Raw genomic sequence first — 45,461 nt, 5'->3', positions numbered from 1 at the left:
CATGATCGCCACCTCCGGATCGCGGCCGCCGCCTCCGGCCCGCGACGCCGGCTCCGGGTCGTGATCGCCGCCTCCGGGTCGTCGTGATCGCCAGCTCCGGGACGTGATCGCCGGCTCCGGCTCGCAGGCCGCCGCTTCCGGCCCGCGACGCCGCCTCCGAGTCATGATCGCCACCTCCGGATCGCGGCCGCCGCCTCCGGCCCGCGACGCCGGCTCCGGGTCGTGATCGCCGCCTCCGGGTCGTCGTGATCGCCAGCTCCAGGTCGTGATCGCCGGCTCCGGCTCGCAGGTCGCCGCCTCCGGGCCGTGATCGCCAGCTCCGGCCCGCTCGCCGCCTCCGGCTCGACGTGGCCGATTCCGGCTCGTGCTCGCCGACCCCGGCCCATGGTCACGGCCCCGCCCGTGATCGTCGCCCTCGGCCCATGGTCGCCGCCCCGGCCCGTGAGCCCCGCCTCCGGCCCGGGGTCAGATCCTCCGCCGGGCCTTTCGTGCCCGCCGTACCACGGCCGCCGCGCCCAGCAGCGCGACCGTCGCGCCTGCCGCGCCCGCGGCCGTCGCGTCCTTGCGGCCGAGCCGCCTGCCGACCACCGTGTGCCGCCCGGCCGCCTCCTCCAGCAGCTCGGCGAGCACCTCCTCGTTCGTCCACCCCGGCCGCCACCCGGCATCGTGCAGCCGGCTGCCGCTCACCACCCACGGATACATCGTGTAGGCGAGATCCCCCGCGGGCGACGGCGTCAGCCCGATCCGGTGCAGCCGGGCCGCGGCACCGAGCGCCACCGCCGACGGCAGCTCCATCCGCCGGATCCCGCTGAGCTCCTCGACCTCCTCCTGCTCCAGCCATCCGTCACAGCCGACGGCGAGTTCCCCTTCGACCTGCTCCAGCACGGCGTACTCCAGCGCGCTGCACAGGTCCTCGACGTGACAGAACTGCCAGGCGGGCCGCGACCCGGCGACGACAAGCAGGCGAGGCGACTCGAAATACCTGGTCAGCGCAGTGTCGGTGCCTCCGACGAGCACCGCGGGGCGCACGACGGTGACATTGAGCCCGGGGTGCGCGCGGGGCGCCCGGCGCGCGAGTCGCTCGATCTCCAGCAGGTCCCCCACGCCGGTGGCCTCCGCCGTGGCGCGCAACTCCGCGTCCTCGGACAACGGCAGCTCGTTGTCCGGGAGCGCGCCGTAGACCATCGCGGAGGTGCACAGCACCACGCGGTGCACCCCGGCCGCGGCCGCCGCGGTCAGCACGGTCTGCGTCCCGCGCACGTTGTAGGCCGTCCGGGCGGCCGGATCGGTCTCCAGGTCCAGGTCGAGCGCGAGATGGACCACCACGTCGGCCCCGCGGAGCTTGTCCGCGATGGCCGGATCCCGCACGTCGAGGATGTGCCACTGGGCGTCCGCGCACTCCCCGCGCCGCTCGTCGATGGCGATGACCTGCTTGATCCCCTCGGACGCGGCCAGCCGCTCGGTGAGCAGCGCGCCGACCCCGGTCGCGGCGCCGGTGACGGCGACGACGGGCCCGCGCAGGGCGGCAGGGGTTGACGGGTTTCGCGCTGCGCGAACCTGCGGATCTGGGGAACTCACCGGGCGTCTCCAGCGGTTGTCTTCAGTACGAGCGTGAGTGACGCGTACGTACCAGGTGGCATCCATCCTGCCGCAGGCCGACTGTCGGCGAAGCACCGAGGCCCGATCGGGTCGGGGTGTCTACGCTGGGTGGTGTTGTCGGGCAGCCGCGCCGCCGGAGAGAACCGGTGGCCTTACCAGCCGAGGATTCCCGTGAGTGACACCCCATTCGGTTTCGGCCTTCCGCCGGAGGAGCCGGAAGACGGCGACGAGGGCAAGGAGAAGGACCAGCAGAGCGGTGGTGGGCAGGGACCGGCCAACCCGTTCGGTTTCGGCACACCCGGGGCCGGCGGCTTCGGCACGCCCGGCGCCGACAATCCGTTCGCTGCCATGTTCGGTTCGCTGAACCCCACCGACCTGGGCGCGGCCTTCCAGCAGCTGGGCCAGATGCTCTCGTACGAGGGCGGTCCGGTGAACTGGGACATGGCCAAGCAGATCGCCCGCCAGACGGTCTCCCAGGGCACCTCGGACGGCGTCAAGGACGCCAGCGTGGGCCCCGCCGACCGCACGGCGGTCGAGGAGGCGGTGCGGCTGGCCGACCTGTGGCTGGACGACGCGACGTCGCTGCCGTCCGGTTCCGGTTCGGCCGTGGCGTGGTCGCGCGCGGAGTGGGTCGAGGCGACGCTGCCCGCCTGGCAGGAGCTGGTCGACCCGGTCGCCGAGCGGGTCGGCGCCGCGATGGGCGACGTCCTGCCGGAGGAGATGCAGGCCATGGCGGGCCCGCTGATCGGCATGATGCGCTCGATGGGCGGCGCCATGTTCGGCACGCAGATCGGGCAGGCCGTCGGCGTCCTCGCGGGCGAAGTCGTCGGCTCGACCGACATCGGCCTGCCGCTGAGCCCGGCCGGAAAGGCCGCGCTGCTGCCGGTGAACATCGAGGCCTTCGGCAAGGACCTCGGCGTGCCGAAGGAGGAGGTGCGGCTGTATCTCGCGCTGCGCGAGGCGGCCCACCAGCGCCTGTTCGCGCACGTGCCGTGGCTGCGCTCGCACCTGTTCGGCGCGGTCGACGGGTACGCGCGCGGGATCAAGGTCGACACGGCCAAGCTGGAGGACGTGGTCGGCCAGTTCGACCCGCAGAACCCCGAGCAGCTCCAGGACGCCCTCCAGCAGGGCATGTTCCAGCCCGAGGACACACCCGAGCAGAAGGCGGCCCTGGCCCGCCTGGAGACCGCTCTGGCCCTCGTCGAGGGCTGGGTCGACGCGGTGGTCCACGCGGCCGCGAAGCCGCGTCTGTCGTCCGCCGACGCGCTGCGCGAGACCCTGCGCCGCCGCCGCGCCACCGGCGGTCCCGCGGAGCAGACGTTCGCCACGCTGATCGGCCTGGAGCTGCGCCCGCGCCGGCTGCGCGACGCCTCCCGCCTGTGGGCCTCGCTCACCGACGCGCGCGGTGTCGACGGCCGGGACGCGCTGTGGGCGCACCCGGACATGCTGCCGACGGCGAGCGACCTGGACGACCCGGACGGCTTCGTGCACCGCGAGCAGCTGGACTTCTCCGAGCTGGACAAGATGCTCGGCGAGGCGGCCCAGAAGCCCGACCTGCGCAAGAAGGACGACCAGGAAGACCAGGCAAAGGGCGACGACACCGAGTGAGCCTGTACGACGACACGGTCCTCGTCCTCAAGGGGTACGAGGGCCAGGAAGAGCTGCGTCAGGCCTACCTGGACCATCTCGCGGGGCACCCCGACGGCATGTGGAAGGCGTGTCACGCGGGGCATGTCACGGCGAGCGCGCTGGTCGTCGACCCCGAGCACGGCCGGGCGCTGCTGACCCTGCACCGGAAGCTGCGGATGTGGCTGCAGATGGGCGGCCACTGCGAGCCGGGCGACGCCACGGTGGCCGCGGCGGCCCTGCGGGAGGCGACCGAGGAGTCCGGGATCCCCGGGCTGACGCTGCTGCCGGGCGGCCCGGTGCGCCTGGACCGGCACCCGATCCCGGCGCCGTGCCACTGGCACTTCGACGTCCAGTACGCGGCCGTGGCCCCGCGGGGCGCCGCCCATGCGATCAGCGACGAGTCCCTGGACCTGCGCTGGTTCACCTACGACGAGGTCGCGGAGGTCGCCGACGACTCGGTCGTACGGCTGCTGGAACAGACCCGCGCGCGGCTCTGAACCGGGGACCTGCGTAAGGGGCGCCCGCCCGGCGTGCGCCCCTTACCTCGTGGGTTTTCTCGGGATTTTGCGGGCCGTCAGCTCCAGACGTTCCCCTGGTTCATCGCACGCGCGCCCTGCTGGCCCATCCCGAACTGGGCGGCGATGCCCTGGCCGATCTGGGCGCTCTGCGGCGGGAGCAGTTCACTCGGCTGGACCAACGCGAAGCCACTTCCCATGAAGCTGAGCTCCCAGCCCTCGCCGGTGTTGCCGCGACGCCGCCACACGCCCGAGGAATGCGTCTGGGCCTGCATCTGGACGCGCAGCCCGGTGGACCAGGCGACGATCGCGTCGGCGTCGCAGTTGACGTACTTGTCGGGCGTGACCTGCATCAGCAGCGGCGCGCCGGAGGTCATCAGGGCGACCTTGCCGTGGCCGGTGATGTTGAGCTGGTACTTCCCTGAGCCGGAGATGCCGTAGAGGCTGTCCACGGCGACCACCTCGTAGTGCAGCGAGGAGTCCATGGCGAGGACGTAGCCGCTGTCCACGGTCAGTCCGTCCTGCTCGACGTCCAGGACGTGGACGTGCTGCGCGAGGTTGGCGAAGTAGACCGTGCCCTGCCCGTGGCAGCGCATCAGGTCCAGGCCCTCGCCGGTGTACGCACGCGCGCGTGACTGCTGGTTGTTCGTGTACTCGGCGTCGAACTCGACGAGTCCCTGGTAGGCGACCATCGTGCCCTTGCGGGCGAGGATGTCGTCGTGGCCCTCCAGGACGACCCGCAGCATCTGCTTGTTCTGCAGGCTGTAGCGGTCCCGGACCTGGGAGTCGTTGTGCGCGAAAAGCGGGCTCTGCATGATTCTCTGACTCCCCCTCAGCCCCGGAAACGAAGGCGGTCGGTGCTGTCCTCGCTGGGCTGGACGACGACGATGCCCTGCCCGGAGAAGGCCATCTGGTAGGCCTCGCCGCTGCCCCGGCCGATCAGGGACTGCGCCTTGAAGCTGCGCTTGCCCTTCACCTTGAGGTTCGGCGACCAGGCGACCAGCGCGTCCGGGTCGACGTACGTCTCGTCCTCGCCGCCGCCGCAGTCGACGACGATCGGCTTGCCCCGGGAGGTCAGCGCGACCCAGCCCTGCCCGGAGATCTTGGTGTTCCACAGGCCCTGCCCGGCGAACTTCGCCAGCCCCTTGACCCGCTCCACACCCCAGGTGAGGTGCGCGTCGAAGGCGAGCAGGTTGGTGGCGTTGACGGAGATGCCGTCGCCGTTGAGGTTGATGACGACGACATCGGCGCCGTAGTCCGCGAGGTAGAGCAGTCCGTCACCGGAGCACTTCATCAGGGGCGCGCCCTCGCCGGTCATCCAGTCCCGGGCGATCTGGCGCACGGCCGGCGGGTTGGGCTCGTACTGGACGAAGCCCTCGTAGGCGACCATCGACCCCACGCGCGCGAGGAGGTCGTTCCCGGTCTGCATGGCGACCTTCAGCATATTGTTGCCGTGGTTCTCCATGCGGGCGGTGACGGGGGCGGGGGCGTAGCCCGCGAGCGGCTGGTTCATGACGGGCTCCCTCAGACCTCGTACGGCTGGACCACGATGAAGTTGCCGGGGGCGCCCCGGAACTGCAGGTTGACGCTCTCGCCGGTGTCGCCCGGATAGGCGTTGCGGCGCATCCGGACCTGGCTGGAGACGACCACCTGGGAGGCCGCGGACCAGGCGACCACGGCGTTGCAGTCGGCGAACGTCGTCGGCGTCACGGGCAGCACGACGGGCGTGCCGTGCGTCTTGACGACGATCGTGCCGGTGCCCTGGAACTGCATCGTGAACAGCGCGCCGCCGGGGATGCCGTGGCCCTCGATCCGGCGGACCTCGTACTGGAGGCTCTCGTCGAAGGCGAGGACGCTCTCGGCGGAGACACAGATCGCGTCGCCCTGGAGCTCGATGGGGTGCAGATGGGCGGAGTTCTCGGCGAGGAACACCTGGCCGTGGCCGGTGCAGCGCATCAGCTGCATCTCCTGGCCGGTCGCGTTGCCGACGATCCGGCCGGCGAACCCGGCGCCCTTGTAGCTGAAGTCGACCTTGCCCTGGTAGAGCACCATGCTGCCCTGGCGGGCCAGCACCGGCTGACCGCCCATCCCGAGGTCGACGCGGACGAGCTTCTTGTTCTGCTGCGTCCAGCGCTGCCCGGTGGGCGTCTCCTTGAACTTCTCGAGCGCCGCGCCGACTCCGGCTCCGCCCTGGGGAACGCCCTGCGGGATTCCGTAGGTCTGCTGGCCGGGGACCTGCCCGAACGACGGCTGCTGGCCGTAGCCCGGGGGCGGGGCCGGGGCCTGGGGTGCCTGGGGGTAGCCGGGCGGCGAGGGCGGGGACTGCGGAGCCGCCGGGGGCTGGCCGTAGCCGGGCGGCATGGGCGCGCTCGGGGCGGGCGGCTGGCCGTAGGGCGCGGGGGCCGGGGACGGGGGCGGCACGGTGCCGGGCGCGGGCGGGGCCAGCGGGGCGATGACGGTGGGCGCGCCGTGCACGTTCGGAGCCGGCACGGGGCCGGGTGCCGGGGGCGGGGTGAAGCCCTGGGGCGCGGGGGCCGGTGGGGCGGGCGCGGGGGCCGCCGGGGCGGGCGCGGCAGGGGCGGCGAACGCGGGCGGCGCGAATCCGGGTGCGGGCCCGGCCTGCGACGGCTGCGGCTCAGGCGCGGCGGGCGCCTCCTCCTCCATCACCTCGCCGCCGAAGTTCTTCAGCAGCGCGTCCAGACCGCCGTCGAAGCCCTGACCGACGGCGGCGAAGCGCCACACGTCCTTCAGGTAGAAGTCGCCCAGCATCACGGCGCGTTCGGTGGAGAACTCCGAACCGTTGAACGAGTACCGGGCCACCTCCTCGCCGCCCGCGACGATCCGGATGTATCCGGGCGCGACCTGGGACATCTGCCCGGCGCCATCGAGGGTCGCCGTGAACGCCAGCTTCTGGATCCGCGGCGGGATCCGGTCCAGCGTGACCCGGAAGGACTCCGTGTCGCCCGCCTGCGCACCCAGCAGCTGGATGGACTCCTCGGGTGACTTCGGCTGGTTGAAGAAGACGAAGTACCGGTCGTCCGACAGCCGCTCGTCGGCGTCCAGACCGAAGCAGCTGATGTCGAAGGTCAGTCCGGGCCCCGCGATCTGCACGCCTACGTACAGATCCGTGCCCGCCGTCAGGTCACTGATCCTGGCCTTGTGGCCGCGTTGGAATTCCCTGGCCATGCGCTACGACCGTCCCCCATCCCGAATGTGAGTGCGTCGCGCCAGGCTAACGGCTAACTCGGACATCGGAGGAAGTCGGTACAGACCCGGTACACAACCGGGCTCAGCGGCCCCGAAGGCGGCGTTTGCCGGGCGCGTCACTCATCGCGCGCGCCGGGCACATGGGGCAGCCGGTCGGCGGCGACCACCCCTTCGAGGTAGCCCCGGGCCCGCTCGGTCCGCGGATACGCCTCCAGGAGCCGCCAGAAGTCGGGACCGTGCCCGGGCACCAGCAGATGGGCCAGTTCATGGCAGAGCACATAGTCGACGACGTACTCGGGCATGCCCTGGAGCCGGTGCGAGAGGCGGATGCTGCCCTCGGCGGGGGTGCAGGAGCCCCAGCGGGTGTTCTGGTTGGTGACCCAGCGCACCGAGGCGGGCCGGGCCCGGCCTTCGAAGTACTGGACCGACAGCCGCTCGGCGCGCTCGGCCAGTTCGGCGTCGCCCAGCACTCGCTTGCTCTCCTGGGCGGCGAGTTTGTTGAGCATGACGGTCACCCAGCGTTTCTCCTCCGCCTCGGACATCCGGGCGGGGATCAGCACGACGGTGCGATCGCCCTCGCGGTACGCGGATACCGTCCGGCGGCGCCGGGCGCTCCTGCGAACCTCGATCGCGCTCACCCCCAAGCCGCTGGGCGGCTGGCTCGTCATGCTGCGCTGTGGCTTTCCGGCGCGGTGCAGTGGGTCGGCGGGCACGCCCCGACGTTACCCGCTGCACACGGGGGAAGTCCCGGGTCCGGGACGGTTCGATGCCGATCCCCCACCATGCGTTTGATTTGTACGACGAATACCCACCGCCTGTGGACAACTTTCGGCGTCCGCCGAGCGGGCCGGGCATGCTGGCAGTCGTCGGGCGGAGCGTGACCGGTTCCACCGGCAGACGGGGATCTTCCATGACCTACGGGAATCTTCCGTGACCTTTCGACAGCTACGGGGGACTGCCATGCATCCGTTGGTGAAGCCCGCGCTCCGGCGCGGCTGGCGTGATCTCAACACCGTGCAGTTCGGGATGACCCCGGTGCACGCGATGACACTCGGGCCGATGGACACGGCGACCGGCAGCTTTCTGGACCTGCTCAACGGCACCCGGGGGCTCGCGCTGCTGCGTGCGGAGGGGCGGCGCATGGACCTGCCGGACGGGCATGTCGACGCGCTGGTCGAGCGGCTGTCCCGGGCCGGGCTCGTCGACGACGCGCGCGGCGGCGGGCCGGCCGCGGAGGCGCTGCGCACGAAGCAGGAGGTCCTGGACCGGCTCGGTCCCGATCTCGCATCGCTGTCCCTGATCACTCCGGAACCGGGCGGCGCGATCGGCCGGCTGGCGGCCCGGCGCGCCCTGCGGGTGCAGGTCCGGGGCGCGGGCCGGGTCGGTGTCACGCTGGCCGCGCTGCTGTCGGGCGCGGGTGTCGGCGAGGTCGACGTGCGTGACGTGGGCCGCGTCCAGCCGTGGGACGTGGCGCCGGGCGGGCTGCCCGCGGAGGCGGTCGGCGAGCGGCGGGACGAGGCCGCCCGCAGAGTCGTCCGCCGGGTCGCCCCGGACCGCCCGCCGCGTCGCCCGGCCCCGGCCGCGGAGGAACCCGGCCTCTCCCTGGTGATCATCGCCCCGCGTGACGACGTCCTGGTGCACGCCCCCGACGCGCGCGTCGCCGAGCCGCTCATGGCCTCCGGGACACCTCACCTCTACACGGGCGTCGTGGAGGGCACGGGCGTCGTCGGTCCGCTCGTCCTGCCCGGCGGGACCGGCTGCGCCCGCTGTCTGCACGAGCACCGCTCGGACCGGGATCCGGCCTGGCCTCGCTTGATCGCCCAGTGGCGGTCCGGCCAGGCCCGCCGGGTGGGAGCCTGCGATCTGACGCTGGCGACGGCCGTGGCCGGGCTGGCCGCCGCGCATGCCCTGGCCTTCCTCGACGGGGAGTCGCCCTCCGGCACGGGAGTGCGCTGGGAGGCGTCCGTGCCGGCTCTGCACTGGCATGCGCGGCCGGTCCGGCCGCACCCCGCATGCCCGTGCGGAGCTGCGGAGAGAGCTAAGGGGGAACACGCCTCAAACGGGGCTGCGCACGAGACAATGGTGGTGCAACGGCCGTCGGCGGAGCGACGAGAGCGCGCGGACGCCGCGCGGCCGAATGGGACTTGGAGGGCGCATGTCTGATCTTCCCCGGAAGGCGGTCACCCGGACCGCCAAGCTCGCCGCGCTCCCGCTCGGCTTCGCCGGCCGGGCGACCTGGGGTCTGGGCAAGCGCATCGTGGGTGAGTCCGCGGAGATCGTCAGCCGCGAGCTGCAACAGCGCACGGCGGAGCAACTCTTCAAGGTTCTGGGAGAGTTGAAAGGCGGGGCCATGAAATTCGGACAGGCCATGTCCGTCTTCGAGTCCGCCCTCCCCGAGGAGATCGCCGGCCCCTACCGGGCGGCCCTCACCAGACTTCAGGACGCCGCACCGCCGATGCCGGCCCGCACCATGCACGCGGTGCTCGCCGAGCGCCTCGGCGAGGACTGGCGGGAGCTGTTCCTGGAGTTCGAGGAGAAGCCCGCGGCGGCGGCCTCGATCGGCCAGGTGCACCGGGCAGTGTGGCACGACGGCCGTGCGGTCGCGGTCAAGGTGCAGTATCCGGGAGCCGGCGAGGCCCTGCTGTCCGATCTCGGGCAACTGAGCCGTTTCGCCCGTCTGTTGGGTCCGCTGATCCCTGGCATGGACATCAAGCCCCTGATCGCGGAGTTGCGCGACCGGGTCTCCGAGGAGCTGGACTACGCCCTGGAGGCACAGGCCCAGGAGACGCACGCGGAGGAGTTCGCGGACGACCCCGATGTGGTGGTCCCCGCGGTGGTGTACCAGTGCGAGCAGGTCCTGGTCACCGAGTGGATCGACGGGATACCGCTCTCCGAGATCATCTCGGAGGGTACGCAGGAACAGCGCGACCGGGCCGGTCAGCTCCTGGCCCGGTTCCTGTTCTCGGGTCCGGCCCGCACCGGCCTGCTGCATGCCGACCCGCACCCGGGCAACTTCCGGCTGCTGCCCGGTGGGCCGGAGGACGAGGAGGAGTGGCTCCTGGGCGTGCTGGACTTCGGCACGGTCGACCGCCTCGCGGGCGGCCTGCCCGCCCCGATCGGTGACTCCCTGCGAATGACACTGGACGGAGACGCCGAGGCGGTCTACGAGCTGCTGTGCGCCGAAGGGTTCGTCAAGGACTCCATAGAGCTGGACCCCGACGCCGTCCTGGACTATCTGCTGCCGATCATCGAACCGGCGGAGGTCGACGAGTTCACCTTCACCCGCAACTGGATGCGCAGCCAGGCGGCCCGTATCGCCGACCCCCGCAACCCTGCCCACCAGCTGGGCAAACAGCTCAACCTGCCACCGGCCTACCTGCTGATACACCGGGTGACCCTGAGCACCATCGGTGTGCTCTGCCAGCTGGGCGCGACGGTGCGGCTGCGGGAGGAACTGGAGGCGTGGCTGCCGGGGTTCGTACTCGAAGAGGCCGAAGAAGCCGTGGAAGCTGTGGAAGTCCTGGAAGCCGAGGAGGCCGAGGAGGTGGAGGCGGCCGTAGAGGCGCAGTAGAAGACGCAGCAGGGGTGGTGATCACCACCAGGACGAGTCGAGCCGGCCCTCGATCGCTCTGAGGTTCTCCCTGGAGCAGATGTCGCAGAAGAAGTGGCGGACGCCGTTCTCCACGGAGCAGGTCCAGGTGGCTGGCCGGGGACCGTCGGCCGGGTTGCCGCAGCGGGCGCACACAGGAGGGTGGGACTCCGTGGCGGAGCCACCGTGATCACTGCCTCCGGGAAGACTCGTCACCCGGCGACGATAACGCCGCGGCGCGCGGATCCGCGGGCACAACGCACCGCGGGGGCCGGTCCGTTCGGCCGGGCCGGCCCCCGCGTGAAGTTTTCGCCTCCCTCAGCCGGGAGGCCACCGCTTCAGGTGTTCGGGATCACTGCATGACGGCCATGGCGAGCGCACGGCGGGCGCGCTTGGAGGCGCGCTCGGCCCGGCGCTGCATCCGGCGAGCGGTCACCAGGCGCGCGGCCGGGCGTTCCCGCTCGGCCTCTTGCAGTCGCTCGTGCATATGCGCACGAGCCAGGGCTTCTGGAATGAGTTGCATCTCGCGGGTCCTGTTCTGACGCGAGCCGGTGGTCGTACCGGCGGGGGTGAAGTCTGGAATCGCGGAGCCGGTGGGCTCGCTGGCGGACGGCTTCATCGGGGCCTGCTTCTTGGGGTCGTGCGTGACGGGGCGGTCGATCGTTCCTTGGATGTTCATGCCGTGACCGGGTTCTTGCGCGGGCGGCCACGCGGCCGCTTGCGGGCGACGACGACACCCTGGACGAACAGCTCGCCACCCCAGACGCCCCAGGGCTCACGCCGCTCCTTGGCACCGGCGAGGCAGGCCTCGACCAGCGGGCAGGTGCGGCAGAGGGACTTGGCGTACTCGACGTCCGCCGGCGACTCGGCGAAGAAGACCTCCGGGTCGTAGGAACGGCAGGGGACGGGCACGCCGAGGTTCTCGATGGCGTCGTCGAGCGCGGTGAGCGCGGTGAGCGGGATCAAGGTGGAGTCCTCCGTGAGGCCGGGCGGGGGGATCGTTTCGGAAGGCGGTACGGACGGGGCGTGCGCTTCGAGTTGCACGGCTGTTCTTCCTCGTCTGGTCGTGCCGGTCGGGTTGGACCGGTTGGCGGCTGGTACCGGGTTCTGCTCTTGTCCCGAGGCCCCTTCGCCCGTCTGTCCCTGTGGTGGGGACAAACAGAAGGGCCGCGGATCCCGGATGGGGTTCCGCGGCCCTGAAGGCGCCGGCCTGATCGATCAGGCTGGATCACTCCAGGGTTCTGGCCCACGGAAGGCCCACATCAGGTGGTGCTGCGTCGTCTGCTTCCGGCTTCCGGCACCGGCTGCCGTAAAGGCATAGGCCTTGGCCTGTGCCGCTACTGCTTCCAGTGCCTCAGTCGGTCGCTCATTGCGCTCACGGACGGGAAGGTCCGCGAGAGAAACGGAGGACGCCGGACGCACGGCAGGAATGCCGGACAGACCGGTGCCCAGGTTCGAGACGCCGAGCATGCACACGGAGACGGCCGAGAGATCGGTCATTTTGGCCGCGCTGATGTTGGTCTTGATGCTGATCACTGGACTCGCCTCCTCTCGGCGTCTAGGGGACTGGGATGAGCCAGTCCGCTCGGATATGCAAGTACAACACGGAACCGGGCCTTCGAGAAGGCCGCCGTTTCCGTGCCTAGAACCTATGGGGATTGCTGGGGCATGCGCAAACTATTTTTTCGACGAGTTGGCATCAGTCCCCCTCGACAACTCCCCCGGGCTGCTGGCCTGCACAGATGGCCAGGACATCGGCGCCGTAACGGTTGAGCTTGCGCATGCCGACGCCGGGGATGCGGGCCAGTTCTCGGTCGTCGTCGGGCGCGCTCTCGGCGATGGCCATCAGCGTCCTGTCGGTGAAGACGCAGAAGGCGGGCTGGCCGCTGAGCCGGGCCTGGTCCGCGCGCCACTCCCGCAGCCGCTCGTAGAGCCCCTCGTCCATGTCGGAGGGGCAGTTGTCGCAGCGCATCAGTTTCATCTCGCCGGCGTCGGTGAGGGTGCGCCCGCAGACCCGGCAGCGGGCGGGGGTGCGCTGAGTGCGCCGGGGTGCGGCCACGGGGCCGCCGGTGAAGCCGCGTTCGACGCCTCCGGTGCCGGTGCCGGAGCCACGGCCGACGGTGCCGGTGGAGCCGGGGCGCAGGCCGTCCAGGAAGTGGCTGGGCCTGCGGTTCGGTCGGCCACCGGGGGTGCGGGAGAGGGACCAGGAGACATAGAGCCGCTCTCTGGCGCGGGTCACGCCGACATAGAGGAGACGGCGTTCCTCTTCGATCTGCTCGTCGGTCTTCGCATAGGTGATCGGCATCATGCCCTCGGCGACACCGACCAGGAAGACGACGTCCCACTCCAGGCCCTTCGCCGAGTGCAGGGAGGCGAGGGTGACGCCCTGGACGGTCGGGGCGTGCTGGGCACCCGCACGCTCGTCGAGTTCCGCGACGAAGTCGGCGAGGGTGGCGGTGGGCCGGCCGGCCGTGACGTCGTGCGCCAGGTTGACCAGGGCGGCCAGTGACTCCCAGCGCTCCCGGACCGCGCCGGAGCCGGCCGGGGGCTCGGTGGTCCAGCCCTCTCCGGAGAGGACCGCCCGCACCTGGGAGGGCAGGTCCACGGTGTCGTCGAGCAGCGCGTCGTTGCCGCCGAAGCGGGCCGCGGCACGCAGGGCGACACCCGCCTTGCGCACCTCGGGCCGGTCGAAGAACCGCTCGGCACCGCGCAGCTGGTAGGGCACCCCGGCGTCGGCGAGGGCCTGCTCATAGGTCTCGGACTGGGAGTTGGTGCGGAACAGAATGGCGATCTCGGCGGCCGGGACCCCGGCATTGACCAATTCGCGAATACGGCGGGCGGCGCCCTCGGCCTCGGCGGGCTCGTCGGCGTACTCGGCGTAGACGGGCTCGGGTCCCGCGGGGCGCTGGGAGATCAGTTCCAGGCGGTGGTCGGCGGCGCGGCCGTGGGCCTGGGCCAGCAGGCCGTTGGCGAGATGGACGACCTGAGGTGTCGAGCGGTAGTCGCGGACCAGCTTGACGACGGTGGCTCCGGGATGGCGGGTGCGGAAGTCGAGCAGATGGTCGGGAGTTGCTCCTGTGAACGAGTAGATGGTCTGGCTGGCGTCGCCGACCACGCACAGGCTGTCGCGGTCGCCGAGCCACAGCTCCAGCAGGCGCTGCTGGAGGGGGCTGACGTCCTGGTACTCGTCGACGACGAAATGCTGGTACTGGGCGCGGACCTGGTCGGCGATGTCGTGCCGGTCCTGCAGGACCGCGACGGTGAGCAGCAGGACGTCCTCGAAGTCGATGACGGAGCGGTCCCGCTTGAGGTCCTCGTAGACCGAGTAGATCTGGGCGATCTCGGCGGGGTCGCGGGGGGCCTCGCGGCCGGCCTTCGCGGCGGCGGGCGCATAGTCGGCGGGGACGGTCTGGGTGACCTTGGACCACTCGATCTCGGCGGTGACGTCCCGCAGCTCGCCCCGGTCGAGGCGGATACGGCAGGCGGCGGCCGCGTCGGCGACCAGCTGGACCTTGCGGTCGACGAGTCGGGGCAGCGAGCCGCCGATCGCTTTCGGCCAGAAGAACTGGAGCTGCCGCAGCGCGGCCGAGTGGAAGGTGCGGGCCTGCACTCCCTGGGCGCCGAGCTGGCGCAGCCGGCCGCGCATCTCCCCGGCGGCACGGTTGGTGAAGGTGACGGCGAGCACGCTGGACGGCTGGAGAATGCCGGCCCGCACCCCGTAGGCGATCCGGTGGGTGATCGCCCGGGTCTTGCCGGTACCGGCTCCGGCCAGCACGCACACCGGACCGTGCAGGGCGGTCGCCACCTCGCGCTGCTCGGGGTCGAGCCCTTCGAGCACCGCGTCGGCAGAGTCCGGTACCTGCGGGAAGAGGGAGGAGTGCGTTGCTGCTGTCACACGGCCATGCTGCCAGGTCGCCCGAGACTGCTGTGCCGGTTGTCCACAGGCAGCCCCTTGCAGTCGTACTAATGCGGCAGGAGTCACCCGGGGCCGGTGCCGTGGGGAATGGCAGGCGGGCCGCGTACGTTCCTCTCCTGGATGACCTTCCCCGACCTGCCGAAGGAGCGCGAGCGAGATGCAGGGCACTGTGACGATGTACAGCACCACGTGGTGCGGCTACTGCCGCCGGCTGAAGAGCCAGATGGACCGCGAGGGCATCGCGTACACCGAGATCAACATCGAGCAGGACCCGGAGTCGGCCGCGTTCGTGGAGAAGGCGAACGGCGGGAACCAGACGGTCCCCACGGTCCTTTTCGGCGACGGCTCGACGCTGACGAACCCCTCGCTGGCCCAGGTCAAGCAGAAGATCAGCGCGTAGTTTTCCTTCGCGTTCCTCGCACAAGGCGGCCTCTGACCCCGGGTCAGAGGCCGCCTTCGTGCAGGTCGCCCGGCTTGTCCCAGACGAGTGTGTAACGCCACAGCAGCCGACGCCGGTACCGGCGTCCGGGGAGCAGGTGCGCGGTGGCCCGCCGGACCTCTTTCCAGTTCATGATCGGGTCCTCGACGGGCATGCCCGACGGGCCCCCCTCGCCGCCTCGCCTGCGCGCACGCTGCAGCAACGAAACAGGGACCCCGCAACCGCTGATCACCCGGTCCAGGAGAGTGCGGTTGTGTGCCGTGCCGACGATGACCAGCCGGCCGCCCGGCGTGAGCAGCCTCACCAGCCGTTCGATCGCGTCGTCGAAGGGGACGTGGTGGAGGACGGCGACCGCGCTGACGAAGTCGTAACTCCCTTCGTCGAGGAGCGCGCCGTCGAGATAGTCACCCTCCAGGAAGGTGACGTTTCCGGTGTCCCGTTTGTGCGCCAGCCGGATCATCTCCGGTGACCGGTCCACGCCGGTCACCGACTCCGCCCCGGCCGCGAGCTTGGCGGCCAGCAGGCCGTCGCCGCAGCCGACGTCCAGGGCGGCACGGCAGCCGGGTGGTGCGGCAGCCAGCACCACCGGGTGGTAGTGGACGTTGTGGTTCCAGTAGGTGTCGTGGGTGTCGGTCATCAGCCGGGTCGCCGTCTCAGACGAAGCTCCTCGTCGGCAGCGGCTTGCCGTACCACATCTCGATCAGGCGGGCCGCGATGGAGATCCCGTACGGCGGCAGGACGTCGCCGGAGTCGAAGGCGGCGCCCAGTTCGTCGCGGGAGAACCAGCGGGCCTCGTGGATCTCGTCGCCGTCGACGTTGATCTCGGTCGAGGTCGCACGGGCCATGAAGCCGAGCATGAGGCTGGACGGGAACGGCCAGGGCTGGCTGGCGACGTACTCGACGGGGCCGACGGTGACCCCGGCCTCCTCGAAGACCTCCCGGCGCACCGCCTGCTCGATCGACTCGCCGGGCTCGACGAAACCGGCCAGCGTGGAGAAGCGGCCCTCGGGCCAGTGGACCTGGCGGCCGAGCAGGATGCGGTCGTCCTCGTCGGTGACGGCCATGATCACGGCGGGGTCGGTGCGCGGGTAGTGCTCGGCGCCGCAGGCGGGGCAGCGGCGGATGTGGCCGGCGGCGGCGATCACCGTGCGCTCGCCGCAGCGGGAGCAGAAGCGGTGGGTGCGCTGCCAGTTCTCAAGGCCGACCGCGTGCACCATCAGGCCCGTGTCACGCGGCGACAGCAGCAGACCCGCCTCGCGCAGGCCGGCCGGGCGCGCGGACTGGTCGATACGGCCGGGCAGGGCGTCCTTCTGGAGCGCGAAGTAGCTGACGCCGTCCTCGTCGGTGCCCAGGAAGTAGCGGTGTGCTTCGGTGAGGGGAGCCTCGAAGGACGGGGTCATGACGAGTTCGGTACGGCCTTCGGGCGTCTCGTCGATGAGGACCTGACCGCCGGAGACCACGAAGCAGCGGGTGTCGGGGTGGCTCCACGCCGCCGCGAGCCAGGCCTCGTCGAGCCGGTGGTGGGCGGCGCGGTCGATGCCGCTCGGGGCGGTGAGCGAGATGGGTCGGTCGGCGGTGTGGTCGGTCCAGGTGGTCACGGGTGCTTCCAACTCCCCCAGTGCAACGGATGTTTCAGCGGGCGGTTCAGCGGGACGAAGGGCCGGAGGAGACCGGGTCGGGTGGGGACGGGACGGGCGGGGCGGCCCTTCCAGTGTGCCCCGCGCGCGATGTCGCTCCGGACGGCGCGGACGGGTCAGGGGGCATGGCGTCGGTTCTCGGCCAGGTCACCCCACAGGTAGGCGCTGGTCTCGACGCCCTTGAGGAGAAGATCCAGCTCGACCTTCTCGTTCGGGGCGTGCCAGCCGTCGGAGGGGACGGAGATACCCAGGAAGAGGACGGGTGCGCCGAGGACGTCCTGGAGGTCCGCGGCGGGCCCTGAGCCACCCGAACGGGTGAACCGGACCGGTCCCTCGAAGGCGCGGCCCATGGCGCGGGCCAGTGACTGGAGGCCTGGGTGGTCGAGCGGGGTCAGGCACGGGCGGGTGGCCGGCAGGAAGGTGATCTCGGCGCGGATGCCGACGGGGATCCGCTCGGTGGCCCAGGCGCGGACGGCCTTCTCGATGTGGTCGGGCTCCTGACCGGCGACCAGCCGGAACGACAGCTTGACCATGGCCGAGGACGGGATGATCGTCTTGCTGCCGGCGCCCTGGTAGCCGCCGCCGATGCCGTTGACCTCGGCGGTGGGGCGGGCCCAGATGCGCTCCAGAGTGGTGTGGTCGGCCTCGCCCTCGGTGGCGTACGAGTGCGCTTCGCGCAGCCAGCCCTCCTCGTCGAAGGGCAGCTCGGCCCACAGCTCCCGCTCACGGTCGCTGAGCTCGACGATGCCGTCGTAGAAGCCGGGGATCGCCACGCGCGCGTGGTCGTCGTGCAGTGCGGCGACCAGGCGGGCCACGACGGTGGCCGGGTTGGGGACGGCGCCGCCGAAGGCTCCGGAGTGGATGTCCTGGTCGGGGCCGTGCAGGACGATCCCGCACTCGACGAGGCCGCGCATGCCGGTGCAGACCGTGGGGGTGTCCTCGGACCACATGCCGGTGTCGGAGACGATCACGGTGTCCGCGGCGAGCCGGTCGGCGTGTTCCTCGACGAGGGCCCGGAAGTGCGGGGAGCCGGACTCCTCCTCGCCCTCGATCAGCAGCTTCAGGTTGACGGCGGGTGCGGTGCGGCCGGTGGCGGCGAGGTGGGCGCGGACGCCGAGTGTGTGGAAGAACACCTGGCCCTTGTCGTCGGCGGCCCCGCGCGCGTAGAGGCGGTTCTCCCGGACGACCGGCTCGAAGGGGTCGCTGTGCCAGCCGTCCGCACGGGCGGCGGGCTGTACGTCGTGGTGGCCGTAGACGAGGACCGTGGGTGCCTCGGGGTCGCCCGCGGGCCATTCGGCGAAGACGGCCGGGGCGCCCGGTGTCTCCCAGACCTCGGCGGTCGGGAAGCCGGTCTCCTTGAGTGCGGCGGTGAGCCAGTCGGCGCTGCGGCGGACATCGGCGGCGTGTTCGGGCTGGGCCGACACGGACGGGATGCGCAGCCACTCGGCGAGGTCGTCGAGGAAGGCGGCACGGTGCTGCTCGATGTACGTACGGACGGCGCTGTCCGGGGTCTGGCTCATGGTCACGACCCTATCGGCCCGCACCGACATCCTCGGCGGGCGATTCGTCACACTCGGCCTGTCCGACAGCGCGTCCGGCAGCTTGTCCGACGATCAGCCTTTCCAGGGCGGCTCGGTCGGGCAGCCTCTCCGGTCGCTCGACCTCACCGGTGCGGACGTGCACGAACGCGGCCGTGACCGACTCGGGGGGCACGCCCTGCTGCTCGGCCCAGCCGATCCGGTAGATCGCGAGCTGGAGCGGGTCGGCGGCCCGGGTACGGCTGGTCTTCCAGTCGACGATCTCGTACGTCGTCTCGTCGCCGTGCCCGGTCCGGTAGACGGCGTCGATCCGGCCCCGTACGACCCGGCCGGCGAGGGCGAGCTGGAAGGGTGCCTCCACGCGGTAGGGCGTGCGGTGGGCGTACTCGGTGCGTTCGAAGGCCTCCTTGAGGGCTTCGAGGTCGCGTTCGTCGGCGATCTCGGCGTCGCTTCCGGGCAGCTCGTCGGGCTCCAGCATGGGCAGGGTGAGCTCTTCGTAGCGCGCCTCGACCCAGGCGTGGAATCGGGTACCCCGGCGTGCGGCCGGTTGTGGCGGGCGCGGCATGGGGCGCGCGAGTTCCTGTGCGAGCCCGTCCGGGTTCTCGGCGAGCCGCATCAGCTGGGTGGCGGAGAGCGCGGCCGGCAGGGGCACGTCGGTGACGCTGCGGCGGGCGCGCAGCAGCTCGCCGGTGAGGGCGTCGAGGTCGCGGTCCCAGGAGGCGATGGCGCGGGCCTCCTCGGGGGTGAGGGGGGTGCGCTCCGGGGCGCGCGCGTGTTCCTGTCCCGGGGCGCCTTCGTGCTCCCGCGTGCGCGGGGGCGTGCGCTCGGCGGGCGTCGCCTGGTGCGGGACCGTGGGGCGGTCGGCGCTCAGGGATTCCCAGTCGGCGGTGTCCTCGTCCGGGAAGTCGTCCGCGTAGGGGTCTGGCTCGTCGTCGGGCGGCGGGGGCCACTCCGGGTCCTCGTGGGCGGCGGGGTCGTGACCGGCCGCGGGGTGGCCGTCCTCTGTCGTGAGCGCGTCCAGGTGGGCGAGGACGGTCTCGGCGGCCGCGCGGCGGCGGGCCAGGGCGGCCTCGTCGAGGGGCAGCGGCCACACCTGGTCGACGCTCGACGTGTGCAGGGCCGGGTTCTCCTCGTCCTCCTCCGGCTGGTCGGCCCAGGCCTCGATCTCGCCGTGCCCGGTGGCGCAGTGGTCGTACAGGGCCTGCAGGAAGTCGGAAGGGCCGCGCGGTTTCTTCTGGCTGGGGCCCCACCAGTGGCCGGAGCCGAGGAGCAGGGAGCGTGGGCGGGTGAAGGTGACGTAGCCGAGGCGGAGCTCCTCGGTGTGCTGGTGGTCCTTCATGGCCTCGTGGAAGGCCTTCATGCCCCGCGAGTCCCAGGCCTCGACGTCGGGCAGGGTGTCGGTGTCGCCGCGCAGGGCGTGCGGGAGCACCTTGGCCTGGGCGGTCCACTTCTCACGCCCCTGACTGCTCGGGAAGGTGCCCTTGACCAGGCCGGGGACGACGACGACATCCCACTCCAGACCCTTGGACCGGTGCGCGGTGAGCACCTTGACGGTGTTCTCGCCGCCGGGCAGGGCGTTGTCGAGGCCCTTCTCGTACTGGGCGGCGGTGCGCAGGAAGCCGAGGAAGGCGAGCAGGGTCGCCTCCTGGTCGCCGGCCGCGAAGGAGGCGGCGACGTCGAGGAAGTTGGAGAGCGTCTCGCGGCGGCGGGCGGCCAGCGCGTGCGGGGACGCGGACAGTTCCACCTCCAGGCCGGTGACCGCGAGGACGCGGTGCAGGACGTCCATCAGCGGGTCTGACAGGGAGCGGCGCAGCTCGCGCAGTTCGGTGGCCAGGCGGGCGAAGCGCACGCGCGCGTCCGGCGAGAACGGCAGGCCGTCGTCCTGATGCTGGGTGTCGAGCGGCAGCTCCAGGAAGGTGTCCAGGGCGTCCGCGAGCGATATCACCTCGGCCGGGTCGACCCCCTCGACGGCCTCGGCGAGCCTGCGGTCCGGGTCGTCGGCGTCGCTCACGCGCGCGTGGGACACCAGCAGCCGGGCGCGGCGGCCGAGGAGGGCGAGGTCGCGGGGGCCGATGCGCCAGCGTGGGCCGGTCAGCAGCCGGACCAGGGACGCGTTGGCGCCCGGGTCCTGGAGGACCTCGCAGACGGCGACGAGATCGGCCACCTCGGGCAGGTGCAGCAGCCCGGAGAGGCCGACCACCTCGACGGGGACGTCCCGCGCGACCAGGGCGCCCTGGATCTCCGCGAAGTCGGTCGCCGTACGGCACAGGACCGCGATCTCGCCGGGTGCCGTGCCGGTGCGGACGAGGTGGGCGACGGAGTCGGCGATCCAGTCCATCTCCTCGGCGTGGGTGCGCAGCAGGGCGCAGCGGACCGTGCCGTCGAGTTCCGCGCCCGGCGCCGGTCGGAGGGCCGCCACGCCCGCGTGCATGGCGCGCAACGGTTCGGCGAGGCCGTTGGCGAGGTCGAGGAGGCGGCCGCCGCTGCGGCGGTTCTCGCTGAGCGCCTGGCGGGTGGCGGGGCTGCCGTCGGCGTGCGCGAAGTGCTCGGGGAAGTCGTCCAGGTTGGCGACGGAGGCACCGCGCCAGCCGTAGATGGCCTGGCAGGGGTCGCCGACGGCGGTCACGGGGTGGCCGGTGCCGCCGCCGAACAGGCCCGCCAGGAGCACCCGCTGGGCCACCGAGGTGTCCTGGTACTCGTCGAGGAGTACGACACCGAACTCGTCGCGCAGCAGCCGGCCCACCTCGGGGATGCCGGCCAGCGCGGCGGACAGCGCGATCTGGTCGCCGAAGTCGAGCAGATCCCGCTCGCGCTTGGCGGTCCGGTAACGGACGACGAGTCCGGCCAGTTCACGCCGTGCGGCGGCCGTCTCGGGGACCTTGCGCAGGTCGGCGTTGCCGAGCTTGACGGCCGCGAGGGTGTTCAGCAGCCCGGCGTCCCAGGCCCTCAGGTCCTCGGGGCGTACGAGGTGTTCGGCGAGTTCGGAGTCGAGGGTGAGCAGGTCGCCGACCAGGTCGGCGAAGGAGCGGGTGAGGGCCGGATAGGGGCCGGGGGCCTCGCGCAGCACGCGCGCGGCGAGCTGGAAGCGGGTGGCGTCGGCGAGCAGCCGGGAGGACGGCTCCAGGCCGATGCGCAGGCCGTGGTCGGTCAGCAGGCGGCCCGCGAAGGCGTGGTACGTCGAGATGGCCGGCTCGCCGGGCGGGTTGTCCGGGTCGATGGCATCGGGGTCGGTGACGCCCGCCCTGACGAGCGCCTTGCGGACGCGCTCGGCGAGCTCTCCGGCCGCCTTGTTGGTGAAGGTGAGGCCGAGGACCTGTTCCGGGGCCACCTGTCCGGTGCCGACCAGCCAGACCACACGGGCCGCCATCACCGTCGTCTTGCCCGACCCGGCTCCGGCCACGATCACCTGCGGGGCGGGCGGCGCGATGATGCAGGCCGTCTGCTCCGGGGTGAACGGGATACCGAGGAGCTCTTTGAGCTGCTCGGGGTCGGTGATACGGGCGGGCATGCCGTCGAGGCTAACGGTGACCACCGACAACGGTGGGACAGGCGTCGTACGTCACTCGACCACGTGACGTCCCTCGGGCCGCGCGCTGCACGACGCCCGGAAGGCGCAGTGCGTGCAGTGCTGGCCGGTGGTCGGCGTGAACCGTTCGTCGAGGACCTTGCCGGCGGCGGTGGCCAGCAGGTCGCCGACCCACTCCCCCTCCAGCGGCTCCTGGGCCTGCACCTTGGGCAGGGTCTCGCCGCCGTCGCGCTGGGCGGCGCCCTGCCGGAGGTGGACCAGTTCGGCGCCGCCGGCCTCCGGGCGTACGCCGTCGAAGGCGTCGTCCACGGCGCCCTCGCGGACCGCGAGCTGGTAGACGGCGAGCTGCGGGTGCCGGGCCACCTCGGCCGCGCTGGGCGCCTGCTTGCCGGTCTTGAAGTCGACGACGTAGGCGCGGCCCTCGCCGTCCGTCTCCACGCGGTCCATCTGGCCGCGGATGCGCACCTCGTAGTCGCCCGCTTCGAGGCTGACGTCGAAGTCCTGCTCGCTGGCCACCGGGGTGCGTGCGGTGCGGTCCAGGACGTGCCATTTCAGGAAGCGTTCGAGCGCCACGCGCGCGTTGTCCTTCTCCTGGGCCGACTTCCAGGGGGCGTCGAAGGCGAGCGCGTTCCACACCGACTCCAGGCGCTCCATGAGGACCGCGAGGTCGGCCGGGGTGCGTCCGGAGGCGACCTCGTCGGCCAGGACGTGCACGACGTTGCCGAAGCCCTGGGCGGTGGTGGCGGGCGCGTCGGCCTTCACCTCGCGGCCCAGGAACCACTGCAGGCTGCAGGTGTTGGCCAGCTGGTCGAGGGCGCTGCCGGAGAGCACGACGGGCTGGTCGCGGTCGCGCAGCGGCACCTTGCTCTCGGTCGGCTCGAACATGCCCCACCAGCGGTAGGGGTGGGCGGAGGGCACCAGGGGGCGGCCGTCCTCGTCGGCGAGCGCGGCCAGCCGGGCCAGCCGCCGGGCGGCGGCCTCCCGCAGCGTGTCGGACGCGCGCGGGTCGACCGTGGTCGCGCGCAGCTCGGCGACCAGGGCGGCCACGGAGAGCGGGCGGCGGGGCCGTCCGGTGACGTCCTGGGGTTCCGCGCCCAGTTCGGTGAGGAACCGGGAGGGCTGGTCGCCGTCGTCCGCGGGGGCCTTCACGGCGGTGACGACGAGGCGTTCACGCGCGCGCGTGGCGGCGACGTAGAACAGGCGGCGCTCCTCCGCGAGGAGTGCGCCCGGGGTGAGCGGTTCGGCGAGTCCGTCGCGGCCGATGCGGTCGGCCTCCAGCAGCGAGCCGCGGCGGCGCAGGTCCGGCCACAGGCCTTCCTGGACGCCGGCGACGACGACCAGGCGCCACTCCAGGCCCTTGGAGCGGTGCGCGGTCAGCAGGCGGACGGCGTCGGGGCGTACCACCCTGCCGGAGAGGGTGTCGGCGGCGATGTCCTCGGCCTCGATCTCCGCGAGGAAGTTCAGCGCGCCCCGGCCGCCGCTGCGCTCCTCCGCGCGGGCGGCGGTGGCGAACAGCGCGCACACGGCGTCCAGGTCACGGTCGGCGTTGCGGCCGGCCGCGCCGCCGCGCCGGGCGGCGCGTTCCAGGCGTGAGGGCCAGGGCGTGCCGTTCCACAGGTCCCACAGGGCCTCCTCGGCAGTACCGCCGTCCGCCAGGCGCTCCCGGGCCTTCCTGAGCAGTGCGCCGAGCCGCTGCGCCCCGCGCGCGTACCCGGGATCGTGGACGGCCAGGCGCTCGGGTTCGGCGAGGGCCCGCGCGAGCAGGTCGTCCGAGGGCGGCGGCAGGGCGTTTCCGGCCGCCCGCTCCTCGTCGCGCAGGGCGCGGCCGAGGCGGCGCAGGTCGGCTGCGTCCATGCCGGCGAGGGGCGAGGTGAGCAGGGTGAGCGCGGTCTCGGTACCGAGCCAGCAGGGGGCTGCCGCGGTGCCCTCGTCCCCGCTGGGGCCGGCCTCTTCTGTGCTCGCGCCCGCACCGGGGTGTGCCGCTTCCGCCTCCGCCACCGCCCGGAGCGCCGTCAGCAGGGGGGCCACCGCCGGTTCGTGGCGCAGCGGAACGTCGTCGCCGTCGATGTCCAGAGGTACGCCGGCCGCGGTGAGGGCGCGGCGGACCGTCGGGATGGTGCTGGACCCGGCGCGCACCAGGACGGCCATGTCGCTCCAGCGCACGCCGTCCTCCAGGTGCGCGCGTCGCAGGATGTCGGCGATGTTGTCCAGCTCGGTGCCGGGCGTCGGGTACGTGTAGACCTCGACGCCGCCGCCGTCCCGCGCGGCGGCCAGCTCGCGGTGGGCGCGCACCTTGTCGGCGGGCAGCCGGGTCAGCGGCATCCGCTGGGTCAGCAGGCGGGTCGCGGCCAGCAGGCCGGCGCCGGAGCGGCGGGAGGTACGCAGCACCTCGACCGGGGCGGGACGGCCGTCCACGCGCGCGAAGGCGGACGGGAAGTCCAGGATGCCGTTCACGTCGGCGCCCCGGAACGTGTAGATCGACTGGTCCGGGTCGCCGAAGGCGACCAGCGTGCGGCCGCCGCCGGCCAGGGCGTGCAGCAGCCGCACCTGGGCCGGGTCGGTGTCCTGGTACTCGTCGACGTACACGGCGTCGTAGCGGCCGGCCAGGTCCAGGGCGACCTCGGGGCGCCGGGTGAGCAGTACCGCGCGGTGGACGAGTTCGGCGTAGTCGAGGACGCCCTGGAGGTCGAGGACGTCGAGGTACTCGGCGAGGAAGGCGGCCGCGGCCCGCCAGTCGGGGCGGCCGATACGGCGGGCGAAGGCGTCCAGGGCGTCCGGGTCAAGGCCCAGTTCGCGGCTGCGGGCGAGGACCGCGCGGACCTCGTCGGCGAAACCGCGGGTGGTCAGGCAGGCGCGCAGTTCGTCGGGCCAGCGCACCGGGTCGAGCCCGAGCCGCTCCAGCTCGGCCTGGCCGGCCAGCAGCTCGCGGACGGTGACGTCCTGCTCGGGGCCGGACAGCAGCCGCAGCGGGTCGACGAACAGCCCGCTTTCCTGGTGGGCGCGGACCAGGGCGTAGCAGTACGAGTGGAAGGTGGTCGCCCGGGGCGCGCGGGCCGCGCCGACACGCAGGGCCATGCGGTCGCGCAGCTCGACGGCGGCCTTGCGGCTGAACGTCAGCACCAGGATCCGCTCGGGGTCCCCGCCGCGGGCGATCCGCGCGGCCACCGACTCCACGAGGGTGGTGGTCTTGCCGGTGCCAGGACCTGCGAGGACGAGCAGCGGGCCGGCCCCGTGGTCAACCACGGCGCGCTGTGCGGCGTCCAGACGAGGGGGATCCGCGTCGGCCGGCGGGGTACGCACCAGTCGGTAAGCGCCACGGCTCCCCTGTCGCACCTGGAGGTGCGACAGGCGCCTGGTGGAGGAAGAGGAGCTCACGTGGTTCGCCGGTCCTGGTGGGTGTGCTGGTTGGCTCGCGGTCGCGCGGGCAGTGCGGTGGCCGTGGGGTGAGCGGGACACGCGGAGCCGACGCTACGCCGACGAACCGGACGGAAGCAGAGCTTCCGCTTCTTCCCATCCGTCTCGGGCGGCACTCGCGGCACGCGCACCCCACATCCCACGAACGTACGTCATGCCACGGACGTCCCCGGTTTCCCTCGAACGGGCCACAGGTTCCCCCCGAGGGCCCCGGATGGCGGAAGCTGTCAGGTGTGAGACTCCGCGTCCGTGCCGCCGTCCCACCGCGCCCGCTTCATGTCGAGCCGCGGCAGGTGACCCTCCGCGGCCCTGCTCGCCTCCTTCAGCGGAGTGCCCTCGGCGCGGTAGTGGTCCAGGGCGCCCAGCTCGTGCCCCGGCAGCAGCACCCCGTCGGCTCGCACCACACGCCACCACGGGACGGAGCCCCCGTACAGGGACATCACCCGCCCCACCTGGCGCGGCCCTCCCTCCTCCAGCCACTCCGCGACGTCGCCGTACGTCATCACGTGCCCGGGCGGAATCCGCTCGGCGACCTCCAGGACCCGCTCGGCGTACTCGGGCAGCTCGTCCGCGTACCCCTCTCGGGTGTCCTCGGGAAGGCTCTGCTCGCTCATTCGCCCCATCCTGCCGCACCCCACCGACAACCCGCGCGGTGCGCGTTAGGTCTCCGCCTCGCCCTCGGGCGGCGCTTGGGGCAGACTGTGCGCCCCCGCATCTGCACCCTGATGCCCTCGTGTGTCGGTGGGGCATGCCACCATCGTGCGGGCGGTGACTGGTGATACGAGATCAAGAAGAGACGACCGAGCAGCAGGGCGTGCACGCCGACGGAGCGGCGGGCACCTCTGACGCCGCCGCACGCCCGGACGCGGCGGAATCCGGCACCGCATCCCCGGAATCCGCGCGCGCGGACGTCGTGGACCCGGACGCCGGACCCCCGGCCCCCGCTGCCGACCCCGACGCCTCCGAGGCGGAACACGTGCCGGACGAGATCCACACGGACGAGGTGGAGGGCGACGAACCGCTGCTCCCCGCGCGCGTGCACCGCCCCTCCGACCTCATGCGCCTCCTGGTCGGCGTGCTCGCCATCGCCCTGCTGCTCGGCATCGCCGCGTTCGCGCACGGCACCACCTCCGGGCTCGAACAGGACATCAACAAGGGCACCGGGCAGGCTCCCGACCTGCTGATCAAGATCGCGGGGCTGGCCTCCAGCATCGCGATCCTGCTGGTGCCGGTCGCGTTCGCGATCGAGCGCCTCATCAAGCGGGACGGGCTGCGCATCGCCGACGGCGTGCTCGCGGCCGTCCTCGCCCACGGAGTGACCCTCGCCACCGACCTGTGGGTCGCCCGGGCCGCCCCGGGCTCCATCCAGGAGGCGCTCACCCAGCCCTCCCCCGGCGACATCCACGCCCTCACCGACCCGGTGCACGGCTATCTCGCGCCCGTCATCGCCTATATGACGGCCGTCGGCATGTCCCGGCGGCCGAGATGGCGCGCGGTCCTGTGGATCGTGCTGATGCTCGACGCGTTCTCCATGCTCGTCACCGGCTACACGACACCGTTCTCGATCATCCTCACGGTGCTGATCGGCTGGACCGTCGCCTACGGCACGCTCTACGCGGTCGGCTCCCCCAACGTCCGCCCCACCGGCCGGACCCTGCTGGCGGGCCTGCGGCACGTCGGCTTCCACCCCGTCGGCGCGGCCCGCGAGGAAGCCCTGGACACCGAGAACGGCGACCGGGGCCGGCGCTACTTCGTCACCCTGGAGGACGGCCCGCCGCTGGACGTCACGGTCGTCGACCGGGAACAGCAGGCCCAGGGCTTCTTCTACCGCGCGTGGCGCAACCTGACCCTGCGCGGCTTCGCCACCCGCTCCAGCCTCCAGTCGCTGCGCCAGGCCCTGGAGCAGGAGGCGCTGCTGGCGTACGCGGCGATCGCGGCCGGTGCCAACGCGCCCAAGCTGATCGCCACCTCCGAGCTGGGCCCGGATGCCGTGATGCTCGTCTACGAGCACACCGGCGGCCGCACCCTCGACTCGCTGGCCGACGAGGAGATCACCGACGAACTGCTGCGCAACACCTGGCACCAGGTGCAGGCGTTGCAGTCACGCCGGATCGCGCACCGCAGGCTCGCGGGTGACGCCATCCTGGTGGATCGTTCCGGCACGGTGATCCTCACGGACCTGCGCGGCGGCGAGATCGCGGCCGGCGAGCTGCTGCTGCGCATGGACGTCGCCCAGCTGGTCACCACGCTCGGTCTGCGGGTCGGCGCCGAGCGGGCGGTGGCCTCGGCGGTCGGGGTCCTCGGGCCCGACGCCGTCGCCGACTGCCTGCCGATGCTCCAGCCGATCGCGCTCACCCGCTCCACGCGCGCGACGCTGCGAAGACTGGCCAGAGAGCGCGCCGAGCGCGAACGCGACGCGGTCCTGGAGGCGTCCCGGCAGGCCAAGCAGGCCCGCGCGGAGGAGGCCGAGAAGCCCGACAAGAAGACAGTGCGCGCCGAGCAGCGGGCCGAGAAGCGGGCCCTGGACGACGCGCTGGAAGAGGCCCGCGAGGAGGACCTGCTCACCCAGATCCGGCACCAGGTGCTGAAGATCAGGCCGCAGGCGCCCGTCGAGCCGGCCCGCCTGGAGCGGGTGCGGCCGCGCACGCTGATCAGCCTCATCGCCGGCGCGATCGGCGCGTACTACCTGCTGACCCAGCTCACCCACATCGAGTTCGGCCCCCTGGTCGCGAACGCCCAGTGGGGCTGGGTGATCGCCGCGGTGCTGTTCTCGGCGGTCAGCTATGTCGCCGCCGCGATGGCGCTGCTCGGGTTCGTGCCCGAGCGGGTGCCGTTCGTGCGGACCGTGGCTGCGCAGGTCGCCGGGTCGTTCGTGAAGATCGTGGCGCCCGCGGCGGTCGGCGGCGTCGCCCTCAACACGCGCTTCCTGCAACGCGCGGGCGTGCGCCCGGGACTCGCGGTGGCCAGCGTCGGCGCCTCGCAGTTGTTCGGGCTCGGCTGTCACATCCTGATGCTGCTGTCCTTCGGCTATCTGACCGGCACCGAGAAGACCCCGTCGCTGTCGCCGTCCCGCACCGTCATCGCGGGTCTGCTGACCGTCGCCGTACTGGTTCTCGTGGTGACCTCGGTGCCGTTCCTGCGGAAATTCGTCTCCACGCGCGTGCGGTCGCTTTTCGCGGGCGTCGTGCCGCGCATGCTGGACGTGCTCCAGCGGCCGCAGAAGCTCGTCACCGGCATCGGCGGCATGCTGCTGCTGACCGCCTGCTTCGTGATGTGCCTGGACGCCTCCATCCGCGCGTTCGGCGACGAGTCGACCTCGCTCAGCATCGCCAGCGTCGCCGTCGTCTTCCTCGCCGGAAACGCGCTCGGCTCCGCGGCGCCGACCCCGGGCGGTGTCGGCGCGGTCGAGGCGACCCTGACCGTCGGCCTGATCGCCGTCGGCCTCCCCAAGGAGGTCGCGGCCCCCGCCGTCCTGCTGTACCGGCTGCTGACCCTGTGGCTGCCGGTCCTGCCCGGCTGGCTGGCCTTCAACCACCTGTCCCGCAAGGGAGCGCTCTAGACACGGCGCCGGGGCCGCGGGCGCGAGGCGCTCCGGCTCGCACGGGACGCGCCACGGCCGAACCGGGGCCGTACCTCGTACGGCTCGCGCCCCGCGCGCGTCACCGCGCGCGACCCCAGGATGGGAGCATGCCGAACCCCTTCCGGATCCATGTCGCCGCCCTGAGCGCCGCCCTGGCGCTGTCCAGCCTGCTGACCGGATGCAGCGACGGCGCCGCCAAGGGCGGGGATCTGACGGCACAGAAGCTGGACTGGAAGGCCTGCCCGGCCCCCGACGAGGCCGAGGGCGGCGGTGGCACCCCCTCGCCACTGCCCGGTGGCGGCGCCTGGCAGTGCGCCACCATGAAGGCGCCGCTGGACTGGTCGAAGCCGAAGGGCGCCACCATCGGCCTGGCGCTGATCCGGGCCAAGGCCAGTGGCGAAGCGAGCAAACGGATCGGCTCCCTGATCTTCAACTTCGGCGGGCCGGGCGGCAGTGGCATCACCACGCTCCCCGCGTTCGCCGAGGACTACGCGGCCCTGCGCTCCCGCTACGACCTCGTCAGCTTCGACCCGCGTGGAGTCGGCCGCAGCGACCCCGTCGAGTGCGAGAACGACGAACAGCTCGACAACTACTTCCAGCAGGACGCGACGCCCGAGACCAGCGCCGAGCGCACCCAGCTGATCAACCGCACCAAGCAGTTCAACGCCGCCTGCGAGAAGAACTCCAAGTCGATCCTGCCGCATGTACGCACCACCGACGCGGCCCGCGACATGGACCTCATGCGCCAGGTCCTCGGCGACCGGCAGCTGCACTACTTCGGCATCTCCTACGGCACCGAACTCGGCGGCGTCTACGCCCACCTGTTCCCGAAGAACGTGGGCCGGGCCGTCCTCGACGGCGTCATCGACCCCACCCAGGACCCCGAGCAGAGCTCGCTGGGGCAGGCCAAGGGCTTCCAGCTCGCGCTCGACAACTTCGCCGAGGACTGCACGTCCAAGAAGACCGAGTGCCCGATCGGCGACACCCCGCAGGACGTGAAGGACCGTATCGCCAAGCTCCTCGTAGACCTCGACAAGAAGCCGATCCCCGGCATCCTCCCCCGCCAGCTGACCCAGACCGCCGCCACCAACGGCATCGCGCAGTCCCTGTACTCCAAGGACTTCTGGGAGTACCTCACCGAGGGGCTCGAAGAAGCGTACGACGGCGACGGGAAGATCCTGATGCTGCTGTCCGACTCGATGAACGGCCGCAGCCAGAACGGCGAGTACAGCAACATCACGGCGGCGAACATCGCCATCAACTGCGCCGACGAGAAGCCGCGGTACAGCGCCGACTACGTCCAGCAGAAACTGCCCGAGTTCCGTGCCGCCTCCCCGCTGTTCGGCGACTACCTCGCGTGGGGCATGGTCAGTTGCACGAGCTGGGCGGTGCCGGGCGCCGCCGACCATCCCGACGTCAGCGCACCCGGGTCGGCACCGATCCTGGTCGTGGGGAACACGGGCGATCCGGCCACGCCGTACGAGGGCGCGAAGAAGATGGTGGAGTCGCTGGGGAAGGGCGTCGGGGTGGAGCTGACGTACCGGGGGCAGGGGCACGGGGCCTACGACAGCAAGAACAAGTGCGTGCAGTCGGACGTGAACGGCTACTTGCTGGAGGGGAAGGTACCGAAGGCCGGCACGGTCTGTTCGTGAGCGCGGGGGCGTTAAGAAACCGCAGGTCAAAAGGTTATCCACAGGCTGGAACGGCCTTGCCTCGATCCGCCTACTATGACCTGACCGCTTTCCGCGACGAACCTGCGGAGAGCCTGTGAGGGGGGTGTGCGCGCATGTTGCGTTTTGTACGGTGGGCGGCCGCTGTTGCCGCCGGGTTGCTCGTGGCCGGGTGTGGTGGTGGGTCGTCCGGCGGGGGCGGGGACGAAGGAAAGACACGGTCCGAACAGCCGTCGCCCTCTTCCGCCGCCTCCGGCGCTCTGCCCTCCTCCCTCACCTCCCAGAAGCTCGACTGGGGCCGCTGCAAGGCCACTTCGGACTCCGCCGCGCCCGGTGGCGAGTGGCGGTGCGCGACACTCAAGGTGCCGCTGGACTGGGCGAAGCCGGACGGGAAGACCATAGGGCTGGCGCTGATCCGGGCGCAGGCGAGCGGGGGTTCGGGCCAGCGGATCGGTTCCTTGTTGTTCAATTTCGGCGGCCCGGGCGGCTCGGGCGTCTCGATGATGCCGTACTACGCCACCACCGTCTCCACCCTGCGCGAGCGGTACGACCTGGTGAGCTGGGATCCGCGCGGGGTGGGCGCCAGTGAGGGGATCCGCTGCCGCAGCGACAAGGACATGCGGTCCGCCGAGTCGATCGACGCCACCCCGGACACGGCGGCGGAGGAGACCGCGTACTTCCAGGACGCCGCCGCCTTCGGCAAGGGCTGCGAGACGGCGGCCGGCGAGCTGATCGCGCATGTCTCGACGACCGACACGGCCCGGGACATGGACCTGATGCGCCAGGTGCTCGGTGATACGAAGATGCACTACTTCGGCATCTCGTACGGCACCGAACTCGGCGGCGTCTACGCCCACCTGTTCCCGAAGAAGGTGGGGCGGCTGATCCTGGACGCGGTGGTCGACCCGGCCGCGGACTCGGTCGGACACGCGAAGAACCAGGCCCAGGGCTTCCAGCGGGCGCTGGACGACTACCTCAAGTCCACCGGGCAGGACCCGGAGCAGGGTTCGCAGAAGATCGTGGACCTGCTGGACAAGCTCGACACCGAGCCGCTCGCGACCTCCTCCGGGCGGAAGCTGACCCAGACCCTCGCGGTCACCGGCATCGTCCTGCCGCTGTACAGCCAGGACAGCTGGCCGACGCTGACCAGCGCGCTCCAGGCAGCCGAGGACGGCGACGGCTCGGAGCTGCTGTCGCTCGCGGACCAGTACAACGAACGTGACACCTCGGGGCACTACGGCACGACCGCCCACTCCCAGCGGGTCATATCGTGCCTGGACGACAAGCAGCGGCCCACGCTCGCCCAGACGAAGCGGCTGCTGCCCGAGTTCGAGAAGATCTCGCCCGTCTTCGGCGACTTCCTGGGCTGGGACACGGCCGGCTGGTGCCACGACTGGCCGGTGGCCGGGGAGTACGACACCCCGGAGGTGAGCGCCCCGGGCTCGGCCCCGATCCTGCTGGTCGGCAACACGGGCGACCCGGCGACCCCGTACGAGGGCGCCCGGAGAATGGCCGACGAACTGGGCAAGGGCGTCGGCATCGAGCTGACCTGGAAGGGCGAGGGCCACAGCGCGTACGGCCGCGGGAGCGACTGCGTGGACTCGGCGGTGAACGGCTATCTGCTGAACGGCACGGTCCCGAAGGACGGCAAGGTCTGCTCATGACGAAGGCGGGGGCTCCGGGTGCCTGCCGCACCCGAAGCCCCCGCCCGCCGCGGAGACAGTCCTCAGTAGACCGGCTTCTCCGGCTCGATCTGGTTGACCCAGCCGATCACGCCGCCGCCGACGTGAACGGCGTCCGCGAAGCCCGCGGACTTCAGGACCGCGAGGACTTCCGCGCTGCGGACACCCGTCTTGCAGTGCAGGACGATCTTCTTGTCCTGGGGCAGCCCCTCCAGGGCGGTGCCGAGCAGGAACTCGTTCTTCGGGATCAGCTTGGCGCCCGGGATGGAGACGATCTCGTACTCGTTCGGCTCGCGGACGTCGATGATCTCGATGTTCTCGCCGTCGTCGATCCACTCCTTGAGCTGCTTGGGAGTGATCGTCGAGCCGGCCGCCGCCTGCTGGGCCTCCTCGGAGACGACGCCGCAGAAGGCCTCGTAGTCGATGAGCTCGGTGACGGTCGGGTTCTCGCCGCAGACCGCGCAGTTCGGGTCCTTGCGGACCTTGACCTGGCGGTACTGCATCTCCAGGGCGTCGTAGATCATCAGGCGGCCGACGAGGGGCTCACCGGTGCCGGTGAGGACCTTGATGGCCTCGGTGACCTGGATGGAGCCGATGGACGCGCACAGCACGCCCAGCACGCCGCCCTCGGCGCAGGAGGGGACCATTCCCGGCGGCGGGGGCTCCGGGTAGAGGCAGCGGTAGCAGGGGCCGTACTCGGACCAGAAGACCGAGGCCTGGCCGTCGAAGCGGTAGATCGAACCCCAGACGTACGGCTTGTTGAGCAGCACGCAGGCGTCGTTGACCAGGTAGCGGGTGGCGAAGTTGTCCGTGCCGTCGACGATCAGGTCGTACTGGCTGAAGATGTCCATCACGTTCTCGGCTTCGAGCCGCTCTTCGTGAAGGACCACGTTCACGTACGGGTTGATGCCGAGGACGGAGTCACGGGCGGACTCGGCCTTGGAGCGGCCGATGTCGGCCTGGCTGTGGATGATCTGGCGCTGCAGGTTCGACTCGTCGACCTCGTCGAACTCCACGATGCCGAGGGTGCCGACACCGGCCGCGGCGAGGTACATCAGCGCCGGCGAACCCAGGCCGCCGGCGCCCACACAGAGCACCTTGGCGTTCTTCAGCCGCTTCTGCCCGTCCATCCCGACATCGGGGATGATCAGGTGGCGGGAGTACCTGCGGACCTCGTCTACGGTGAGCTCAGAGGCTGGCTCGACCAGGGGTGGCAGCGACACGGGGACTCCGTTGGTCGGTCAATCACTACAGATGTTCTCCCTGTAACACTGCCATGGCCATCTTCATTCCGAGACACCTGTCCCGACCCGCGAGACGATCTCGTCCCAGTAGCCGGGCATGTTCTCCCAGGGGTCCACTCGACCGCCGTGATCTGTGCGGTCGGTGAAGTAGATGGTGGCGGCGCCCTGCCAGCGGGCGATGCGCAGTGCCTCGTCGAGGTGGCCGCGCGGCACGCCGTGCACGAAGTGGCAGAAGCGGTCCGGTGGATAGTCCGCGGTCCACTCGGCGACGTGGGACCAGCGGTAGTCGCTCCAGGGACCGGCGAAGGTCACCAGCTGGTCGGCGTTCTCGGCGTAGCCCGGGTGGGGGTGGGTGCCGTGGCCGAGGACTATGTGGGGAGCGTCACCGATGGTGCGGAGCGTGGCGACCGCACGGCGGATCTCGGGCAGCGCGGTGCGCTCGCCTGGGCAGCGGTCCAGCAGGAAGCCGTCGACGCGGTACCAGTCGTGATAGCGGCGGGCGTCGGAGATCAGGTCGCCGCGCGGGCGGGCGCCGTAGGTGGTGTCCAGGTGGCCGAGGACGCGGACGCCCGCGTTGCGGAGCCGGCCGGCGGCCTCCAGGCAGTGCGGGTCGGGGCGGCTGCCGGGGCCGTTCGCCACGTCGAGGACGACCCAGTGCAGGGGGGTGCCCGGGCGCGTGAGTTCGGCCCACTGCGCCGGGGCGAGGAGGGGGTGGGCGTAGCCCGGGATGCCGAAGGCGGTGCGGACGCCGGTGGTCGCGGCGCCCGCCCTGGTACTGGTCAGATGCGGCATGCCGCCTCCATCCAGATGTCGGCGAGGGATTCTTCGAGGTTGATCCGGGGCCGCCAGCCGAGCCGGTCGCGGGCGCAGCGCACGTCGGCCTGCTGCCAGCTGCCGCAGCCGTCCGGGTACGGATACGCGACCGGGGCCGCGTGGTCGGGGTCCAGCCGGGGGTGGCCGATGGGGCTGCGCAACGGTCCGGGCGGGCCGTCGAGTTCGTGCAGGGCGCCGCCGTATCCGGCGACCCGGGCGAGGACGGCGGCGGCGTCGCGCAGCCGGACGGCGCGGCCGGAGCCGATGTTGATGACGCCCTGGGCGGCGGAGAGCGAGGCCGCGTGGACCGCGCGGGCGACGTCGCGTACGTCGACGAAGTCGCGCTGGACGCCGAGGCCGCCGAGTTTGAGTTCGCCGTCGCCGGACTGCATGGCGCGGCGCATGGCTTCGGCGAGGCGGCCGAGCGGGGAGCCGGCCGGGGTGCCGGGCCCGGCGGGCGAGAAGACGCGCAGGACGACCGCGTCCAGGCCGGATCCCAGGACCAGTTCGGTGGCGGCGAGCTTGCTGACGCCGTACGGGCCGCCGGGGCGCGGTACGGCGTCCTCGGCCGTGGAGGAGCCGGGCTGGCTCGGGCCGTACTCGGCGCTGCAGCCGATCTGCACCAGGCGGGCACCGCAGCCGCTGCGGCGCAGGGCCTCGCAGACGGTGGCGACGGCGACGGTGTTGTGCCGGGTGAGTTCCCGGGCACCGCCGCGGGTGGCGCCGGCGCAGTTCACGATGACGCCCGGGTGGACCGCGTCGAGGAAGCGGGTGAGCGCACCGGGGCTGCCGGTGGCGAGGTCGAAGCGGACGTCGGCGTCGTCACCGCGGCCGAGCGCGGTGAGCTGGACGGCCGGGTCGGCGAGCAGCCGGTCGGCGACGAAGCGGCCGAGGTATCCGTTGGCTCCGATCAGCAGAACCCTCATCGCATGGCTCCCGGGGTGTGCGCTCCGGCGACTCCGGTGGTTCCGGACGCTCCGGGTCCGGGTCGGGCGGTGGTCATGTGGCGGTCTCCTTCAAGGGGTGGTGCGGTTGCCTCCGGCGGGGTGCCGGGCGCCTGCCGCCGCGACGGCACGGTGCGGCAGGCGAAGAGAACGGCGGCTCTGCTCACTCCGGGTCCCCCGTCGGCGCGTGGGCCGAGGCCCGGGTGAGGGTGCGGGTCGCCTGGAACAGCAGCGCCAGGGCTGCGGCACCGCAGACGAGTGCCGGGACGCTGCCCGCGCCCCACGCGCCGGCCAGGGCGTCGACGGGGGCCGCGAGGAAGGCGCAGCCGGGCAGCCGGCCGGCCAGGACCAGGCCCACGGCGGCCGCTTCGGTGGCGGCGGCGAGGGCGAGAGTGGGGCCCTGCGGCACGTTGTGGACGGCGAGGAGGCGGGCGAGCAGGAGCATGACGCCGAGGGTGAGGCCCTCCGGGTAGCGGGCGGGCTCGCCCAGGGCGGCGCCGCACAGGGCGAGCAGGGCGGTGAGGACACCCAGGTAGAGGGCGAACGTGCCGAGCAGCAGCGGCTGTACGGCCCCGGCGAACTCCTCCAGGCCCCGGCTGCCCGTGAGCCTGCGACGGGCGCCCGCCGTGAAGAGGTGGGCACTCCAGGCGGCCGGGGCGCAGGCCAGGGTGAGAGCGAGGACGGGCGCGCTGGCCACCGGCCAGAGGCCGTGCGCGGCGCCGGTCGGAAGGCCGTCGGGGCCGCCGTCCAGGACGGCGCGCAGGAGGCCGTTGCCGAGGAGGGCGTAGGCGAGGAGCCAGCAGGTCCACACCCGCGTGCCGGTCAGGGTGTGCCGGGCGAGGGTGCCGGTGGGCACGGCCAAGGGGCCGCGGCGCAGGGCCAGGCCTGCGGCCAGGGCGAGGGCGAGCGCGCCGGCGGCCGCCGTCAGGAGGCGCGGGCGCCCCTCGGTGAGCCGTACGCCGGTCACGACCGCCACGCCGACCGCGCCCGGCAGAAGCGTGAGCAGCGCCCAGTCGGCGCGCACGCGGGGCGCGGGCGCCGGTTCCGGGCACGGGCGCCGGTCGCCGTCGCGGGGCACGCGTGCGTAGAGCTCCTCGGCGAGTGAGAAGACATCACGGTGCCGGAAGCGGGCGGCGGTCCGGTCGGTGACGCCGTGCGCTTCGAGGCCGGCCGCGATCTCCAGTGGGTCGACGGCCTGCTCGCAGAGCGCGCGGTGGCGGTGCATCAGCGCTTTCACGGGGTCGGCGACGCCTCGGCGTGGGCCGGAGCCACGGCGGCCCGCGGTGTCCCGGGCGGTCCGCGTGGAGCCCCTGCCGGACACCGCGGCCGAGCCTGGCGACCCTGTCCCGGACAGGGCGTCTGCCGAGCCACTTTCCGCCATGCCCAGGAGCCATTCCTCCGACCGTGCGTCCCAGGCGTCGGCCCCACCGGGGGACCCGGGCCGGTCGAGCTCCCCCGGACCGGCGGTCACGGCGCCGTCCTCGTCGCCGTTCACAGGGCGCCCTCCGTGGCCGCGAGCGGCGTGGTCGGTACCGGGGTCGGCCCCAGGGGGGCGCCCAGATCCCAGCCGGGCCCGCCCCGGCTCACGACGCGGGCCGTGGGGCCGGTCCAGCGGCCGGGGACATGGGCCTCGGCCGGAGCTGCGAACGGCAGCGGCTCCCCGGCCTCGTCGAGGACGACCCGGCGCACTGGGCAGTGCGAGACGATCTCCAGGTAAATGCTGTGAAATGCCGCGATGTTCTGCTCGACGGTGAACAGTTCGAGCGCCCGGGCGCGTGCGGCGGCTCCGAGGCGCTCACGGCGCTCGGGGTCGCGCAGCAGCGCCACGCACGCCTCCGCGAGCGCCCGCGGATTGCGCGGAGGTACGACGAGACCGGTGCCGCCGATGACCTCCACCACGGCGCCGACGTCGGTGGAGACGGTCGCGCGGGCGCAGAGCATCGCCTCGACCAGGCCGACCGGGAAGCCCTCGACGACGCTGGAGAGGACGACGACCGATCCGGACGCGTAGGCGTCGGCTAGGGTCGGTGCCTCCGGGCCGCCGATCTCCTCGAAGGCGACCGGGTTGTCGCCGACGGCGTGCACTCCGTCGGCCTCGTCCGGGAAGAGCTGGGCGGCGAGCGCCTTGCAGTGGCCCAGATAGGCCCGGCCCTCCGGTCCCGTCGGGGCGCCCACGACCCGCAGCCGTGCCTTGGGCTCCTCCTTGCGGACCTCCGCGAAGGCGTGCAGCAGCGACACCAGGTCCTTGGACGGCTCTGTCCGGCCGACCCACACCAGCGTGTCCGGGTCGGCCCGGTCGGGTGCCTCGCCGACCTCGGCGAAGCGGCCGGCCTCCATGCCCGGGTGGACGGTGCGGATGCGGGAGCGGTCGGCGCCGCAGCGCTCCTGCCAGCGGCGGGCGTGCGCGTTGCCGGGGGTGATGATCGCGGCGCGGCCGTAGGCCTCGGCGGCGAGCCGCCCGTGGAAGGCGGCGAGCAGGGCGCGCACGGCCGGGGCGGCCGTGTCGGGGCCGGAGGCGAGGTAGTGCGAGCGCAGTTGCACGCCGTACTCGGTGACCAGCAGCGGCACGTCGGAGAAGTGGCGGGCGAGCAGGCCCGGCAGGGCGGCCGGCCCGCCGGCGGTGGCATGGCAGAGGTCGGCGGCGCCGAGGCCGTCGTCGCCGTACCAGTCGAGCGAGAGGGGGCGCAGGGCGCGTTCGAGGTGTGCGGCGACGGCGAGCAGATCCGGCACACGCGCCTCGCGCGCCGTACCGAGTGCGCCGGGTGCGCGGCAGGCACGCTCCAGCGTGCGCATGGCGCTGTCGGAGCGCAGTGCGCCGACCAGTCCGCCCTCGTCACGGGCGAGTTCGGCGAGTCCGTAGAGCGCGCTGCCGAAACGGTCCGCCAGATGGCCGGGTCCTGCACCGGAACCGTCCGCACCGTGTGCCGCGCCGTCCGGGCCCGGATCGGCCGGGCCGCCGATGCCCGGACCGGCGCACAGCACCGCCGCCAGTTCCCCGTAGCTCTCGACGAAGCGCCGGCGCGCGCGCCGGCCGTACGCGACCCCGTCGTCCTCGACGGTCCACAGGGGAGCCGTCCGTACCCGGCTGATGTGCGGCGGCAGCGGCAACCATCCCTCGTCCTCCTGGCGCCTGCTGCGGCTGAGCGCGTAGAGGTCGAACTCGTGCTGCCCGAGCCCGCGCACGAGCCGGTCGCACCAGAGCCTGGCGTCACCGCTCACATACGGATAGCCACCCTCCGTAAGCAGTCCGATGCGCACGTGTGCACCCCCGATCGATCTCCCGTATAGGGGAGCCACCGTTGCCTCGGTGGCTCGCAGCGGGACGAACGTATGCGGACAAGGCGGTGGCGCGACGGACGGTTGTCCATCGCGCCACCAAAAGGGGTGAACGGTCGTAACTTTCCCGTGCGGCTCGCGTTCGGTCGCGCTAAGAGATCGATCGACAGCGAAACGTCACATCAGGAGGCCCCCAGGAGCTGCTGAAACGTCACGCCGACGCCAGTTCCCGCCGGGCCGCCCGCCGCCGGGCCGCGACCTCGGGGTCGAGGGCGGGTACGGCGGCCAGCAGTTGCCGGGTGTACGGGTCCTGGGGGTGGTCGTAGACCTCGTCGGCGGGTCCGGTCTCGACGATCCGGCCGCGGCGCATGACCGCGACCCGGTCACTGACCTGGCGGACGACGGCGAGGTCGTGGGCGACGAAGACGAGCGCCAGGCCGAGTTCGCGCTGGAGCTCGCCGAGCAGGGCGACGACCTGTGCCTGGGTGGTGACGTCCAGCGCGGAGACCGGCTCGTCGCAGACGATGACGCGCGGGTCGGCCGCGAGCGCCCGCGCGATGCCCACGCGCTGGCGCTGACCACCGCTGAACTCGTGCGGATAGCGCTCGTAGTGCGCCGCTTCGAGCCCCACACGCTCCAGCAGTTCGATCACGCGCCCCCGGATGTGCCCCTGATCCCTCCCCATGCCACGCGCGCGTAGCGGATCGGCTATCGACTCACCCACGCTGCGCCGGGGGTTGAGGGACGACACCGGGTCCTGGAACACCATCTGGACGGCCGGCCGCACGCCCACGCGCGCGTGCCCCTCGTAACGGACCTCCCCCGCCGTCGGCTCCAGCAGCCCGACCAGCATCCGGCCGAGCGTCGTCTTGCCGCTGCCGCTCTCGCCGACGATGCCGAGGGTCTCGCCCCGGTGGACGGTCAGCGACACGTCGTCCACGGCCGCGAACGCCCTCTTGCCGCGCCCGAATTCACGCCGCAGGCCGGACGCCTCCAGCACGGCCTCCTGGGTCGCCTGTGAGGGCGCGCGCACCGCGTCCACGCGCGGGACGGCGGAGAGCAGTTCGCGCGTGTACGGCTGCGCGGGCGCCCCGAGCACGGCGGCGACCGGGCCCTGCTCGACCACACGTCCGTGCCGCATGACGAGCACCTGGTCGACGCTCTCGGCGGCCACGCCCACGTCGTGGGTGACGAGCAGCAGGCCCATGCCGGTCTCCTCGCGCAGCGTGTGCAGCAGGTCGAGGATCTGGGCCTGGACGGTCACGTCGAGGGCGGTGGTGGGCTCGTCGGCGATCAGCAGGTCGGGCTCGCAGGCGAGCGCCATGGCGATCAGCACGCGCTGGCGCATGCCGCCGCTGAACTCGTGCGGACGCGACCGGGACCGGCGGGGCGCGTCCGGGATGCCCACCCGGTCCAGAACCTCCACGGCACGCGCGCGTGCGGCCCGTCGCGACACGCGCGTGTGCACGCGGTACACCTCGGCGATCTGGTCGCCGATCGCGTAGTACGGGTCGAGTGAGGACAGCGGGTCCTGGAAGACCATCGCCGCCTTCGCGCCGCGCAGCCGCCGCAGTTCCTCGTCGGAGGCCGCCTGTACGTCGGTGCCGGCGACCTCGATCGCGCCGCCGACCCGCGCGCCCGTGCCGCGTTGCAGACCGAGCAGGGCCGAGGCGACGGTGGACTTGCCGGAGCCGGACTCGCCGACCAGCGCGAGGGCGGCGCCCGCGGCCAGGCTGAAGGAGAGTCCGTCCACGGCCCGCAGGTCGCCGAACTCGACGGTCAGATCAGTGACTCGGACGAGACTCACGTCAGTACCACCCGTCGGTCGGCCACCGCGTACAGCACGTCCGCGACGGCGTTGGCGATGACCACGAAGAAGCCGATGACCAGGACCATTCCGACGACGACGGGCAGGTCGACCACGTTGACGGCGTGGACGAGCTCCTGGCCGATGCCGGGCAGTCCGAACAGCGTCTCGGTGAGCACCGCGCCGCCCACGGCAGAGCCGACGTTGTTGGCGTTCAGCGCGATGACCGGCGCGAGCGCCCCGCGCAGGGCGTGCCGTCCGACGATCGCCCGCTCCTCGACGCCGTACGCGCGGAAGGTGCGGATGTGGTCCTCGGCCAGCGTCTCCAGCATCGACGACCGGGTCAGCCGGGCGAACGAGGCGGCCTCGATGAGGGCCAGGGACAGCCATGGCAGCAGCAGGTTCCACGCCCATTGTTCGGGGTCGTCGGTGAAGTTGACGTACTGCGGGAAGGGCAGCAGTCGCAGTTCGCCGCAGACGACGATCATCAGCACGAGGCCGATGACGAAGACCGGGGTGGCCCAGCCCGCCAGCGTGAGGGCGGTCAGGACGCGTTCGGTGAACCGGCCGCGCCGCCAGGCGGAGAGCACGCCGGTGCCGACGCCCAGGAGGAGCCAGAGCACCATCGCGCCGAGGACGAGCGAGAGGCTGACCGGGAGCTTGGTGAGGATGATGCTCAGCACCTGCTGGTCGGTCTGGTAGGAGAGTCCGAGGCAGGGCGCCGAGCAGTGCTCCACGGAGGTGCCGGTCGAGTAGTCCTGGCCGGCGAGCAGGCCCTCGAGGAAGTGCCAGTAGCGCACGTACAGGGGGTCGTCGAGGCGCAGTTGCTGGGCCACCTGGTGCACCTGTTCCGGGGAGCAGCGCGGGCCGCAGGTGATCTGCGCGACGTTGCCGGGGGTGGCGTAGAAGACCACGTAGACGATCACCGAGATGGCCAGCAGGGTCACGACGATGCCGATGGCACGGCGGACCAGGAACCCACCGAAGCCGCTCATGCGGACCCCTCCTCGGCGGCCGCGGCGGAGCCGGTGGACCCGGCGGGCCTGTCGGAGCCGGCGGACCCGCCGGACCTCGTGGACCCGGTGGCCCTGGCCTCCCGCTTGCGCCCCGTGCCGATGCTCAGCCGGGACGCGGCGCGCGGGTCGAGGGCGATGCGGACGCCGTCGCCGAGGACGGTCAGCGCGAGGACGGTCACGAAGAGCGCGCCGGCCGGGAGCAGGAGGTACTGCGGGGCCGCCTGATACCAGACGTCGGCGGCGGTGAGCATCTGACCCCAGGACGGTGTCGGCGGCTTCACGCCGACACCGAGGAACGACAGGGCCGCCTCGGTGCTGATGTTGACCGGGATCAAGATGGACGCGTACGTGATGACCGGCGCGGCCAGCCCCGGCAGGAGTTCACGGCGGGCGATGCGCCAGGTGCCCCAGCCGCTGAGCCGCGCGGCGGCGACGTAGTCGAGCCCCTTCAGGGTGAGCGTCTGGGCACGCACGATCTTCGCCATGTTGCCCCAGGCGATGAACCCGATGACGAGGGTGACCAGGACGGGCCGCGGGAAGCTCTGCGGGACGATCGCGAGCAGCGCCAGCGACATGACCATCAAGGGCATCGCGACGAAGATGTCGGTGAACCGGCTCAACAGTTGATCAACCCATCCACTGCCGAGCGCGGCCGCCATCCCGATGACAAGCCCCAGGAGAACCTGGATCACGGTCGCCGCCAGCGCCACCCCCAGGGAGACCCGGGCGCCGTACACCAGGCGGGCGAAGAGGTCCCGCCCGGTCTGCGGCTCCACGCCCAGCCAGTGGTCGGCGCCGACGCCACCGAAGGAGCCGATCGGCACGCCGCCGCGCGCGGAGTCGATGAGGGACGGGTGGTAGGTCGTCGGGTCCTGGCCCTCGATCGCGGTGAGCAGGGGCGCGGCGAGCGCGACCAGGACGAGCAGCGTGACGACGGCCGCCGCGACGAGGGCGGCGCGCCGGGTGCGCAGCCGCCGCCAGAACTGACGGGCCCCCGAGGCCCCCGAGGCGATCGCCTCGGGGGCCTGGGTGGCGACAAGTGCCTCGCTCACGGCGCTACTTCACCGCGACCTGGGAGATGTCCAGGACACCGGTCCAGTCGCTGATCACGACGTTCTTGATGTCCTTGCCGACCAGTCGCTTGTAGACGGGGTGGAACAGCGGCACGGTCAGCGCCTGCCCGGCGATCTTCTTGTCCAGTGCACCCCACCGCTTGGCGGCCGCGTCGAGGTCGGTCAACTTGTTGATCGCGTCAATCTCGGCATTGACCGAAGCATCGTTGAGCAGACCCGTGTTGAAGTTCGCTCCGTCCTTGACGATCTGCCGGCCGTCGAAGATCGGGGCGAGGAAGGGACCGCCGGACGGCCAGTCGGCACCCCAGTGGGCGAGGAAGAAGCCCGGCTCGGTCTTGACGCTGTGGATCTTGTCCTTGTAGTCGTTCTCCTCCAGGCCCTCCAGCTTGACCGTGATGCCGGCCTTCTTGAGCGCGTCCTGGAGGGCGGTCGCGATCTCCGGGCTGGTCTCGAAGTCCTTGCTGTTGGAGTGGGTCAGCGTCACGGTGAGCCCGTTCGGGTAACCGGCCTCCTTCAGCAGCTCCTTGGCCTTGGCCGCGTTGCCGGCCTCGCCCGCCGGGAACAGGTCGTACGACGTGTAGCCGAAGGACTTCTGGTTCGGCAGGAAGGTGGTCGCGGCTTCGGCGAGCGCGCTGCCGCCGGCCGCGTTGATCACCGACGACCGGTCGATGGCGTACGAGATCGCCTGCCGCACCTTGGCGTTGTCGAACGGCTTGACCGTCGGGTTGAACGCGATGTAGTTCGTGTAGCCGAAGTGGCCGGTGCCGACCCGCGCGGCCAGGTCCTTGTCGCCGGTCACCTTGGCGAGTTCGGCCGGTCCGAGGTTGGTGTCCGTGGTCACGGCGGTCGCGTCCGCACCCTGGGACGCCGACAGCCGCTGGTTGATCACGGAGGAGTCGAGCCCGGAACGCACGTCGACGGTGTCCGGGTAGGCCTTGCGCTGGTCGTCGACGGCCGACGACCAGTACGTGTTGCGCTCCAGCACTAGGTGCTCACCGTCGTTCTCGTTCTTCACGACCTTGTAGGGGCCGGACGAGACCGGGTGCTCCTCGTACTTCGTGCCCGTGTCCTTGGCCTTCGGTACAGGCGTGAACTGCGTCTGGGTGGCCAGGTACGGGAACTCGCCCTCGGGCTTGTTCAGGTGGAAGACGATCGTGCGGCTGTCCGGCGTCCCGATCGCCGAGAGCCCCTTCTTGTCCTTGTACGGCCCCTGGTAGTCGGCCGCGCCCACCAGCCAGTCCCGCAGGTAGGGCGCGCCGCCGGAGAGTTCGGGGGCGAAGGAGCGCTCGATGCCGTACTTGATGTCGGCGGACGTGATCGCGGTCCCGTCCTCGTACTTGAGGCCCTTCTTCAAGGTGTACGTCCACACGGTCGCGTTCTCGCTGGGCCGCCCGGTGTCGGTGGCCAGGTCGGGGACGACCTTGGCGCCGGCCGCGCCGTTCGCGCGGTTGCGGGTGGTGAGCGTGCGGAAGACCAGGGAGGGCACGTTTCCGCCGCCGGAGGTGTAGAGGCGGGCCGGGTCGAAGTCCGACTGGGGGTCGGAGTTCAGGACCGTGAGCGTGCCGCCCTTGTGCGGCGTGGAGTCGCCACTGGAGCCCTTGGCATCGTTGTCCTTCGGCCCGCAGGCGACGGCCCCCGCTGCCACGGCCAGGCTGACGGATGCCACGGCCATGCGGCGCGCTATGGCGGACGGTTGACGCATCGGAATGACGACCTCTCGGAAGGCGAGTCTCGACCAGCGAGACAGATTGACGAGGAGTGAGACGAAAATGAGCAGACTTCTGCCCGGGCGTCAGGTCGTCGAAAGAACCGTGACCTGGTCACGGTGACAGGGAGAGATCGCGACGCGAACGCCCAGGGGGCGAGGGTCAGCGACAGTGGATGTCGGCCACGCAGAGCGCGGTCACGCCGATGAGCGCCAGCTCGATGGCGGCGCGCGCGGAGGCGTGAAGGGGCGACATGCCCAGAAATATGTATGAACTTTCTGCCCATGTCAATGTGACGTATGCGCCGCCTGTCAACTCTTCGGGAACGGCCAGGGGTTGGGCAGACAGTGGATGCCGTCGTGGTCGAGGAACTTGGTCTGCTGCTGCATGACCGGCGCCAGCTCGCCGTCCTTGTCGCAGGTCACATGGCCGTAGCCGAGCCGGTGGCCGACCTCGTGGTTGATCAGCATCTGCCGGTAGGCGTGGATCTTGTCGCCGTACGTCTTGCTGCCCTGCGCCCACCGGTACGCGTTGATCATGACGCGTTCGGTGGCGGCCGAGTCGCACGACACGTTGTCCTCGGTCGTGTCGAGGCCGGACTTGGCGCACCACTCGGCGGTGGTTCCCGGGCTGGCGAGGGTGATCACGAAGTCGGGCTTGCCGGAGTAGACGCGCTCGAAGGTACGGGCGCCGTTGTGGGCCCAGCTGCGGTCGTCGTTGAGCGTCTTCTGCACGGCCGCGGCGAACAGCTCCCCGTCCAGCCCGAGCCCCTGCTCCACGTCGACGCGGTAGGTGTACTTCTGCCCCTTGCCGGGCGCCTTGGCGACCCCCGGCACAGCGTCGAACTTGCCGGACCCGGCCAGCTTGGCGCCGAGCGGGTACTTCTTGTCCATCGCCTGCTCGTACGAGAGCGTCGCCACGCTCGGCAAGGCGGAGACGGCGGCGGACGGGGTCGTACGGCCGTTGCCGCGCGAGGCGGAACCGTCGGTGGCCCGTGCGTCGCCGGCCGCCGACCGGGACCGTACGCCGCTGTCGCCGCCGTCGGCGACCTGCCCGGCGACGATCACCGCGAGCACGGTGGTGACGGCTGCGGCCGCGACACCGGCGAAGGCCCGCCCCTTGCCGCCCTTGGGCTGCGCGGGTTCACCGGTGGGCGGCGCGTCGTCATCGCCGTCGCCGCCGTACGGCTCGGAGGCGAGCGGGGAGGTACTCGGGCCGGAGAAGGGCGGATACGTTTCCGCGCGCTGGGCACCGATGCCCGGGCGGGGCGTGAAGACGTCGGCGTCCTCGCCGAAGGCGTCGACGTAGTCCTGCCGGGGCCCACCGGGCCCGCCGCGCCGCTGCCGGGGTATCGACGGCCCGGCGGCCCCCGAGGCGGCGGTACCGGCCTGCCCGCTCACCTCACCCCAGCCACCGCCCGCCTCCCGCTGCTGGGGGTGACCGCCACGAACCCGGGGGACACCATGGGCGGGCGTCCCGTCCGGGAAGCGGGGAACACCGCGGGCCGGGGTGCCGTCGGGGTAGTGGCGTACACCGTGGGCAGGCGTACCGTCCGGGAACCGAGGCGCCCCCTGCTCGGGCACACCGCCGGGAAGGCGCGGCATCCCGCGCACGGGCGTGCCGTCCGGGAGGCGCGGGGCC

At 72.2% G+C, this 45,461-nt stretch carries 35 protein-coding genes; 8 read left to right on the top strand and 27 right to left on the bottom strand.

The genetic code is table 11. From position 1 onward, the window contains the following. Positions 1-465: 465 nt before the first annotated feature. Complete coding sequence (locus ACGFZQ_RS08995) at positions 466-1,578, bottom strand: SDR family oxidoreductase (protein WP_351745448.1); 1,113 nt, start codon at positions 1,576-1,578, stop codon at positions 466-468. Positions 1,579-1,770: 192 nt separating this feature from the next. Here ACGFZQ_RS08995 and ACGFZQ_RS08990 point away from each other — a divergent pair, with 192 nt between their 5' ends. Together ACGFZQ_RS08990 and ACGFZQ_RS08985 are read left to right on the top strand one after the other, a co-directional pair. Beyond that, positions 1,771-3,207 (top strand): zinc-dependent metalloprotease, encoded by a 1,437-nt coding sequence (locus ACGFZQ_RS08990; RefSeq protein ID WP_393839753.1) that lies wholly within the window; start codon positions 1,771-1,773, stop codon positions 3,205-3,207. Next, positions 3,204-3,725 carry an NUDIX hydrolase gene (locus ACGFZQ_RS08985; protein WP_393839752.1) on the top strand — a complete coding sequence of 174 codons (522 nt, stop codon included), beginning with the start codon at positions 3,204-3,206 and terminating at the stop codon, positions 3,723-3,725. The genes ACGFZQ_RS08990 and ACGFZQ_RS08985 overlap by 4 nt, the downstream gene beginning before the upstream one ends. 77 nt (positions 3,726-3,802) lie before the next feature. On the opposite strand, the gene ACGFZQ_RS08980 is transcribed toward ACGFZQ_RS08985, so the two are convergent. The 4 genes from ACGFZQ_RS08980 to ACGFZQ_RS08965 form a co-directional block, all read right to left on the bottom strand. Next, positions 3,803-4,558: an AIM24 family protein gene (locus tag ACGFZQ_RS08980; protein ID WP_382527672.1), complete on the bottom strand. Its 756-nt coding sequence runs from the start codon at positions 4,556-4,558 to the stop codon at positions 3,803-3,805. 17 nt (positions 4,559-4,575) lie between these two features. Beyond that, complete coding sequence (locus tag ACGFZQ_RS08975) at positions 4,576-5,256, bottom strand: AIM24 family protein (protein WP_351704845.1); 681 nt, start codon at positions 5,254-5,256, stop codon at positions 4,576-4,578. A gap of 11 nt (positions 5,257-5,267) precedes the next feature. Then, positions 5,268-6,929: a TerD family protein gene (locus tag ACGFZQ_RS08970; RefSeq protein ID WP_393839751.1), complete on the bottom strand. Its 1,662-nt coding sequence runs from the start codon at positions 6,927-6,929 to the stop codon at positions 5,268-5,270. 137 nt (positions 6,930-7,066) lie between these two features. Further along, positions 7,067-7,663, bottom strand: a complete 597-nt coding sequence (locus ACGFZQ_RS08965) for a M48 family metallopeptidase (RefSeq protein ID WP_351745462.1) — start codon at positions 7,661-7,663, stop codon at positions 7,067-7,069. A gap of 247 nt (positions 7,664-7,910) precedes the next feature. On the opposite strand from ACGFZQ_RS08965, the gene ACGFZQ_RS08960 reads away from it, so the two are divergent. Continuing rightward, positions 7,911-9,113 carry a TOMM precursor leader peptide-binding protein gene (locus ACGFZQ_RS08960; protein WP_393839750.1) on the top strand — a complete coding sequence of 401 codons (1,203 nt, stop codon included), beginning with the start codon at positions 7,911-7,913 and terminating at the stop codon, positions 9,111-9,113. After that, positions 9,106-10,521 carry an ABC1 kinase family protein gene (locus ACGFZQ_RS08955; RefSeq protein ID WP_393839749.1) on the top strand — a complete coding sequence of 472 codons (1,416 nt, stop codon included), beginning with the start codon at positions 9,106-9,108 and terminating at the stop codon, positions 10,519-10,521. Before ACGFZQ_RS08960 ends, ACGFZQ_RS08955 begins: the two co-directional genes overlap by 8 nt. Before the next feature lie 21 nt (positions 10,522-10,542). Here the strand turns inward: ACGFZQ_RS08955 and ACGFZQ_RS08950 are convergent, their stop codons facing one another. From ACGFZQ_RS08950 to ACGFZQ_RS08930, 5 genes are all read right to left on the bottom strand, one after another. Then, positions 10,543-10,755 carry a hypothetical protein gene (locus tag ACGFZQ_RS08950; RefSeq protein ID WP_393839748.1) on the bottom strand — a complete coding sequence of 71 codons (213 nt, stop codon included), beginning with the start codon at positions 10,753-10,755 and terminating at the stop codon, positions 10,543-10,545. Between the two features lie 136 nt (positions 10,756-10,891). Continuing rightward, positions 10,892-11,218 (bottom strand): hypothetical protein, encoded by a 327-nt coding sequence (locus ACGFZQ_RS08945; protein ID WP_351745473.1) that lies wholly within the window; start codon positions 11,216-11,218, stop codon positions 10,892-10,894. Continuing rightward, complete coding sequence (locus tag ACGFZQ_RS08940; protein ID WP_030668930.1) at positions 11,215-11,583, bottom strand: WhiB family transcriptional regulator; 369 nt, start codon at positions 11,581-11,583, stop codon at positions 11,215-11,217. The genes ACGFZQ_RS08945 and ACGFZQ_RS08940 overlap by 4 nt, the downstream gene beginning before the upstream one ends. 174 nt (positions 11,584-11,757) lie before the next feature. Then, positions 11,758-12,039: a hypothetical protein gene (locus ACGFZQ_RS08935; RefSeq protein ID WP_393839882.1), complete on the bottom strand. Its 282-nt coding sequence runs from the start codon at positions 12,037-12,039 to the stop codon at positions 11,758-11,760. Between the two features lie 199 nt (positions 12,040-12,238). After that, positions 12,239-14,434 carry an ATP-dependent DNA helicase UvrD2 gene (locus ACGFZQ_RS08930; protein ID WP_393839747.1) on the bottom strand — a complete coding sequence of 732 codons (2,196 nt, stop codon included), beginning with the start codon at positions 14,432-14,434 and terminating at the stop codon, positions 12,239-12,241. A 178-nt stretch (positions 14,435-14,612) separates the two neighbouring features. Here ACGFZQ_RS08930 and ACGFZQ_RS08925 point away from each other — a divergent pair, with 178 nt between their 5' ends. After that, positions 14,613-14,855, top strand: coding sequence for a mycoredoxin (locus ACGFZQ_RS08925; RefSeq protein ID WP_351704819.1), 243 nt, complete (start codon positions 14,613-14,615; stop codon positions 14,853-14,855). 43 nt (positions 14,856-14,898) lie between these two features. Here ACGFZQ_RS08925 and ACGFZQ_RS08920 read toward each other — a convergent pair whose 3' ends face one another. The 6 genes from ACGFZQ_RS08920 to ACGFZQ_RS08895 form a co-directional block, all read right to left on the bottom strand. Then, positions 14,899-15,531: a class I SAM-dependent methyltransferase gene (locus tag ACGFZQ_RS08920; protein WP_393839746.1), complete on the bottom strand. Its 633-nt coding sequence runs from the start codon at positions 15,529-15,531 to the stop codon at positions 14,899-14,901. A gap of 16 nt (positions 15,532-15,547) precedes the next feature. Further along, positions 15,548-16,492 carry an NAD(+) diphosphatase gene (gene nudC / locus ACGFZQ_RS08915; protein ID WP_351745482.1) on the bottom strand — a complete coding sequence of 315 codons (945 nt, stop codon included), beginning with the start codon at positions 16,490-16,492 and terminating at the stop codon, positions 15,548-15,550. 155 nt (positions 16,493-16,647) lie between these two features. After that, entirely contained in the window at positions 16,648-18,051 is a 1,404-nt protein-coding gene (locus ACGFZQ_RS08910; protein ID WP_393839745.1) for a dipeptidase, read from the bottom strand. Positions 18,052-18,061: 10 nt separating this feature from the next. Beyond that, complete coding sequence (locus ACGFZQ_RS08905; protein ID WP_393839744.1) at positions 18,062-21,577, bottom strand: UvrD-helicase domain-containing protein; 3,516 nt, start codon at positions 21,575-21,577, stop codon at positions 18,062-18,064. A gap of 51 nt (positions 21,578-21,628) precedes the next feature. Further along, a complete protein-coding gene (locus ACGFZQ_RS08900) occupies positions 21,629-24,970 on the bottom strand; it encodes an ATP-dependent helicase (protein WP_393839743.1) in 3,342 nt (1,113 codons plus the stop codon). Positions 24,971-25,236: 266 nt separating this feature from the next. Continuing rightward, the gene (locus tag ACGFZQ_RS08895; protein ID WP_393839742.1) at positions 25,237-25,623 is read right to left on the bottom strand and encodes an MGMT family protein; all 387 of its coding nucleotides are present in this window, start codon (positions 25,621-25,623) and stop codon (positions 25,237-25,239) included. A 161-nt stretch (positions 25,624-25,784) separates the two neighbouring features. Between ACGFZQ_RS08895 and ACGFZQ_RS08890 the strand changes: the two genes are divergently transcribed. The 3 genes from ACGFZQ_RS08890 to ACGFZQ_RS08880 all read left to right on the top strand — a co-directional run bounded on the left by ACGFZQ_RS08890 (position 25,785) and on the right by ACGFZQ_RS08880 (position 31,923). After that, positions 25,785-28,568: a lysylphosphatidylglycerol synthase domain-containing protein gene (locus ACGFZQ_RS08890; RefSeq protein WP_393839741.1), complete on the top strand. Its 2,784-nt coding sequence runs from the start codon at positions 25,785-25,787 to the stop codon at positions 28,566-28,568. 128 nt (positions 28,569-28,696) lie between these two features. Continuing rightward, positions 28,697-30,241, top strand: coding sequence for an alpha/beta hydrolase (locus ACGFZQ_RS08885; protein ID WP_393839740.1), 1,545 nt, complete (start codon positions 28,697-28,699; stop codon positions 30,239-30,241). A gap of 134 nt (positions 30,242-30,375) precedes the next feature. Further along, positions 30,376-31,923, top strand: coding sequence for an alpha/beta hydrolase (locus ACGFZQ_RS08880; RefSeq protein WP_393839739.1), 1,548 nt, complete (start codon positions 30,376-30,378; stop codon positions 31,921-31,923). A 62-nt stretch (positions 31,924-31,985) separates the two neighbouring features. On the opposite strand, the gene moeZ is transcribed toward ACGFZQ_RS08880, so the two are convergent. From moeZ to ACGFZQ_RS08825, 11 genes are all read right to left on the bottom strand, one after another. Then, a complete protein-coding gene (gene moeZ / locus ACGFZQ_RS08875; protein WP_351704789.1) occupies positions 31,986-33,164 on the bottom strand; it encodes an adenylyltransferase/sulfurtransferase MoeZ in 1,179 nt (392 codons plus the stop codon). Between the two features lie 63 nt (positions 33,165-33,227). Continuing rightward, entirely contained in the window at positions 33,228-33,977 is a 750-nt protein-coding gene (locus ACGFZQ_RS08870) for a spherulation-specific family 4 protein (protein WP_351745504.1), read from the bottom strand. Then, positions 33,965-34,924, bottom strand: coding sequence for an NAD-dependent epimerase/dehydratase family protein (locus ACGFZQ_RS08865; RefSeq protein ID WP_351745507.1), 960 nt, complete (start codon positions 34,922-34,924; stop codon positions 33,965-33,967). The genes ACGFZQ_RS08870 and ACGFZQ_RS08865 overlap by 13 nt, the downstream gene beginning before the upstream one ends. 181 nt (positions 34,925-35,105) lie before the next feature. Then, entirely contained in the window at positions 35,106-36,179 is a 1,074-nt protein-coding gene (locus tag ACGFZQ_RS08860; protein ID WP_393839881.1) for a hypothetical protein, read from the bottom strand. Between the two features lie 254 nt (positions 36,180-36,433). Next, complete coding sequence (locus ACGFZQ_RS08855) at positions 36,434-38,200, bottom strand: DUF3492 domain-containing protein (RefSeq protein WP_393839738.1); 1,767 nt, start codon at positions 38,198-38,200, stop codon at positions 36,434-36,436. 229 nt (positions 38,201-38,429) lie between these two features. Next, positions 38,430-40,025 (bottom strand): dipeptide ABC transporter ATP-binding protein, encoded by a 1,596-nt coding sequence (locus tag ACGFZQ_RS08850; RefSeq protein ID WP_393839737.1) that lies wholly within the window; start codon positions 40,023-40,025, stop codon positions 38,430-38,432. Next, complete coding sequence (locus tag ACGFZQ_RS08845; protein ID WP_393839736.1) at positions 40,022-41,020, bottom strand: ABC transporter permease; 999 nt, start codon at positions 41,018-41,020, stop codon at positions 40,022-40,024. Before ACGFZQ_RS08845 ends, ACGFZQ_RS08850 begins: the two co-directional genes overlap by 4 nt. Continuing rightward, the gene (locus ACGFZQ_RS08840) at positions 41,017-42,093 is read right to left on the bottom strand and encodes an ABC transporter permease (RefSeq protein WP_393839735.1); all 1,077 of its coding nucleotides are present in this window, start codon (positions 42,091-42,093) and stop codon (positions 41,017-41,019) included. Before ACGFZQ_RS08840 ends, ACGFZQ_RS08845 begins: the two co-directional genes overlap by 4 nt. A gap of 4 nt (positions 42,094-42,097) precedes the next feature. After that, positions 42,098-43,816, bottom strand: coding sequence for an ABC transporter substrate-binding protein (locus ACGFZQ_RS08835; protein ID WP_393839734.1), 1,719 nt, complete (start codon positions 43,814-43,816; stop codon positions 42,098-42,100). A gap of 166 nt (positions 43,817-43,982) precedes the next feature. Continuing rightward, positions 43,983-44,075, bottom strand: a complete 93-nt coding sequence (locus tag ACGFZQ_RS08830) for an Ms4533A family Cys-rich leader peptide (RefSeq protein WP_351745526.1) — start codon at positions 44,073-44,075, stop codon at positions 43,983-43,985. A 56-nt stretch (positions 44,076-44,131) separates the two neighbouring features. Then, the coding region (locus ACGFZQ_RS08825) for a DUF3152 domain-containing protein (RefSeq protein WP_393839733.1) at positions 44,132-45,461 on the bottom strand (1,330 nt) is incomplete at its 5' end.

Origin of the sequence: Streptomyces sp. NPDC048254, assembly GCF_043201895.1 — a bacterium.
Classification (GTDB): domain Bacteria; phylum Actinomycetota; class Actinomycetes; order Streptomycetales; family Streptomycetaceae; genus Streptomyces.
The sequence above is the reverse complement of the archived record's forward strand: the minus strand, read 5'-3'. Positions and strand labels throughout refer to the sequence as shown.

Bases quoted from the DNA above. Each gene is read 5' to 3' on its own strand.
- ACGFZQ_RS08980 (WP_382527672.1), bottom strand. From the start codon at position 4,558: ATGCAGAGCCCGCTTTTCGCGCACAACGACTCCCAGGTCCGGGACCGC.
- ACGFZQ_RS08955 (WP_393839749.1), top strand. From the start codon at position 9,106: ATGTCTGATCTTCCCCGGAAGGCGGTCACCCGGACCGCCAAGCTCGCC.
- ACGFZQ_RS08895 (WP_393839742.1), bottom strand. From the start codon at position 25,623: ATGAGCGAGCAGAGCCTTCCCGAGGACACCCGAGAGGGGTACGCGGAC.
- ACGFZQ_RS08835 (WP_393839734.1), bottom strand. From the start codon at position 43,816: ATGCGTCAACCGTCCGCCATAGCGCGCCGCATGGCCGTGGCATCCGTC.
- ACGFZQ_RS08920 (WP_393839746.1), bottom strand. From the start codon at position 15,531: ATGACCGACACCCACGACACCTACTGGAACCACAACGTCCACTACCAC.
- ACGFZQ_RS08960 (WP_393839750.1), top strand. From the start codon at position 7,911: ATGCATCCGTTGGTGAAGCCCGCGCTCCGGCGCGGCTGGCGTGATCTC.
- ACGFZQ_RS08925 (WP_351704819.1), top strand. From the start codon at position 14,613: ATGCAGGGCACTGTGACGATGTACAGCACCACGTGGTGCGGCTACTGC.
- ACGFZQ_RS08870 (WP_351745504.1), bottom strand. From the start codon at position 33,977: ATGCCGCATCTGACCAGTACCAGGGCGGGCGCCGCGACCACCGGCGTC.
- ACGFZQ_RS08865 (WP_351745507.1), bottom strand. From the start codon at position 34,924: ATGAGGGTTCTGCTGATCGGAGCCAACGGATACCTCGGCCGCTTCGTC.
- ACGFZQ_RS08880 (WP_393839739.1), top strand. From the start codon at position 30,376: ATGTTGCGTTTTGTACGGTGGGCGGCCGCTGTTGCCGCCGGGTTGCTC.
- ACGFZQ_RS08935 (WP_393839882.1), bottom strand. From the start codon at position 12,039: ATGACCGATCTCTCGGCCGTCTCCGTGTGCATGCTCGGCGTCTCGAAC.
- ACGFZQ_RS08905 (WP_393839744.1), bottom strand. From the start codon at position 21,577: ATGCCCGCCCGTATCACCGACCCCGAGCAGCTCAAAGAGCTCCTCGGT.
- ACGFZQ_RS08975 (WP_351704845.1), bottom strand. From the start codon at position 5,256: ATGAACCAGCCGCTCGCGGGCTACGCCCCCGCCCCCGTCACCGCCCGC.
- ACGFZQ_RS08830 (WP_351745526.1), bottom strand. From the start codon at position 44,075: ATGTCGCCCCTTCACGCCTCCGCGCGCGCCGCCATCGAGCTGGCGCTC.
- ACGFZQ_RS08885 (WP_393839740.1), top strand. From the start codon at position 28,697: ATGCCGAACCCCTTCCGGATCCATGTCGCCGCCCTGAGCGCCGCCCTG.
- ACGFZQ_RS08945 (WP_351745473.1), bottom strand. From the start codon at position 11,218: ATGAACATCCAAGGAACGATCGACCGCCCCGTCACGCACGACCCCAAG.
- ACGFZQ_RS08970 (WP_393839751.1), bottom strand. From the start codon at position 6,929: ATGGCCAGGGAATTCCAACGCGGCCACAAGGCCAGGATCAGTGACCTG.
- ACGFZQ_RS08910 (WP_393839745.1), bottom strand. From the start codon at position 18,051: ATGAGCCAGACCCCGGACAGCGCCGTCCGTACGTACATCGAGCAGCAC.
- ACGFZQ_RS08845 (WP_393839736.1), bottom strand. From the start codon at position 41,020: ATGAGCGGCTTCGGTGGGTTCCTGGTCCGCCGTGCCATCGGCATCGTC.